The following is a 45,293-nucleotide window of genomic DNA, read 5'->3' as shown; positions in this document are numbered from 1 at the left end:
AACCGCCCGGTGCGGACCCGCACGCCGGGTGGTATGGCAGGGGCGCAGTCATATATGACTGCCCCCTATGCCGATTCAGCGATCGGGACCCGACATCGGCACTCGCGAACTGCGCGGCAGAGTTGCATGGGACCCGAGTAAGTGCTCTGCATGGGGCCGGAGTCAGTACTGAAGCACTAACTCCGGTCGACCGCGGGTAAAGCGCTAACTCTGGCCGACAAAAAAATCCCGGCCTAGGGGCCGGGGTAACGATACGCTGCTTGCCGTATCGGGGCTCTGGGCAACCTATCCGCCTGGGAGAACCGGATAGGCCGCGCTATTGCTTACGATACTGAACGTTTGCGCCCGCGATAGATGCCGCGGGCACGGACCGACTTTAGGCAACCGGCTTCTTCGCTGCGCGCGAAGCTTGCGAAGCGGCTTGCTGAGCAGCCTTCGTGGCAGCCGTAGCGGCGGCGTTGAAGTTGCTTTCTGCGATTTCGACAGCTTGCTTCGTTGCCTTGTGAACCGTTTCGTAGGTCGTGTTGGCGGCGGTGATCGCCGACTTCATCACGGCGACAGCGGTTTCCGAGCCGGCCGGGGCGTTCTTCGCGACGTTGTCGACGAGCGCTTGGACCTTGCGGTTTTGCTCTTCGTATTGCGCTTCTGCGACCTTCGCGAATTCGGCTTGCGTAGCCGACGCGATTTCATACAGATGACGACCGTACGACAGAACCTTTTCGGCCACCGGTTGCGTCAGGCTGGCTTGAAGCGAGAGGAATTCTTGCGCGTCTTTGGTCGACAGCGCACGTTGTGCGTTTTCCTGGCTTTCCGCGAGCGTCGATTTCACGACTTGCAGGTTCAGCTCAACCAGCTTTTCGATGCCTTCGAACGCCTTGTTCGTCAGATCGAAGAGAGCTTCGAGGTTGGCCTTCTGTGCTGCGGCAAATTGCTCGGGGGTCAGCAGAGTCATGTTTACGCTCCTGGGATTTGATCTGTCTAGCGCAGATCGATGGTTTGACAGCAAAACGAGAGGAGAACCGCTTCAAGCGCGCGATGCATTGTGCGTCGCAACAATGGTTCCCATTTTAGAATGGCATGTACAAATGTCAAGCACATTTGGTGCAATGCACAATGTCGAGAATTTATCTATAAAACAACGCCTTAAGTCAATGCAGAATGAGGCGCTTGATGGGATTTACACCGATTGTGCCGTGCGACGGATCGGCGTTGGCGGAAGGGTATCCGATTGTGGCGGGCGAATTTGGGGCGTAAACCGAAGATTGTCATTGAACGTTAAGGAAACTGCCCGGTCGAATGCGCGCGCCTCGGGAATTGCAACAGACGCTTAAGATTCGGCATGGGAGGCTGTCCGGCGGACTTCGCGCGCCGACCGTTCGTTGTACCATCGGCGCGATCCGTGTTTTCCCCCGCTCAAGTTCGTGCTGGCATTGCCGATATGCGGATAAGTGCTATCGGTGAGGTGCGGCCGGTACTGGTCGCGCACCAGTGCAGGTCGAATAGGCCTATGGCGGTGCCCGTGAGCGTTGCGCCGGCCCGGCGATCGATATTTTTGATTGCTTACGTGGTGCTTATTGGTTTTTTACAATCCGTTCTTATAAGTCGGTTTAAGTACACTCGATAAGTGCTTAATATTGCTTATTTTTCGCAGCTTTACTACACTGGCGAGAAAACTCTCGCCTGCTCTATACAGAACACCAATGAAAACCGAAATGTTTTCGTCGATCAAAGTGATGCAAGGTGTGGCGCTAAGCACCGCGATGTCGGTTGCCACCTCGATGGTGATTGCCGCAGCGCTTGCCGCTCCGGTCAATGCCCTTGCCGCATCCGCCGACTCATCAGCCCCCGCGACGGCCGCGCCGTCGAAATCGGCCAAGCTGCACAAGAAGAAACTCTCTTCGGAAACCACGCGAAAATCGTCGAACGCCGCGAAAACCGCGTCCGCGCAGAGCGATCAGGCGCCGGCTCGCGTCGAATCGAAGAAGAAGCGCGTCTCCTATACGATGAACGCGCATGGCCGTCACACGGCGGTGCGCAAAGTGGCGTTCGCGCCGCGTCCGCAGTCGGTCGGGCAGGTGTTCGGCCTGCACGACACGCCTGACGCGCTCGCATTGCGTTCTAGCGTCGCTTACGTCGTCGATCAGAATACGGGCGACACGCTGTTCGACAAAAACTCGCGCGCTGTCGTGCCGATCGCGTCGATCACGAAGCTGATGACCGCGATGGTCGTGCTGGATTCGAAGCTGCCGATGACCGATCAGATCGAAGTCACCGACGAAGATCGCGATTACGAAAAGAACACGGGCTCGCGTTTGTCGGTCGGCTCGGTGCTATCGCGTGAAGATATGCTGCATATCGCGCTGATGGCGTCGGAAAACCGCGCCGCGGCGGCGCTGTCGCGCTACTATCCGGGCGGCCGCCCGGCGTTCCTGGAGGCGATGAATGCGAAGGCGAAGCAGCTCGGCATGACCGATACGCACTTCGAAAACCCGACCGGTTTGACGAGCCAGAACGTCTCGAGCGCGCGCGATCTCATAAAGATGGTCAACGCGGCGTATCAATATCCGCTGATCCGCAGGTTCTCGACGGACGAAAGCTATGACGTCTTCACCGGCAAGCGTACGCTGGCCTATCGCAGCACGAATGCGCTGGTGCGCAACCCGACTTGGGATATCGGCCTGCAGAAGACGGGCTTCATCAACGAAGCCGGTGAGTGCCTCGTGATGCAGGCCACGATCGAAGGCCGTCCGGTGATCATGGTGTTGCTGGATTCGTCGGGCAAGTATTCGCGATTCGCCGACGCGACGCGCGTGCGCAATTGGCTCGACGCCGGCGGCGCTCAACGCATCACCAGCGCCGATGCAGGCGGCAGCGGCACGTGATTCTAGCGCGTCCCTAATTTTTAAAGCCCCGCAATTGCGGGGCTTTTTTATGGATCATCGATCGGTGCGCTTGATGGGCGCGCAGGGAGCCGCCCAAGTCCATCGCGCCCGCGAATCGGAGCAAAGGCGCCGAAGGGGCATGGCCTGCCCCTCAAGCTCGCTTATGAGCGTCCGAATGCGCTGCTTCCGGCCGATAGCCGAGCGATTCCGAAATCACGAGCGCGGTACGGCTTACCTGGCCTAGCCAGGCGTCCTGCAGCCGGTCGGCCGGCGCTGACAGCGACAGGCCCGCCACCAGCTTGCCCGTATCGTCGTAAATCCCTGCTGCGATGCAGCGCACGCCCAGCTCGAGCTCTTCGTTATCGCGCGCGCAGGCCTGCTGCCGGACATGCAGCAGCTCGCGCTCGAGCTTCGAGATATCCGTAATGCTGTTTTGCGTGTGCCCCGAGAGCCCGGTGCGCGTCGCGTAAGCGCGAACGCGTGACGATTCGTCGGCCGCGAGAAAGAGCTTGCCGACAGAGGTCAGGTGCAGCGGCGCGCGTCCGCCGATCGCCCGCACCACCTGCATGCCCGAGCGCTCCGAATAGGCGCGCTCGATATAGACGATCTCATCGCCCTGCCGCACCGACAGATTGACGGTCTGCCCCGTCATCCGGTGCAGCTCGCGCATCGGCTGCAGTGCGGCGTCGCGCACCGAAAGGCGGGCTTTGACGAGGTTGCCGAGTTCCAGCAGCCGCATGCCGAGCCGGTACGTGCCGGGGTCGGAGCGGTCCACCAGGCGGCAGGTCACCATGTCGTTCAGAATGCGGTGGGCCGTCGATGGATGCAGATCGGTGCGCTGGGCAAGTTCCTTGAGGCTGACCGGGTCGGTATGGGCGGCGAGGGCGTCCAACAGGCGCATCATGCGCTCGATGACCTGAATCGACGTTTTGGAATCCGGATTCGTTTCGCTCATCGTGAAAAATCGCTTGACGCGTCAACAGCGGGAAAATCGATTGTATCTCGTATCGTGAAAAAAGCGAACGGCGTTTGCGCGAATCCTCGGACCGGCGATTCGGGCTTCCCGCAGTGCTTCGGCGTTGGAGATGCGAACCAAACAGCGGATAATCGCAGATGTTTTCTCGAAGGAGGGGCTATGCGAGTCGGATTGTTCGTTACCTGCCTGATTGACCTGATGCGCCCGGAAATCGGATTTTCCGTCATCAAGCTGATCGAGCGCGCGGGTTTCGCGGTCGTCGTTCCGCCTGCGCAGACCTGCTGCGGGCAGCCCGCCTACAACTCCGGCGACCGCAGCCTCGCGCGCGATCTCGCCGAAAAGACGCTGCGCGAGTTCGAGCAATTCGATTATGTGGTGGTGCCGTCGGGCTCGTGCGGCGGCATGATCGGCGTGCATTACGGCGACTTGTTCTCCGACGATCCCGAGCTGATGAGCCGCTACGGGCGGCTGCGTCCGAAAGTCTTCGAGCTGACCGATTTCCTCGTGAACGTTGCGAAAATCGAGCTGGCTCCGCTTGGGTTCGAAGGAACGGTTACGTATCACGATTCGTGCTCGGGCTTACGCGAGCTTGGTGTGAAGGCCCAGCCGCGCGCGCTGCTCGCGCAAGCCGGCGTGCCGGTCACCGAGATGAAGGGCTGCGAGCATTGTTGCGGCTTCGGCGGCACGTTCGCCGTGAAGTACGGCAACATCTCGACGGCGATCGTCGACGAGAAATGCGCGAATATCCAGGCGAGCGGGGCCGACGCGGTTGTGCTCGGCGACCTCGGCTGCATGCTCAATATAGAAGGGCGCCTGCGGCGCACCGGCCACACCAAGACGCGCGTCCTGCACATCGCGCAGGTCCTCGCGGGCGACGCATAGATCGGCTTGCCGCCGCGCTTCTCACCTTCTCTCCAAGGCCGCCTCATGCAAGTTCAATCGATGCAATTCAAGGCGCGCGCGGGCCAGAAGCTCGCCGACCAGCGTCTCCAGCAGAATCTGACCAAGCTGTCGACGAAGTTCGTCTCGGCGCGCGCGACCGCGATGACCGCGATCGATTTCCCCGCCACGCGCGCCGCGCTGAAAGCGCGCCGCAACCGCGCGCTGGAAAACCTCGACGTCTGGCTCGAAACGTTCGAGCGCGAGGCGGCGCGTCGCGGCGTCACGGTGCTGTTCGCGGAGACGACGCAGGAAGCGGCGCGGCTCGTCGCGGATATCGCGAAAAAGCACGACGTGCAGAAGGTCATCAAGACGAAGTCGATGGTGACCGAGGAGATGCGCCTGAATGCCGTGCTCGGCGAAATGGGCGTGCAGTCGATCGAGACCGACCTGGGCGAATATATCCTCCAGATCAACGACAACGAGCCGCCGAGCCACATCATTGCGCCCGTCGTCCACAAGGACAAGGAAGAGATCGCGGACCTGTTCGCGAAGACGCACGGACGCGCGCGTCTGACTGAGATCACGCAGATGACGCGCGAGGCGCGCGAAGTGCTGCGTCCGCATTTCATGTCGGCGGACATGGGCGTCACGGGCGGCAACTTCGTGATCGCCGAGACCGGGTCGGTCGCGATCGTGACGAACGAAGGCAACGAAGGGATGTGCACGGTGATGCCGCGTGTGCACGTCGCGGTGACGGGCATCGAGAAAGTGCTGCCGACGCTCGAAGACCTCGCCACCGCAATGCGCTTGTTGCCGCGCTCGGCGACGGGGCAGACCACGTCGAACTACTTCTCCGTGCTGACCGGGCCCCGCGCCGCGGGCGATCAGGACGGGCCTGAGCATATGTACGTCGTCCTGGTGGACGGCGGCCGTACGGGGCTCATCGGCGGTGAGTTTCAGGAGATGCTGCGCTGTATCCGCTGCGGCGCGTGCATGAATCACTGCCCCGTGTATCAGAAGGTCGGCGGCCACACCTACGGATGGGTGTATCCCGGTCCGATGGGCTCGGTGCTGACACCGAGCTATGTCGGTCTCGAGAAGGCGCTCGACCTGCCGCAAGCCGCGACGTTGTGCGGCGAATGCAATAGCGTCTGCCCGGTCGGAATTCCGCTTTCGGACTTGCTGCGCAAGCTGCGCGAAAAGCAAATGGAGCGGCATTTGCGCCCTTGGAGCGAGCGGGCCGGGCTTGCGGTCTGGGGCTTTCTCGCGCTGCGCCCGGGCCTGTACAACCTGGTGACGAAACTCGCGGTGCGGGTGCTCGAGCGCGCCGGCGGGCAGCGGCGTGCGATTTCGCGCTTGCCGCTTGCGCATGGCTGGACGGCGACGCGCGATATGCCGGCGCCTGCCGGACGGACGTTCCGCGAGTTGTACGCCGCGCAACGCAGCCATATCGGCTGATCGCGCAACTCGCGCGGCCGACCTCAGGCTGGTACGGCTGCACGTCAGGCAATGCCGGGTACCGCCGCGGCAGGGTTCGCTGCCTATACCGCGATTGTTTGCGTCAGTGCAACACTCTATTCGCTATCCGGTGCTTTTTCTCGATAGATGCTGTCTATAGAATTTGGACTTGGCGCCATGGGTGAGTACTCCGCGCCATTTCCGAGAGAGCACATCATGAAAAAGAAAATATCTATTTACTGGCCGCTGGCGGTCATCGTGCCGCTCGCCGCAGTCGCTTATCTGCACGCCTACAGCGATGCGGCCGCGCACGCGCCGCTCGCGGCTTACCAGGTGACGGCCGAGCTGGCCCGCACGGTTTCCTACGGCTACATCACGGACAGCACGCCAAAGGCGCTGCCGGCGGTGCACCGGAACGTATCGTTCGGGGCGTCGGAAGCGTCGTGAGCGGCGGGCGAGGATTTGCGCGTCTTTGTATAATCGCGCGTCTGCTTTGCCTCGTTGTTATTTCAACGTGAATCGCCCTCAATGAAATCCGTTGCGATCTGCTTCGTCTGCCTTGGCAACATTTGCCGTTCGCCCACTGCCGAGGCGGTGATGCGTGCGCAGATCGAGGCTGCGGGATTGGCGTCGCGGATTGTCGTAGACTCGGCGGGCACCGGTAACTGGCACATCGGCGAAGCACCGGATGCGCGGGCGCAGGGCGCCGCGCGGCAACGCGGCTACGATCTGTCGGCGCTGCGCGGCCGCCAGATCGGCAAAGCCGATTTCGAACGCTTCGACCTGCTGCTCGCGATGGACGACGCGAATCTGCGCGAATTGCACAAGCTATGTCCGCTGGAGCATCGGCACAAGGCGCGTCTGCTGATGGAATTTGCGGCGCAAGCCGAAAGCCACGAGGTCGCAGACCCGTATTTCGGCGGCGCCCAGGGATTCGAGCAGGTGCTCGATCAATGCGAAAAAGCGTGCCAGGGTCTGTTAGCCGAGCTACGAGCAAGGCTGGCGGCCGGGAATTAATCAGTTGCTTCGCGAATAACCGGAATCGAGATAGGGATACTTGACTAATTTTGTCATGTATTTATACTTGACCAAAATCGTCAAGATTGCTGTCCCCCAGACATTATGAGACTCACCACGAAAGGCCGTTTCGCCGTCACGGCGATGATCGACTTGGCACTGCGCCAAGAGCAGGGCCCGGTGACGCTGGCCGGCATCAGCCAGCGCCAGCGCATCTCGCTCTCGTATCTCGAGCAGCTATTCGGCAAGCTGCGCCGCCATGAAATCGTCGAGTCCGTGCGCGGACCCGGCGGCGGATACAACCTCGCGCGCCGCGCGGAAGACGTGACGGTCGCCGATATCATCATCGCGGTCGACGAGCCGCTCGATGCCACGCAATGCGGCGGCAAGGGTTCGTGCGAAGGCACGAAACAGCACGACGGCCACTGCATGACGCATGAGCTGTGGGCCACGCTCAATCAGAAGATGGTCGAGTATCTCGATTCCGTCTCGCTGAAAGACCTGGTCGACCAGCAGCGTTCGCGCGAAGGTGCGCCTGCCGTGCTGCGTGATCGCCGCACCGAACCGCCTGCCGCCGAACCCCCGCGGGTGGTGCCGAAGGGGCCGAATTCCGTTTTCAATATGGCGAGTTCGTAAGCGCTCATTCCCCACAGAGCCGAACCGCCAGCCGTTGAGCTGTGCATTGATTCCCCGGAGCGATTGATGAAAAACGATATTCCCCACCTGCCCATTTACATGGACTACAGCGCGACGACGCCGGTCGATCCGCGCGTGGTGGACAAGATGATCCCGTACCTGCGCGAACAGTTCGGCAATCCGGCGTCGCGCAGCCATTCGTACGGCTGGGACGCGGAACGTGCAGTCGAAGAAGCGCGCGAGAACGTCGCGGCGCTCGTCAATGCCGATCCGCGCGAAATCATCTGGACGTCGGGCGCGACAGAGTCGGACAACCTCGCGATCAAGGGCGCCGCGCACTTCTACAAGAGCAAGGGCAAGCACATCATCACGGTGAAGACCGAGCACAAAGCGGTGCTCGACACCTGCCGCGAGCTCGAGCGCGACGGTTTCGAAGTCACCTATCTGGACGTGAAGGCCGACGGCCTGATCGACCTGGACCTGTTCAAGGCTGCGTTGCGCCCGGACACGATTCTCGTGTCGGTGATGTTCGTGAACAACGAGATCGGCGTGATTCAGGACATCGCGGCGATCGGCGAAATCTGCCGTGAAAAAGGCATTATTTTCCACGTCGATGCGGCGCAGGCCACCGGCAAGGTCGAGATCGACCTGAACAAACTCAAGGTCGACCTGATGTCGTTCTCGGCGCACAAGACTTATGGCCCGAAGGGCATCGGCGCGCTGTACGTGCGTCGCAAGCCGCGCGTGCGTATCGAAGCGCAAATGCACGGCGGCGGCCACGAGCGCGGCATGCGCTCGGGCACGCTGGCGACGCATCAGATCGTCGGCATGGGCGAAGCGTTCCGGATAGCGCGCGAAGAAATGGCGACGGAAAACGAGCGCGTGCGGATGCTGCGCGACAAGCTGCTGCGCGGCCTCTCGGAGATCGAAGAGGTCTACGTGAACGGCGACATGGAACAGCGCATTCCGCACAACCTGAACATCAGCTTCAATTTTGTCGAAGGCGAGTCGCTGATCATGGCGATCAAGGATGTCGCGGTGTCGTCGGGTTCGGCGTGCACGTCGGCGTCGCTGGAGCCGTCGTACGTGCTGCGCGCGCTCGGCCGCAACGACGAACTCGCGCACAGCTCGATCCGCTTCACGGTCGGCCGCTTCACGACGGAACAGGATGTCGATTACGTCGTCAATCTGTTGAGGAGCAAGATTGCAAAACTGCGCGATCTGTCGCCGCTTTGGGAAATGCATCAAGACGGCATCGATCTGTCGACGATCAAGTGGGCCGCGCACTAAAGAGGCGCCTCCAGGAGGCGCAGGCAACCCGGACGTCGTGATCGAATGTATGCTGAATCGAATCAAGGAGTGTGACCATGTCTTACAGCAACAAAGTTCTAGACCATTACGAAAACCCGCGTAACGTCGGTTCGTTCGCGAAGGACGACGATGCGGTCGGCACCGGCATGGTCGGCGCACCCGCGTGCGGCGACGTGATGAAGCTGCAGATCCGCGTGGGTGCGGACGGCATTATCGAAGACGCAAAGTTCAAGACGTACGGCTGCGGTTCGGCGATCGCATCGAGCTCGCTCGTCACCGAATGGGTGAAGGGCAAGACGCTCGATCAAGCGCTCACGATCAAGAACACACAGATCGCCGAAGAGCTCGCGCTGCCGCCGGTGAAGATCCACTGCTCGATCCTCGCGGAAGACGCGATCAAGGCGGCCGTCGCCGATTACAAGCAGCGCCACGGCGGTGAGCAAACGTCGGAAGAAGCGAAGCAGCAAGTCGCCTGAGCGGCGGCCTGCCGAACGAGAAGAACGCTATGGCAATCACATTGACCGAAAAGGCTGCACAGCACGTGCAAAAGTACCTGACGCGGCGGGGCAAAGGCCTTGGGCTGCGGCTCGGGGTGCGCACGACCGGTTGCTCCGGTCTTGCGTACAAGCTCGAATACGTCGATGAGCTCGCGCCGGAAGATCAGGTGTTCGAGAGCAACGGCGTGAAGGTCGTGGTCGATCCGAAGAGCCTGGCGTACATCGACGGCACCGAGCTCGACTTCGCGCGCGAGGGGTTGAACGAGGGTTTCAAGTTCAACAACCCGAACGTGAAGGACGAGTGCGGCTGCGGCGAATCGTTTCGGGTGTAATGGCGCTGTCGACCTGAGTTTGCGCTTCAGCGCTTACTCCTGCCCCATGCAGAGCACTTACTCGGGTCCCATGCAAAGCTCGAACGGGAAAGAGGCGGCGCGGGCCGCCTTTTTGTTTGCTGGTCTCTCGTTTCTCTGCGGCTGGCGTCTGCGCGATTTCATGAACGTCATCGCAGCCCGGTCCGGACGCAAACTCAGGCTCCAATTTCAACCGACGACGTAATCCGATGGCCTCGATCAGCGACAGCCACTTCGACCTCTTTCAACTGCCGGCGCGCTACACGCTCGATGCCGACACGCTCGAGCACGCATACCGCACCGTGCAGACGCAGGTGCATCCGGACCGCTTCGCCGCGGCCGGCGACGCGCAAAAACGCATCGCGATGCAGTGGGCGACGCGCGCGAACGAGGCGTATCGTACGCTGCGCGATCCGCTGAAACGCGCGATCTATCTACTGTCGATTCGCGGCGTCGATGTCGCGATGGAAAGCAATACGGCGATGGAGCCGGCGTTCCTGATGCAGCAGATGGAGTGGCGCGAAGGCGTCGAAGACGCCGCGGCGGCGAAGAACATCGACGCGCTCGATGCGCTCCTGAACGAGCTGCGCGAGGAAGAGCGCGTGCGCTTCACCAAGCTTGCGGCACTGCTCGACAACGGCGCCGACCAGGCGGCGGCAGAGGCAGTGCGGCAATTGATGTTTATCGAACGCGTTGCGGCGGAAATCGGCACGCAAATCGAAAGACTCGAACACTGACGACAACGGGCGGCAAGGGCGGCAACGCCGCGCTCGCCGCCCGGTAACGCGATAATGGCGGGAACGCATGAACCCCGAAGAGTACTGATGGCTTTACTTCAAATTTCCGAACCTGGCATGGCCCCCGCGCCGCATCAACGGCGTCTCGCTGTCGGTATCGATCTCGGCACGACGAACTCGCTCGTCGCCGCGGTGCGCAGCAGCGTTCCCGAAGTCCTGCCGGATGAGCACGGCAATCTCCTGCTGCCGTCGGTGGTCCGCTATCTGGAGAAGGGCGGCCGGCGCATCGGCCACGCCGCGAAGGCGGAAGCGGCCTCCGACCCGCGCAACACGATCGTGTCGGTCAAGCGCTTCATGGGCCGCGGCAAGGAAGAAGTCGAGGGCCACGAGAACGCGCCGTATGACTTCGTCGATGCCCCCGGCATGGTGCAGATCCGCACTGTCGATGGCGTGAAGAGTCCGGTCGAAGTGTCGGCCGAAATTCTCGCGACGCTGCGCCAGCGCGCCGAAGATTCGCTTGGCGACGAACTCGTCGGCGCGGTGATTACCGTGCCCGCGTATTTCGACGAAGCGCAGCGCCAGGCGACCAAAGATGCCGCGCGTCTCGCGGGCCTGAACGTGTTGCGCCTCCTGAACGAGCCGACCGCGGCCGCGATCGCCTACGGGCTCGACAACGGCGCGGAAGGGCTCTACGCGGTGTACGACCTCGGGGGCGGCACTTTCGACCTGTCGATCCTGAAGCTCACGAAGGGCGTGTTCGAAGTGCTGGCGGCAGGCGGCGATTCCGCGCTTGGCGGTGACGACTTCGACCACGCGCTTTTCCGCCATGTGCTCGCGAAGGCGGGCATCGCTGCGACAGCCCTGACGCCGGAAGACGTGCGGATGCTGCTCGACCGCGTGCGCGAGACGAAAGAGGCGCTGTCTGCGGCGCCGAGCGCGAAACTCGAAGCGACACTGTCGAGCGGCGCGAAGCTCGATGTCGCGGTCGGCGAAAGCGAGTTCGCGGATCTCGTGCGTGACCTCGTGCAACGCACGCTCGGCCCCACGAAGAAGGCGCTGCGCGACGCGAAGATCGCGCCGAAGGACGTCAAAGGCGTCGTGCTGGTCGGCGGTGCGACGCGCATGCCGGTGATCCGGCGCGCGGTCGAAGCGTGCTTCGGCCAGCCGCCGCTCGTCAACCTCGACCCCGATCAAGTGGTCGCGCTCGGCGCGGCGATCCAGGCCGATCTGCTCGCGGGCAACCGCGGCGCCGAAGGCGACGACTGGCTGCTGCTCGACGTAATTCCGCTCTCGCTCGGCGTAGAGACGATGGGCGGCCTCACCGAAAAAATCATCCCGCGCAATTCGACGATTCCCGTCGCGCGCGCGCAGGATTTCACGACCTTCAAGGACGGCCAGACCGCGATGGCGATCCACGTCGTCCAGGGCGAGCGCGAGCTGGTGTCCGACTGCCGGTCGCTCGCGCGCTTCGAGCTGCGCGGCATCCCGCCGATGGCGGCGGGCGCGGCGCGTATTCGCGTGACCTACCAGGTCGATGCGGACGGCTTGCTGTCGGTGTTTGCGCGCGAGCAGCATTCTGGCGTGGAGGCGTCGGTTGTCGTCAAGCCGTCATACGGTCTCGCGGACGATGACGTCGCGCGGATGCTCGAAGAGAGCTTCAAGACCGCGGAAATCGACATGCGCGCACGCGCGTTGCGCGAAGCGCAGGTCGAAGCGAAGCGTATGCTCGAAGCGACCGAAGCGGCGCTTGCTGCAGACGGCGAACTGCTGGCCGACGACGAGCGCGCGCAAGTCGACGCCTCGCTCGCTGCCCTGCGCACGCTCGCCGAGGGCGATGATGCCGGCGCGATCGAAACCGCGACGAAGGCGCTCGCGGAACAAACCGACGAGTTCGCCGCGCGCCGCATGGACAAGGGCATTCGGCTCGCGTTGACGGGCCGCAAGCTGGACGAGATCTGATCGAGTCCGAGGAATCTTGGGCGGTGCAAGAGGCCGCCGGTAACATGCCGCGGCGGCTTGGCGCCGCGGCACTACATAGTCAAAACGGAATTCGTATGCCTCAAATCGTTGTGCTGCCTCACGTCGAACTATGCCCGGAGGGGGCCGTGATCGACGCCGTGCCGGGCAAGAGCGTGTGCGACAGCCTGCTCGAAAACGGTATCGAAATCGAGCACGCATGCGAAAAGTCTTGCGCTTGTACCACGTGTCATGTGATCGTGCGCGAAGGGTTCGACGCGCTGACGCCGTCCGAAGAGGACGAAGATGATCTGCTCGACAAGGCTTGGGGGCTCGAGCCGACTTCGCGGCTGTCGTGTCAGACGCTCGTGCCGGAGAACGAGGATCTCGTCGTGGAGATTCCGCGTTATTCGATCAACCACGCTAAGGAAAATCACTGAACCGACCCTAAGGAGCGAGACGCCATGAAATGGACCGATACGCAAGAAATCGCGATGGCCTTGACCGACAAGCACACGGATATCGATCCGCAATATGTGCGGTTCACCGACTTGCATCGCTGGGTCACCGAACTCGAAGGTTTTGACGACGATCCCAATCGGTCGAGCGAGAAGATTCTCGAGGCGATCCAGTTGGCCTGGATCGAGGACGCGGCCGAGTAATTCCGATTCGGCAGCACGGGCACAAAAGAAAAGGCGATCCGAATTCGGATCGCCTTTTCTTTTGCCGAGAGCGGAAGCACCCCCGGACTGAACTGAGCGGGTTTAAGCGACTTAACCGGCAACGAGGGTGCCGTTCTCGACGCGCACGCGCTCGCCTTGCTGGAACGGCGGCGCTGCGCGATACGTGAAGTAGCGCGTATGGCCGTTTTCCATCCTAACGCGGACCTGATAGTCGGTTTCGCTGCGCAGATGCTTCTCGACCGAATTGCCCGCAAAGCCGCCGCCCACCGCGCCGAGCACCGTCATCGCGGCGCGGCCGGTGCCATGGCCGAACATATTGCCGACCAGGCCGCCTGCCACTGCGCCGCCGACTGCGCCGACACCGGTGCCGTGGCCTTCCTTCTTCACCGTGACGATCGATTCGACGGTACCGCAGGTCGCGCAATACGCCGGTGCCGGTTGCGGCTGCTGCTGCGCGTACTGCGGCTGCGAGGGCTGCTGCGCATATTGAGGCTGCGAGGGCTGCTGCGCATATTGAGCCTGCGCCGCTTGCTGAGCCGGTGGGGCCGGCGTTGCAGGCGCGGCGGCCGCTGGCTGTGGAGACATCGTCTGCGGCTGCTCTTGAGGCGCCGCGGCTTGCTGGGCCGGCTGGCTTACTTGGCCGTTGGCCGTCAGGTTGGCCGGCGCGGCCGAATCGACCACGCCTTGGCTTTGCGACGTCACCGCGGCGGCTTGAGTCTGATTATCTTGTGCGTCGGAGCTGGAGGCCTTCGGGAACAGGCCCGTAATCGCCGCGGTGGCGGCGAGGCTGGCGACGATGACGCCCGCCGCCGCAGTGGCGATGAGCGGGTGGAGTCGGCGGTGCGGTGTGGTCGGCGTATGCGGGTTATCCATTTGGGAATCTCCGTCTGAGCAGAGTCGATCTAGCTACGACAATAGTCTCCGGCAAATGGCGCGCGCTTGCGTTTCCATTTGTAACCGTTTCCAACCCGCCTGCCGCGCCGGCTTGGGCTATCCCTCGCAAAATCAAGGCCGTTCGAGGGTCGAAAGCACGAACGAAAACTGCCCGACAAACTGCATCGGGCAGCATTTACCGATAGTTACAAATATCAGCTTAGGGGCGCATCAGTCTTCGCGGCGCAGGTGCGGGAAGAGGATCACGTCGCGGATGCTCGGGCTGTCGGTCAGGAGCATCACGAGGCGGTCGATGCCGATGCCGCAGCCGCCCGTCGGAGGCATGCCGTATTCGAGCGCGCGGATGTAGTCGGCGTCGTAGAACATCGCTTCTTCGTCGCCGGCGTCCTTCTGCTCGACCTGCTTCTTGAAACGCGCGGCCTGATCTTCCGGATCGTTCAGCTCCGAGAAGCCGTTCGCGATCTCGCGGCCCGTCATGAACAGTTCGAAGCGCTCGGTGACGCCTTCGCGCGTGTCCGATGCACGCGCGAGCGGCGACACTTCGATCGGGTAGTCGACGATGTAGGTCGGCTCCCACAACTGGGCTTCTGCCGTCTCTTCGAATAGCGCGAGCTGCAGCGCGCCGACGCCGGCGTTCCGGAACGCCGGCTGGTTCGTGTCGACGCCGAACTTTTTCAGCTCGGTGCGCAGGAAGGCGCTGTCCGAGAGCCGGCCGTCGGTGTATTGCGGCGCGTACTTCTGGATGGCTTGCGTGATCGTCAGGCGATGAAACGGCTTGCCCAGATCGAGCTCGCGGCCCTGGTAGGTGATCGTCGCGGTGCCGAGCGAGTCGATCGCCGCCTGGCGGATCAACTGTTCGGTGAAGTCCATCAGCCAGGTGTAGTCGGTGTACGCGGCGTAAAACTCCATCATCGTGAATTCCGGGTTGTGACGCGGCGACACGCCTTCGTTACGGAAATTCCGGTTGATCTCGAACACGCGCTCGAAGCCGCCGACGATCAGCCGCTTCAAATAGAGCTCTGGCGCGATGCGCAGAAACATCTGCATGTCGAGGGCGTTATGGTGCGTGACGAACGGCTTGGCCGCCGCGCCGCCCGGAATCGGGTGGAGCATCGGCGTCTCGACTTCCATGAAGCTCGCATCCGACATGAACTTGCGGATCGACGACACCGCCTTCGTGCGCGCCACGAACGTCTTGCGCGCTTCGGGCGTGACGATCAGGTCGACGTAGCGCTGGCGATAGCGCATTTCCTGGTCAGCCAGGCCGTGGAACTTGTCCGGCAGCGGACGCAGCGCCTTCGACAAGAGACGCAGCTCCGTGCAGCGCACCGACAGCTCGCCCTTGTTGGTGCGAAAGAGCAGGCCGCGCGCCGCGACGATGTCGCCGAGGTCCCACTTCTTGAACGCTTCGTAGGTCTCTTCGCCGACGTCGGCCGGCGTGACGAAGAACTGGATCTGGCCCGAGCCGTCGCGCACCGTCGCGAAGCTCGCCTTGCCCATCACGCGCTTGAGCATCATTCGGCCGGCGACGGCCACGTTGAGCGCGGTCGCTTCGAGCGCGTCCTTGTCGGTGTCCGCGTAGGCCGTCTGCAGGTCGCCGGCTTGATGCGTCGGACGGAAGTCGTTCGGGAAGGCCACGCCGCGCTCGCGCAGCGCACGCAACTTCTCGCGGCGCTCGGCGATGATCTGGTTGTCGTCCTGTTCGGGCACGGCGCTCGGCTGGGTCGGTTCGGTCATGATGATTGGCTATTCGAAGATGGAAAGCGTTGGCGCGGGATGCAGCCTCGCGAGAGCCGAGGAAACGAAACGCACGGCTGCGGCTACGTGCACGCTTGACGCTGGAAACAATGCGGCGCGGCTGGAACAGCCGCGCCGTCGATAGTTACACGCCTTGCTTGAGGCTGGCGCTGATGAACTCGTCGAGATCGCCGTCGAGCACGCTCTTGGTGTTGCTGATTTCGACGTTGGTGCGCAGATCCTTGATGCGGCTGTTGTCGAGCACGTACGAGCGGATCTGGTGGCCCCACCCCACGTCGGACTTGCTCGACTCGAGCTTGTCCTGCTCGGACTGGCGTTTGCGCATTTCCGCTTCGTACAGGCGCGATTTCAGCATCGCCATCGCTTCGGCGCGGTTGCGGTGCTGCGAGCGGTCGTTCTGGCACTGCACGACGATGCCGGTCGGCATGTGCGTGATCCGCACGGCCGAATCGGTCTTGTTGATGTGCTGGCCGCCCGCGCCCGAGGCGCGGAACGTATCGATGCGCAGATCGGCCGGGTTGATGTCGACCTCGAACGAATCGTCGATTTCCGGGTACACGAACACCGACGAGAACGATGTGTGACGGCCGCCCGACGAATCGAACGGCGATTTGCGAACGAGGCGGTGAATGCCCGTTTCGGTGCGCAGGAAACCGTACGCGTATTCGCCTTCGACCTTGATTGTCGCGCTCTTGATGCCGGCGACGTCGCCTTCCGATTCTTCGAGCACTTCCACCTTGAAGCCCTTGCGCTCGCAGTAGCGCAGATACTGGCGCAGCAGCATCGATGCCCAGTCGCACGCTTCTGTGCCGCCGGCGCCGGCTTGAATGTCGATGAAGGCATTGTTTGGGTCGGCCGGGTTCAAGAACATCCGACGGAATTCCATGTCGGCGACGCGTCCCTCGAGCGCGCCGGCGTCGGCTTCGCAGGCGACGAGCGTGTCGTCGTCGCCTTCCTCACGGGCCATGTCTAAGAGATCCTGCGTGTCGCGCAGGTCGTTATCGAGCGCCGAGAGCGTCGTGACGACGCCATCGAGCAGCTTCTTTTCCTTGCCGAGCGCCTGGGCGTGCTTCGAGTCGTTCCAGACGTTCGGGTCTTCGAGTTCCTTGTTGACTTCGGCTAGGCGCGACGCCTTGGCGTCGTAGTCAAAGATACCCCCGTAGCTCGCCCGCGCGATGGCGCAGGTCCGCGAGAGAGCTTTCGATCGCGTTGAGACGTTCCGCTTCCATGTCGATCTTTTCTGCTTCGTAAAAAGAAGAAATTATAGCCGATCGCCATGGCAGGACGGCGGTCCGGACGGGGTTCGGCGCGCGCGGCGCTCACTCGAACGGATTGAGAACGTTGACCCTGGTGCCGATGAAATCGTCGACATTGCGCGTGACGACGGTCAGATCGTGAATCAGCGCGGTGGCGGCGATCAGCTTGTCGATCGCGTGCTCCGCGTGCGGCGCGCGCAGGGCGCCCCAGACTTGGCCGATATCGGCGTCGATCGGAAGAATGTTCTGCGCGAAGTCACTCAACAAGGCATCGAGCCATTTTTCGAGCAGCGCGGTCTGTTTCGCGTCGCCTCGATGGCGGATCAGTTCGATGCCGCGCCGCAATTCGCCGACCGTCACCACCGACAAATACAGATCGGCCGAATCCTTGGCCGTCTGACGAAAGAAGGCGCGCACGCCCTTGTTTGCGCGCTCGCGCTTTCTCGCCTCGCTGATGACGTTCGTATCAACCAAATACATTCGCGGCCTGGGTCGAGTCGCCAACGCGTTCGAAATCGGCGTCTTCGCCGACGTTCGGCATCGCCATCAGGACTTCGGCCAGACTCTTGCGCTTCACGCGCCGCAGCGCCTGCGACAGGATCGCGCGATGCTCGGCTTCGGCGCTGCGACCGTGAGCCGCGGCTTGCTCACGCAGGCTTTGCACGAGTGCGTCGTCGATGCCGCGAACCAGCAGATTTGCCATTGCCACCTCCATTGCTATCGTTGATAGCAATGATAGCGGTTTTGCGGGGGCGTGTAACGCTCGTCCGAACGGACTAGGGCGCGTTCATGCGCCGCTGTCAGTCCGCTGCGTGCTCCACGATCAGCTGCACGCGCGAAACGCCATTCCACGTATCGCTCGCAAGCCGGTAGGCCAGCGTCGCGCGCGCAGGCAGCGGGTCGGTGTGGTTGAACCAGATCGCGGAAAAACGCTGGCGGCCGCGCGCGAGTTGCAGCTTCAAGTGCTTGTCCTTCACGAGCGCCTGCGAGGCGATGTCGAACTTGCTCGAAAACACCGGAGCCGGAAACCCCTGGCCCCAGACCGCGGCGTCGAGCATCTCGACGAACTGCGGCGTGAAGTACGCGTCCTCGAGGTCGCCATCGGTTTCGATCACGCGCGCAAGCGCGTCGTCGGTCAGCCACTCGCGGCCGACGGCTTCGAATGCGGCGGTAAAGCGCGGGATATCGGCGGCGGCGAGCGTGACGCCGGCCGCCATCGCGTGGCCGCCGAACTTGATGATGAGACCGGGCTCGCGCTTGGCCATCAAATCGAGCGCATCGCGCAGATGGAAGCCCGCGATCGAGCGGCCCGAGCCCTTGACGAGCGTGCCGCCGTCGTCGGCGGGTGCGAACGTGAACGCAGGGCGGTGAAATTTTTCTTTGAGGCGCCCGGCGACGATGCCGATCACGCCCTGGTGCCAGTTCGGATTGAAAAGCGTGATGGTGGCGGTGCCCGCCGGATCGACCGACGACAGGTCTTCGAGCGCTTGCTGCTGCATGCCCGCTTCGATTTCGCGGCGCTCGCGGTTCATCGCGTCGAGCTGCTGCGCGAGTTCCCAGGCGCGGCCGACGTCGTCGGTCGTCAAGCATTCGATGCCGAGCGACATGTCGGAAAGGCGCCCGGCCGCGTTCAGGCGCGGTCCGAGCGCGAAGCCGAGATCGAAGCCCGATGCGCTTCTCGCGTCGCGTGCGGCAGCGCGGAAGAGGGCGGCGATGCCCGGCTGCATGCGGCCGTTGCGGATGCGCTGCAGCCCTTGCGCGACCAGCACGCGGTTGTTGCCGTCGAGCTTGACGACGTCCGCTACGGTGCCGAGCGCGACCAGATCGAGCAGGCCGTCGAGGCGCGGCTCGGGCCGCTGGCCGGCATCCGTGCCGAATACGCCGCGCTTGCGCAACTCGGCGCGCAACGCCAGCAGCACGTAGAACATCACGCCGACGCCCGCGATGCACTTGCTCGGAAACGCGCAGCCCGGCTGATTCGGATTGACGATCGCGCGCGCGTTCGGCAGCGCCTCGCCGGGCAGGTGGTGATCGGTGACGAGCACGTCGATGCCGAGCGCGTTCGCCGTTTCGACGCCGTCGACGCTCGCGATGCCGTTGTCGACCGTGATCAGCAGATCGGGCTTGCCGGGCTTGCGCTGTGCCGCGAGCTCGACGATCTCGGGCGTGAGTCCGTAGCCGTATTCGAAGCGGTTCGGCACGAGGAAATCGATCTGCGCGCCGAACATGCGCAGGCCGCGCACGGCGACGGCGCATGCGGTGGCGCCGTCGCAGTCGTAGTCGGCCACGACGAGCATGCGCCGATTCTGCTCGAGCGCATCGGCGAGCAGGATGGCGGCATCGGCGCAGCCCTTGAGACTCTGCGGCGGCACGAGCCGCGCAAGGGCGGTTTCGATTTCGTCGGGCTGGCACACGCCGCGGGCGGCGTACAAGCGAGCGAGCACGGGGTGAAGTCCGTGGCGGATCAGCGCTTGCGCGTCGGCGGGAGACGACGCGCGGGTCACGATTCGGGTCATGCGGCGGAGCCAAAAAAGGAGCGGGCGATCGCGCGCGGCGTCGCGCGAAGAGCCGATCGCCCGGCGTGTTTCATTCGAAGAGCGACGCCAGCATGCGGCGGCGCCAGAATTTGCGCAGGTCGCCGCGCGTGACGGTCAGCGTCGACGAGCCGGTGTCGCCGCAGAGCGTCATGCCAAGTTCGCCGATGCGGCCCGCCTGCAGCGCGGCGAGCGCAGGCGCAAACCAATCGCGTTCGAGCGCGTTCAGCGCCGTGTTCCAGCGCGCCCAGTCCTGCTCGATGAAGGGCGACGAGAACGGGTCCAGCTCGATCAGCGTGGCGCCGCCGGCCGCCGCTGGCAGCGAGCCGAACGAGGCGGGCGGCGGGCCCGCTTCGACACCCGCGGCAAGCGCGAGGCCGCATGTGGCGGCGGCATCGGACAGCACGCGCGCAAACGGGCTCTTGACCGCTTGCGCCGTGCCCTGCGCGTGCATCCAGATCGAATTGACCGCAGGCAGCCCGCGCGCCTCGCGCGCTTCGTTCACAGGATGCTCGAACCACGCCATCTGCACTTCGTTTTGCAGCTTCATCCAGGCGCGCGAGCGCTGCCCGGTATGCGCCTCGTGCGGCAGCCAGATCTCGATGTTGCGTCCGCTCGCCCGCAGCGGAGACGCACCGGCAAGCGCGCCGAACGACTCGCTCGACAGGTACCAGCGCGCCGGACGTGGCGCTTCGATGCGCACGCCGAGTTCCTCGACGAGAGGCTTGGCGACGGCGAGAAGCGTCGCGGCTTCGTCGTCGGACAGCTCTAGCGAGGCCGGGTCGATCAGCACGAGGTGATCGTGAGCGATGCGCACGTGAACCGGCTGCACGCAGGCCCACACGGCGTCGCCGGGCGTGCCGCCGTCGGCGAGCAACATATAGGGCGCAAGCGGCGCCTCGTCGTCGGCGCTCGAGGCGACGGCGCCGAACTGGCGCGCGACCCAGCGCTCGTGCGGCAGCGTGCGCTGAAAATCTTCACCGGCGACGCGCTCGACGAGGCTTGCGCGCGCCAGCAGCTTTCCGAGCGCCGGGCTCTCCAGGTTGTGCAGTGCGGTTGAAGCGTCGGCGGCCGTCGGCAGCGCGAAGGGCAGCAGGAAATGGAGGCGGTTGGCGTGCATGATGGTGCGCATTGTATGGCAAACTTCGCGCTTGATTGACGGCGCAGGCGGCAGCTAACGCTCCAGCGGCGAGTATTTTCGCGATCCGCGGGCCGCGATACGGAATCGGGAAACGCCGGTCTTTTGCATTGCATCAAAGCGTTTCGAAGGGCGGCCCGAATCCGTCCGGCGAGGGGCCGCGTATCATTGCAGGCGTGGTTGCGCGCGGCGACCGGGCCCACTGGATGCGCGTCTCACGCGATATTCGCGAGTCGCTACCCCGCACGCCGAAAGAACACATTAAGGATTCGCTTGAAACTTCCCTACGAATGGCAGATCGGCTGGCGCTATACGCGCGCCGGCAAACGCACGACCGGCAACGGCTTCATCTCGTTCATCGCGCTCGTTTCGGTGTCGGGCATCGCGCTCGGCGTCGCGGCGCTGATCGTCGTGCTGTCGGTGATGAACGGCTTCCAGAAGGACGTGCGGGACCGCATGCTGTCGGTGCTCGCGCACGTCGAAATTTTCTCGCCCACCGGTTCGATGCCCAATTGGCAATTGACCGCGCAGGAGGCCAGGCAGAACAAGGAAGTGATCGGCGCGGCGCCGTATGTCGACGCGCAGGCGCTGCTCACGCGCCAGGACGCCGTGAGCGGCGTCGCGCTGCGCGGCGTCGAGCCGTCGCTCGAGCCGCAGGTGTCCGACATCGGCAAGGAGATGCGGGCCGGCAGCCTGAACGCGCTCGAACCGGGCTCGTTCGGCATCGTGCTCGGCGCCGACCTCGCCGCGAGCCTCGGCGTGACGGTCGACGACAAAGTCACGCTCGTCGCGCCCGAAGGCACGATCACGCCGGCCGGCATGCTGCCGCGCCTGAAGCAGTTCACCGTGGTCGGCGTGTTCGAATCGGGCCACTACGAATACGACAGTACGCTCGCGCTCATCAACATCCGCGACGCCGAGGCGCTCTTCCGCCTGCCCGCGCCGACCGGCGTGCGGCTGCGCCTCACCGACATGCAAAAGGCGCCGCAGGTCGCGCAGGAGCTCACGCATCAACTGTCAGGCGATCTCTACATCCGCGACTGGACGCAGCAGAACAAGACCTGGTTCTCGGCGGTGCAGATCGAAAAGCGGATGATGTTCATCATCCTCACGCTGATCATCGCGGTGGCGGCGTTCAACCTCGTGTCGTCGCTCGTGATGACCGTCACCAACAAGCAGGCCGACATCGCGATCCTGCGCACGCTCGGCGCGCAGCCCGGCTCGATCATGAAGATCTTCGTCGTGCAGGGCATCACGATCGGTTTCGCCGGCACGGCGACGGGCGTCGCGCTCGGCTGCCTGATCGCGTGGAGCATCCCGTGGCTCGTGCCGATGATCGAGCATCTGCTCCACGTGCAGTTCCTGCCGCCATCGGTCTACTTCATCAGCGAACTGCCGTCCGAACTCGTGCCGGGGGATGTCGTCAGGATCGGCGTCATCGCTTTCGTGCTGTCGGCGTTGGCGACGCTCTATCCGAGCTGGCGCGGCGCGAAGGTGCGTCCGGCGGAGGCGCTGCGCTATGAATGAACAAGTCATCGAACAACCCATGACGGGCACCACGGCATTGGAAAAAAATTCAAACGATTTCGTGCTCGAAGCGAGCGGCATTTCGAAAGCGTTCATCCAGGGGGGGCTCAACGTCCCGGTGCTGAGCAATGCGCAGCTATCGGTGCGGCGCGGCGAGAAGCTCGCGATCGTCGGCGCTTCGGGTTCGGGCAAGAGCACGCTGCTGCATGTGCTCGGCGGGCTCGACGACCCGACCGCGGGGCAGGTGTCGCTGCTCGGCAAGCCGTTCACGAAGCTTGCCGAGCGCGAGCGTAACGACCTGCGCAACCGGGCGCTCGGCTTCGTCTATCAGTTCCACCATCTGTTGCCTGAGTTCAGCGCGCTCGACAACGTGGCGATGCCGTTGCGCATCCGGCGCATGTCGACGGACGACTCGCGCCGCGAAGCCCTGGCGACGCTCGAGCGCGTCGGCCTTGCGCATCGTGCGAAGCATCGGCCGGGCGAGCTGTCGGGCGGCGAGCGGCAGCGCGTCGCGATTGCGCGCGCGCTCGTCACCAAACCCGCTTGCGTGCTGGCCGACGAGCCCACCGGCAACCTCGACGGCAGCACGGCAGACGCCGTGTTCAACCTGATGCTCGAACTGTCGGAAAAGCTCGACACGAGCTTCGTGATCGTCACGCACGACACGGACCTCGCCGCGCGGTGCGATCGCATCATGCGCCTGCGAGACGGCGGGTTGCAAGAAGAGCCGTCGGTGCCGGTCTGACGCTTTCGTCCCGCTGCCGCGCGAAACCCGCCTCGCCATGTGGATTGATACGCACTGCCATCTCGACGCCCCCGAGTTCGACGCGGACCGCGACGAACTCGTTCGCGCGGCGCAGGAGGCAGGCGTGTCGCGCATCGTGATTCCCGGCGTCGAGCGCAGCCACTTCGAGACCGTGCGTGAGCTCGCGCAGCGTGTCCCGGGCGCGGTCTACGCGCTAGGCATCCATCCGCTTTACACGCCGCGCGCGGCCGATGCCGATCTCGACGTGCTGCGCAGGGAGATCGAAGCGAGTCTGGCGGATCCGCGCTTCGTCGGTATCGGCGAGATCGGCCTCGACTACTTCGTGCCGGGGCTCGACGACGCGCGGCAGCAGTTCTTCTACAACGAGCAATTGAAGCTCGCGCGCGAATTCGATCTGCCGGTGATCTGCCATGTGCGCAAGTCGCAGGACCAGGTGTTGAAGGGCTTGCGCCGGCATGCCGTGCGCCGCGGCATCGCGCATGCGTTCAACGGCAGTTTCCAGCAGGCGCACGCGTTCATCGAACACGGGATGCATTTGGGCTTCGGCGGAAACGTCACGTTCGAGCGTGCACTGCAGATTCGGCGTCTGGCGGAGCAGTTGCCGCTCGAGGCGATCGTGCTCGAAACCGATGCGCCCGATATCCCGCCCGCATGGCGCTACAAAGAGCGCAATACCCCCGACCAGATTCCGCGCATCGGCACCGTGCTTGCCGAGCTGCGCGGCATCGGCGAAATCGAACTCGCACTTGGCACAATGGCTAACGCGCGCGCTGCGCTGCCGCGGCTCGCGCTTTCGTCCGCATAATCGTTTCCTGTGGTTCGCGCTGCGCCGGACTCGCGCGCGGCATCTCATCCATGGCTCGTGCGCGGCGCGGCGCCTTTCGAAGGGAGGGCGGATGCGGGCGGTTCTGTGCGGATTTGCGGTGGGCGTCTTCGTATTGCAGCAGCAGGCGGCTTTGCCGGGCGCGTTGCAATGGAGCGTCGGTGCGGCATCGCTCGCCGCGGCAATTGCGTGTGCGGGATGGGCGTTCAAGCGAGAAGCGCGTTGGCTTCGCAGCGCCCGAATTTGCGCGGCTGTTTTTGCAGCGGCGCTGGCGGGTTTCGGCTATGCCGCGTGGCGGGCCGAGATCCGTTTGCGCGATGCGTTGCCGGTGTCGTGGGAGGGGCGCGACATCGACTTGACCGGCCATGTCCGCGGATTGCCCGCACGCGACGCAAACGGCGCGCGGTTCCCGTTCGCTGTCGACACGGACGAGGTGCAGCGCATGACCGGCATTTCGCATTTCCCTCCCACGATTCAACTGACATGGATCGATCGCACGCGCACGCCGGACGCGCTGCCGATGCTGGTCCCCGGCGCTCGCTGGCGGCTGACCGTGCGCTTGAAGCGGCCGCATGGCAACGCGAACTTCGGTGTACGCGATCCTGAAGCTGCGCTGCTTGCGCGCAACGTCCGTGCGACGGGGTATGTCTCGGCGGCATCGGCTGCGCAGCGCTTGCCCGGCAGAGCAGGCGGGCTGGCGTTGACGATCGATCGCTGGCGCTTCGCGCTGCGTGCGCGCATCGGCGCTGTGCTGACCGAAGCGCCTCATCGCGGCATCGTGACGGCGCTCGCGGTCGGCGCGCAGGATGCGGTCAGCGCCGACGATTGGCTCTTGATGCGCAACACCGGCACGAGCCATCTGATTGCGATTTCGGGTTTGCATATCGGCCTCGTGGCGGGCCTGTGCGCGACGATCGCCGGATGGCTTTGGCGACGCTCGTGTTTGCTCGCGCGCGTGAGTCGCCGCGACTGGCCGCTCATCGTGCCTGCGCAAATCGTCGCCGCAGTAGCGGGGGCGGCGTTCGCCGCGTTCTATGCCGCGCTCGCCGGCTTCAACGTGCCCGCGCAGCGTGCGCTGTGGATGCTGACGATAGTGAGCCTCGCGTTTGTGAGCGGGCGCAGCGTGGCGCCGTCGCTGGTGCTTGCGTGGGCGTTGGCGATCGTGCTGATCGCCGATCCTTGGGCAGTGGTCACGCCCGGTTTCTGGCTGTCGTTTTGCGCGGTAGCGGCGATCTTGCTCGTCGTGCACGGACGCCTGCGCGTGCGAGCGGAGCGGCAGTGGGAAGACGACGAGCGTCCGACGTCGCGCGTTTCGCGAGCGCTCGCCGCCGTGCGCCGAGGGCTGACACGCTTGCGCGAGCGATTGCTGAGCGCCGCACGCGTTCAATATGCCGTGACGATAGGGCTCGCGCCGCTCACGGCGTACTGGTTTTCGCAGATTCCTCTGATCGGCCCGTTTGCGAATGCATTCGCGATTCCGTGGGTGAGTGTGCTCGTGACGCCGGTCGTGCTGGCAGGCGTGGTGTTGCCCGCACCGTTCGACGCATGGGCGTTTCACGCCGCACATGCGCTCGTCGACGCGCTGGCGGCCGCGCTGCAGGCGCTGTCGGGCCCGGCTTGGGCCCTGTGGCGTTTGCCGCAGCCGGACACGTTGGCGCTCTTGGCCGCCGCGGCCGGCGTCCTCTGGTGCCTCATGCCGCGCGGCTGGCCGCTTCGCTGGGCCGCGCCTCTGACGTGGCTTCCGCTCGTCATGCCGCCGCCGGCCGGGCCGCCTGCGGGCACGTTCCGCGTGACTGCGCTCGACATCGGCCAAGGCGCGTCGATCCTCGTCGAAACGGCGCGCCACGCGCTCTTGTTCGACACCGGTCCCGGCCCGGAATCGACCCACGCGGGCGAGCGCATCGTCGTGCCGTTCCTGCAGGGCAATGGCGTACCGGTGCTCGATGCGCTCGTGATCAGCCATGCCGATTCCGATCACGCCGGTGGCGCCGGTGCTGTGCTGCAAGCGATTTCTGTCCGCCAACTGCTTGCCGGCCTGCCGCCGTCGAATCGTCTGTGGGCCGCGGCGCGCATGACAGGCGCCGAGACGCTGCGCTGCGCAGCCGGCCAGCGCTGGCAATGGGACGGCGTCGAATTCACGATGCTCTGGCCCGACGCGGGGCCGCTCCCGAAAGTGTCGAACGCGCAGTCGTGCGTGCTGCGCGTCTGGGCTCCCGGCATGTCGGCGCTGCTTACCGGCGACGTCGATGGGCCGTCCGAACGGGTGCTCGTCGCCCGCGCGCCCGATGCGCTGCGCGCACAGGTGCTCGTCGTGCCGCACCACGGCAGCAAGAGCTCGTCGACCGAACCGTTCCTCGACTCTATTGATCCGCTGATTGCGGTATTTCAGGTAGGCTATCTCAATCGCTTTCGCCATCCGAATTCAAGCGTGTGGGCGCGCTACATGGCGCGCGGCATCGAGCTGACCCGCAGCGACAGCGACGGTGCGGTACGCATCGAATCCGCGGGTGGCGCGCTCGTGCTCGAACGCTACCGCGAGACGCATCGCCGCTATTGGATGGATTGATGAGCCGAGCTGAAAGCGCAGACACGAGATCAACGCCAAGACCAAGACCGCACTTGCGCGCACGCATGATGCACGCGCAGACAACCATCAGGAGGCAGCGGCGCGTGAAAAACATCATCCATTTCTCGCACGCGAACGGCTTTCCGGCGTCCACTTACCGCACGATCTTCGCGGAGCTCGCCGACGACTACGAACTGCGCTACATCGAGCGCATCGGCCACGACGCGCGCTACCCGGTCACGAGCGACTGGCCGCACCTCGTCGAGCAATTGCTCGAAGACATCGACCGCACTTATCAGCATCCGGTCTGGCTCGTCGGCCATTCGCTCGGCGGGTATCTGTCGCTGATGGCGGCGTTGAAACGGCCGCAATGGGTGCGCGGTGTCGTGATGCTCGATTCGCCTGTGATCGCGGGCTGGCGCGCGAATGTGCTGCGCGTGACGCAATGGACGGGGCTCGACGAGCGGCTCTCGCCCGCGGCCGCGACGCGCACGCGCCGCACGCAATGGGCGAGCCGCGACGAAGCGTGGCGCCATTTCCACTCGAAGGCGGCGTTCGCGCGCTGGGACGAGCGCGTGCTCTCCGATTACATCGACTTCGGCATCCCGCAGACCGCCGCCGACGGGTCCCGCACGCTCGCGTTCGACCGCCAGGTCGAATACCTGATCTACCGGACGCTGCCGCGCACGCTCGGCGCCCGGCTTGCGCACGGCGCGCCGGTGCCGGTCGCGTTCGTCGCCGGCAGGCATTCGAAGGAGATCCGGCAGGTCGGGCTCGACGCCACGCGGCGTGTGACGGGCGGGCACATCGAATGGCTCGACGGCAGTCATTTGTTCCCGATGGAAAAACCGCTCGAAACAGCGCGCGCCCTGCAGCGCGCGTTGCGGGAATTGCAGGCGCGCGAACTGAGTGCCGCGTGAAGCGAGATTGACGCCGCAGGGAAGCGGCACGCACCCGGCATTCGAGGCAAGCAAGGGGAGTCTCCGCGCCCGGCCGTCACGACGGCGTCACATGCGCCGTGTCCGTTAGAGGACTGCGCGGGCGTGCGCAAATTGTTGCGGGAACGCGTGCTGATCGCCCGCCATTTGCTGGGTTGGAGCCTGCCTTTACGGTATAATCCGTTTTTCCCGCGAGCATTCAGCGATGACCAAATATGTTTTTGTCACCGGCGGCGTAGTGTCTTCCCTCGGCAAGGGTATTGCCGCCGCCTCCCTCGCCGCGATCCTCGAATCGCGCGGTCTCAAAGTCACCCTCCTCAAGCTCGATCCCTACATCAACGTCGACCCCGGCACGATGAGCCCGTTTCAACACGGCGAAGTCTTCGTGACGGAAGACGGCGCTGAAACGGACCTCGACCTCGGCCACTACGAGCGCTTCATCAGCACGAAGATGCGCAAGGCCAACAACTTCACGACCGGGCAGATCTACGAATCGGTGATCCGCAAGGAACGCCGCGGCGATTATCTGGGCAAGACCGTACAGGTGATTCCGCACATCACGAACGAGATCCAGGCGTTCATCGAACGCGGCGCCGCGTCGGCGACGTGCGGTGAGCCGGATGTCGCGATCGTCGAAGTGGGCGGCACGGTGGGTGACATCGAATCGCTGCCGTTCCTCGAAGCCGCGCGGCAGATGAGCCTGCGCCTCGGCCGCAACAGCGCGTGCTTCGTCCACCTGACGCTCGTGCCGTACATCGCGACCGCGGGCGAACTGAAGACGAAGCCGACCCAGCACAGCGTGCAGAAGCTGCGCGAGATCGGCATCTCGCCGCACGTGCTCCTGTGCCGCGCGGACCGCAAGATCCCCGACGACGAATGCAAGAAGATCTCGCTCTTTTCGAACGTGCCGGAAGACGCGGTGATCTCGGTGTGGGATGTCGACAGCATCTACAAGATTCCGCAGATGCTGCACGACCAGGGCCTCGACAGCATCATCTGCGACGAACTCAAGCTCGCGCCGAATCCGGCCGACCTGGCGATGTGGACGGATCTCGTCGAGAAGCTCGAGCACCCGCGCAATGAAGTGACGATCGGCATGGTCGGCAAGTACGTCGATCTGACCGAGTCGTACAAGTCGCTGATCGAAGCGTTGCGCCATGCGTCGATCCACACGTCGACGAAGGTCAACATCGAATACATCGACTCCGAGCAGATCGAAGCCGAAGGCGTCGAGAGCTTGAAGCACCTCGACGCGGTGCTCGTGCCGGGCGGCTTCGGCCGGCGCGGCACGGAAGGCAAGATCGCCGCGATCCGCTATGCACGCGAAGCAAAGGTGCCCTACCTCGGCATCTGCCTCGGCATGCAGCTCGCCGTGATCGAATTCGCACGGGATGTCGTCGGGCTGAAGGACGCCAACAGCACCGAGTTCGATCCGAACACCGAAAACCGCGTGGTCGCGCTGATCTCCGAGTGGTACGACCGCGAAGGCCGCGTCGAGAAGCGCACCGAGGAATCCGACCTCGGCGGCACGATGCGCCTCGGCTCGCAGCGCTGCCCGATCAAGCCGGGCACGATGGCCGAAGAGATCTACGGCAAGGACGTCAACGAGCGTCACCGTCACCGTTATGAGGTCAATAACCGCTTCGTGCCCCAGCTCGAAGCGGGCGGGCTTATCATCAGCGCCCGTACCCCGAGCGAGGACCTGCCGGAGATGATGGAGTTGCCGCGTAGCATGCACCCGTGGTTCGTCGGCGTGCAGTTCCACCCGGAATTCACGTCCACGCCGCGCGACGGCCATCCGCTCTTCAAGGCATTCGTCGAAGCGGCGCGCGTGCATAGCGAGGCGCGCGTCGAGGAGCGAGCATGAACGGCCCCCACGCTCACTATCGTTCGTTGTCGACCGGAGTTAGCGCTTTAGCGCTTACTCCGGTCCCATGCAAAGCGCCCCCCGTGGGGGCTGTTGCCGTCCACGGCCGGCTTTGCAAAGCCGGCGGGCTGCGCAGGCGCGGAGCGGTGCTCCGCGAATTCCCAGCTTCGCCCCTCGGGGCGGCCCAGCGGGAGGCAACATGAATCTTTGCGATTTCGAAGTCGGTCTCGACAAGCCGTTTTTTTTGATCGCGGGCACGTGCGTCGTCGAATCGGAGCAGATGACGATCGATACCGCAGGCCGTCTCAAGGAAATCTGCGCAAAGCTGAATATCCCGTTCATCTATAAATCGTCGTACGACAAGGCCAATCGCAGCTCGGGCAAGTCGTTCCGCGGCCTCGGCATGGACGAAGGGCTGCGCATTCTCTCCGAAGTGAAAAAGCAGCTCGGTCTGCCGGTGCTGACCGACGTGCACGGCGAAGAGGAAATCGAAGCGGTCGCGTCGGTCGTCGACGTGCTGCAGACGCCCGCGTTCCTGTGCCGCCAAACCGACTTCATCCACGCATGCGCGCGTTCGGGCAAGCCGGTCAACATCAAGAAGGGCCAGTTCCTCGCGCCGCACGACATGAAGAACGTGATCGACAAGGCCCGCGACGCCGCGCGCGAAGCGGGGCTGTCGGAAGACCGCTTCCTCGCGTGCGAGCGCGGCGTATCGTTCGGCTACAACAACCTCGTGTCGGACATGCGCTCGCTTGCGATCATGCGCGAGACCGGCGCGCCGGTCGTGTTCGACGCGACGCATTCGGTGCAATTGCCGGGCGGTCAGGGCACGAGTTCGGGCGGCCAGCGCGAGTTCGTGCCGGTGCTGGCGCGCGCGGCGGTGGCAACCGGCGTGGCGGGCCTCTTCATGGAGACCCATCCGAACCCGGCGCAAGCCAAATCGGACGGCCCGAACGCGGTGCCGCTCAACCGGATGGGCGATCTGCTCGAAACGTTGGTCACACTCGATCAGGCCGTCAAGCGCGCACCGCTGCTCGAAAGCGATTTCAACTGATGCCCCCTGACGCACCCGACGGCCGGCGGGTGCGTCCGACAGCCGACCTGCGCCCGGCGCCTTCAACACTGTGAAGATTCAACGTCAAATATTGAGGAAACCATGAGTGCAATCGTAGATATCATCGGTCGCGAGATTCTGGATTCGCGAGGCAACCCGACTGTCGAGTGCGACGTGCTGCTGGAGTCGGGCACGATGGGCCGTGCGGCCGTGCCGTCGGGCGCGTCGACGGGCTCGCGCGAGGCGATCGAGCTGCGCGACGGCGAAACCGGCCGCTACGGCGGCAAGGGCGTGTTAAAGGCGGTCGAGCATATCAACACCGAAATCTCCGAAGCGATCATGGGCCTCGACGCCTCGGAACAAGCGTTCCTCGACAAAACGCTGCTCGAGCTCGACGGCACCGACAACAAGTCGCGCCTCGGCGCGAATGCGATGCTGGCCGTGTCGATGGCGGTCGCGAAGGCTGCCGCCGAAGAAGCCGGCCTGCCGCTCTATCGCTACTTCGGCGGCTCGGGCGCGATGCAACTGCCGGTGCCGATGATGAACATCGTCAACGGCGGCGCGCACGCGAACAACAGCCTGGACATCCAGGAATTCATGATCGTTCCGGTCAGCCAGCCCACGTTCCGCGAAGCGCTGCGTTGCGGCGCGGAAGTGTTCCATGCGCTCAAAAAGATCCTGTCCGACCGCGGCATGAGCACGGCGGTGGGCGACGAAGGCGGCTTCGCGCCGAACTTCGGCAGCAACGACGAGTGCCTGTCGACGATCCTGCAAGCGATCGAAAAAGCGGGCTATCGCGCGGGCGAAGACGTGCTGCTCGCACTCGACTGCGCGGCCAGCGAGTTCTACCACGATGGCAAGTACCAACTGGCTGGCGAAGGCCTGCAACTGTCGTCGGCCGAATTCACCGACTACCTCGCGACGCTCGCCGATAAATTCCCGATCGTGTCGATCGAAGACGGCATGCACGAAAGCGACTGGGCCGGCTGGAAGCTGCTGACCGACAAGCTCGGCAAGAAGATCCAGCTCGTCGGCGACGACCTGTTCGTGACGAACACGCGCATCCTGAAGGAAGGCATCGAGAAGGGCATCGCGAACTCGATCCTCATCAAGATCAACCAGATCGGCACGCTGACGGAAACCTTCGCGGCGATCGAAATGGCGAAGCGCGCGGGCTACACCGCGGTGATTTCGCATCGCTCGGGCGAAACGGAAGATTCGACGATCGCCGATATCGCCGTCGGCCTGAACGCCGGCCAGATCAAGACGGGCTCGCTGTCGCGCAGCGACCGTATCTCGAAGTACAACCAGCTGCTGCGCATCGAAGAAGATCTGGGCGATATCGCCAGCTATCCGGGCAAGTCGACGTTCTATAATCTGCGCTGATTATCTCGTTATACTTCGTCAATTGATTTGCCCGCCGCCCTGCGTATAGCGCAGGGCGGCGTTTATTTAACCGGCACTTTGCATGCGGCTCGTCACTGTTGTCCTGATTGTCCTGCTCGCGCTGATTCAATATCCGCTTTGGTGGGGGCACGGCGGCTGGCTGCGTGTCCACGAATTGCGCCAGGAGCTCTCGCAGCAGCAGCAAAAGAACACCGACGAGAAGCTGCGCAACGAGCGGATCGAAGGCGAGGTGCAGGATCTGCAGAACGGCACCGCAGCGGTCGAAGAGCGCGCCCGCTACGAGATGGGCATGGTCAAGGACGGCGAGGTGTTCGTGCAGTTCGTGTCGCCGAATCAGCCGCTGCCCGCGCCGACATCGACGGCTTTGAACAACACGTCGACGCGCGGCGAGGTCTCTGCGGCGCCCGTGAGCGTCGTGCCGAATCCGGTATCGCGCGTGAAGCCGGATAAGAAGCGCGGCGACAAGAAGGCCAAGGACGCATCGTCCAAGGAAAAAGACAAAGGTAAGACGAAGCACACAGGCTGACGCGGATTCCGCGCGGGCGCGCTACCACCACCAGCCCGGCGATCCGTACCCGAACCCGATACCCGTGCTCCAGCCGCTGTAATAGCCGCCGTACACGACCGGCGCGGGATAGTAGTAGGGCGTGGTGTAGTAGGGCCCGTAGTAACGTGCCCAGGCCTCCGCGGCCATCGCTTCGTTCTGTTCCTGGAGCACCTGCTTATCGATCGTATCGTAGCGCTGCTTTTCCTCGGCGCTGAGTGGCGGCGCGAGGGCCGCGCCGGACTGGCTCGGCGGGAGCCGGCTCAGAATAGGCGCTGGAACCTGAGGGTCCAGCGAGCAGCCTGACAGCAGGACACCGCCAGCGAGCGTCGATAGCACCATGACGGTCTGCAATGTCGCCGATGACGAGAGACCGGAACGCTTACTTATCATTTTGACCTCCCACTACTGCAGGCTGAAGCGACGCGGCTGCTGCATCCAAGCCGCAGCGGCGCCTTATTCTCAAGAATAAGGCGCCGCCCTTAAGCGGCCAAGCGCCGGCCCACGACGCGTTTCCTAGTGGCGCTGCTCGGCCGCCGGCGACACGCCGGCCGCGATCGCGCTCGCGACGAAGAGCTGCGCGACGTCGACAGAGTCGAACTCATAGCGCTGATTGCAGTAGTCGCAATGAATCTCGACATGGCCGCGCTCCTCGAGGACGCCGTCGACTTCCTCGCGCCCGAGCATCTTGAGCATCGCGCCGACTTTCTCGCGCGAGCACGTGCATTCGAAGCGTGCGGCGGCAGGCTTGAAGTGCTGGACGTTTTCCTGCCAGAAAAGGCGCTTGAAGACTGTCTCCGGCGCTTCTTTCAGCAGTTCGTCCTGCGAAAGCGTGCCGCCGAGCGTGCACACGCGCTCCCAGGTATCGGTATCGAGCTCGCCGGCATGCGGGACGATGCCGCCGTCGCCGGGCAGTTTCTGCAGCAGCATGCCGACCGCGCGCTCCGTATTCGCCGCGAGCCACAGCCGCGTGTCGAGCTGCTCCGAGTGATGCATGTAGTGTTCGAGCACCTGCGCCATCGAGGTGAGCGGGCCGTCTTCGCCGTTCAGCGGCACGATGCCTTGATAGGGCTGCTGGCCCGGCTTCTTGTCCGCCGGATCGAGCGTGATCACGCAGCGTCCGTGGCCGCCGACGTTCAAGAGCTCGACGAACGAGGTGTCGTGGCGGATCGCATCGGAGGAATCGCCCGCAAACTTCGCCGTCGCGCGCATCGTCAGATTCGAATTGCACTGCACGACCAGCATCTTGACCGGGCCGTCGCCGAAGACCTGCATGATGAGCGTGCCGTCGAACTTCAGATTTGCCGACAGCAGCGCGCACGCCGCCATCATTTCCCCGAGCACGTCCCGCACGGGCGCCGGGTAGTGACGGCGCGCGAGCACTTCCTGCCACGTGTTGCGCAGCGAAACGATTTCGCCGCGCACCGGCGCCGCGCTGAACATGAATTTTTGCAACTGGTCGTCCACGACTTTTCCTTGATTTGATGGCGCCCGTCCAATCAGCCGATCCGCACGAGCTGCGCCTTGAAATATTCGCGGCGCTCGGCGTAGTTCTCCGTATTCCGGCGCATCCCGGCGATCTCGGCGTCAGCCAGTTGGCGCACCGCTTTCGCAGGCGCGCCGAGAATCAGCGAGTTGTCCGGAAAGACCTTGCCTTCCGTCACGACGGCGCCTGCGCCAACCAGACAGTTGCGGCCGATTACGGCACCATTCAAGAGCACCGCCTGTATGCCGATCAGCGCGCCTTCCTTGACCGTGCAGCCGTGCAGCATCGCCTGGTGGCCGACCGTTACGTTGGCTTCGATCGTCAGCGGATAGCCCGGGTCCGTGTGAAGTACCGCGCCTTCCTGAACATTGCTGCCCGCGCCGACGGTGATTGGTTCGTTGTCGCCGCGCAGCGCTGCGCCGAACCAGATGCTCGCGTTTTCCTCCAGCGAGACTTTGCCGATGATCGTCGCCGTATCCGCGACGAACACGCTTTCATGGATAGTGGGGGCGGCATCGCCGAGCTTGTAAATCGCCACAGTGTGAGTCCTCGGGGAAAGCGCCGGGGCGGCCGGTACAATGGCGCGCACGGCAGCAGCGCTCGAAAACGGCAGCTTTCGCCGCACTCGAGGCGCCGGGTGGTCGGTCAATCGCATATTGTAAACGGTTACGCGGGAAGGTCCGGGCAAGTGGGCGGGGCCGCGCCAGTCGTTCTATTTCATTCCACGATTCATGACGTTGGTTGCTTCTTCCGTTTCCGGTGCCGCTTGCGCGCGCAGCGCGGCGCTTTCGGCACTGCTGGAGCGCGATCCGAAGGCGAAAGCCGAAGCGGCGCGCGCACTGTATGCGCGCGTCATTGCGCATGAGGCGGCTGGTCTGCCGTCGGCCGTGATTGCCGAGCCTTCGGGACTGCCGGGGCGTCCCGAGCGTCCGCTGCTCGTCGAGCCGCGTCTCCTGCAAAGGCGCAGCATGCAGTCGGCGGAAGGCCGGGCGGTGCTGCTGCATGCGCTTGCCCATATCGAATTCAATGCGATCAACCTCGCGCTCGATGCGGTGTGGCGCTTTGCCGGCATGCCGGAGACGTTCTACGCCGACTGGCTGAAAGTCGCGTCGGAAGAAGCGCATCACTTTTCGCTTCTCTGCGCGCGGCTCGCGGAGTTCGGCCACGCCTACGGCGATTTCCCGGCGCACGACGGTCTGTGGGATATGTGCGAGCGCACGCGCGGCGACGTGCTGGCGCGCATGGCGCTCGTGCCGCGCACGCTCGAGGCCCGCGGTCTCGACGCGTCGCCGCCGATTCGCGCGCGGCTCGTGCAGGCAGGCGACGAGGTGTCGGCGGCGATTCTCGACGTGATCCTGCACGACGAGATCGGCCACGTGCTGATCGGCAACCGCTGGTTCCGCCATCTGTGCGAGCGGGACGCGCTCGACCCGCATCAAACCTATGTCCGCTTGGCGGAGCAATATCGCGCGCCGAAGCTGCGCGGCCCGTTTAACTTCGACGCGCGCCGCGAAGCGGGATTCGACGACGCCGAACTGGCGGCGCTTGCGCAACGCGACACTGGGACAGCGCATCGGTCCGCCCGCAGCCGGCACTGAAAATATCGGCACATCGCGCCGCGCCGAAATCCACTTGTCTCGATACAATCGAACGATCATTCTTTTTTAGCGGCGCCATGAACGCTTCAGAATCCGACTTCGTCACCGTGCGCGGCATCCGGCTGCACGTGCGCCGCTGGGGCAGCGCCGGCGCGCCCACGCTCTTCATGCTGCATGGCTGGATGGATATTTCTGCGTCGTTCCAGTTTGTCGTCGATGCGCTCGGCGGCGACTGGCAGGTGATCGCGCCGGATGCACGCGGTTTCGGCCTGTCGGACTGGCCGGCAGCCGAGCGTGGCGGCGGCAGCTACTGGTTTCACGATTACCTCGCCGATCTCGATGCGTTGCTCGACCACTATGCGCCGGCCGGGCCGGTCAACCTCGTCGGCCACAGCATGGGGGCGAACGTGGCGTGCCTGTACGCCGGCGCGCGCCCGGAACGGGTGCGCCGGGTGGTGGACCTGGAGGGATTCGGTCTCGCGCCGGCCAAGGCGTCGCAGATGCCGTGCCGGCTCGGCGCGTGGCTCGACGAGCTGCGCGAACCGCCGACGCTGCGCAGCTACGCATCCGTGGAAGAGGTCGCGGCGCGCCTGATCAAGACCAATCCGCGCCTCGCGCCGGAACGCGCGCGCTTTCTTGCGCAGCACTGGTCGAAGCCCGATGCCGACGGCCGCTGCGTGCTGCTCGCGGACCCCGCGCACAAGCAACGCGGACCGCTCCTGTACCGGCTCGACGAGGTGATGGCCGTCTGGGCGAACGTCCGCGCGAAAGTGCTGCACGTCGAGGCGGCGGGCTCGCCGACGCTCGCGATGCTCGCCGGCGACATCCCGCTTGACGAATACAAGGCGCGATTCCGCGCGTTTCCCGACTGGCGCGAGCAAGTCATCGTCGGTGCCGGCCATATGGTGCATCACGATCGGCCCGAGCAGATCGCTGCGTTGATCGAAGGTTTCTGCGCGTAAATCGCCCGACGCGCCGCCTGCCGGCGCAGCGAATTGACCCCTGGTTCGCATGCCGCATTGCAGTAGAATGAAGAGGCTACCCAAATCAACTGACGATGAACGCCGACCTGCACTGCCATTCGAACGTTTCCGACGGTCTGTTCGCGCCCGCGGACGTCGCTCGCCGCGCGCATGCCGGGGGCGTCACGTTGTGGGCGCTGACCGATCACGACGAAGTCGGCGGGCAGGCCGAAGCGCGCCGCACCGCGCAAGAACTCGGCATGCGTTACTTGTGCGGCGTCGAAATTTCGGTCACTTGGGCGTCACGCACGGTGCATATCGTCGGGCTCAATGTCGATACGGAGTGCGCGACGCTCGTCGACGGCCTTTATGCAACGCGCCATGGCCGCGCCGCGCGCGCCAAGGCGATCGGCGACGCGCTCGGTGAACTCGGCATCGCCGGCGCATATGAAGGCGCGCTGCGATACGTATCGAATCCCGATCTGATCTCGCGCACGCACTTCGCGCGGTTTCTGGTCGAGAAGGGCCTTGCTGCGTCGACGGCCGACGTCTTCGACCGCTTTCTCGGCGATGGCAAGCCCGGTTATGTGCCGCACCGCTGGGCCAGGCTGTCCGACGCGCTCGCCTGGATCAAGGCTGCGGGCGGCGAGGCCGTCATCGCGCATCCCGGCCGCTATCAGTACACGCCGGTGGAATTCGACGCGTTCTTCGCCGAATTCATCGACCTGGGCGGCAAGGCGATCGAGGTCGTGACGGGCAGCCACACGCCGGATCAGTACCGCGAATACGCGGACGTAGCGCGCCGCTTTGGTTTCGAGGCGTCGCGCGGCTCGGATTTTCATGCGCCGGGCGAAAGCCGTACCGAATTGGGCAGCTTGCCGCCGCTGCCGTCCGATCTCAAGCCTGTCTGGGAGCGCTGGCTGTAGCGCTCGCCCGGCTGCCGCGCGTCGTGCGCGGCGGTGTGCCCGGAAGGTGCGCGAGAAGCGCGCCTTCCGCCTCACGATCCCGACTCGTTCCTCATGTCTCAATACTTTCGGATTCACCCCGACAATCCGCAGCCGCGCCTGATAGCGCAGGCGGTCCAGATCATCAAGGAAGGCGGCGTGGTCGCGCTGCCCACCGATTCGAGCTACGCGCTCGCCTGCCGGCTCGACGACAAGGAAGCGGTCGCGCGCCTGCGCCGCATCCGCGGGCTCGATGAGAAGCAGCACCTGTCGCTCATCGTGCGCGACCTGTCCGAGCTTGCGAACTTCGCGATGGTCGACAACCTCCAGTTCCGGCTCATCAAATCGGTCACGCCCGGGCCTTACGTGTTCATTCTGCAAGCGACCAAAGAGGTGCCGAGGCGCTTGTCGCATCCGCAGCGCCGGACGATCGGCTTGCGCGTGCCCGACCACGCGATCACGCTCGCGCTGCTCGAAGCGCTCGGCGAGCCGCTGATCGCAACGACGCTGATTCTCCCGCCGGACACCGACCCGCTCAACGACCCCGAAGAAATCCGCTCGCGCCTCGAAAAGCAGCTCGACCTCGTGATCGACGGCGGGGCGTGCCCGCGCGAGCCGTCGTCGGTGATCGACCTGACGGGCGACGAGCCCGTGCTCGTGCGCGCCGGACGCGGCCGGCTCGAGCCGTTCGGGCTTGCGGCGGCGTGAGGAAGGCGCGTGCGGAGTACTCACGCTATGACTGGGACGGGCGTTGCGCCCATCCTTTCGGAAGATCGACGAAAGCGGGCGGCCGCCTGTCACCCGCTTGATACAATAACGCGCTATGGATTCTTCTTTGATACAGACAATCGCGGTCTACGCGCTGCCCGTGATCTTCGCCATCACGCTGCACGAGGCAGCGCACGGCTATGCGGCGCGCCTCCTCGGCGACAACACCGCCTACATGATGGGGCGCGTGTCGTTCAATCCGATGCGCCATATCGACCCGCTCGGCACGATCGCGATTCCGCTCATACTTTACTTCGCGACCGGCGGCGCGCTGATGTTCGGTTACGCGAAGCCGGTGCCCGTCGCCTTCCGCAACCTGCGCAATCCGCGCTGGGGGAGCCTCTGGGTCGCGCTCGCCGGCCCCGGCTGCAATTTCGTGCAGGCGTTCCTATGGGCCGTGATCGGCGTTGCGCTGGCGCTCTTGTCGATCGATGAGCCTTTTTTCACGCGCATGGCGCAGGCGGGCATCGGCGTGAACCTGGTGCTCGGCTTTCTGAACCTCTTTCCGCTGCCGCCGCTCGACGGCGGCCGGGTGCTGGTCGCGCTGTTGCCGCCGCGTCTGGCGATCGCGCTCGCGCGTCTCGAACCGTATGGTTTTTTCATCGTGATGGCGCTCGTCATGACGGGCGTCCTGACGAAGTTCTGGCTGAGCCCGCTCGTCGGTCTCGGTTACGATGCCGTGCGCGCCATCCTGACTCCATTCGTTTCGCTCCTTAACTAAAACCATGTTCCCAGACCGTATTTTCTCCGGCATGCGGCCCACCGGGTCGCTGCACCTCGGCCACTATCACGGCGTGCTGAAAAACTGGGTTCGGCTGCAATCCGAATATCCGTGCTTTTTCTGCGTGGTCGACTGGCACGCGCTGACGACCCACTACGAAACGCCCGAAGTCATCGAGAAGAACGTCTGGGAAGTCTTGATCGACTGGCTCGCTTCGGGCATCGATCCTTCGCAGGCCACGCTCTTCATCCAGAGCAAGGTGCAGGAGCATGCCGAGCTGTCGCTGCTGCTCGGGATGAGCGCGCCGCTCGGCTGGCTCGAACGTGTGCCGACCTACAAGGAGCAGATCGAGAAGCTCAAGGACAAGGATCTGTCGACCTATGGCTTTCTCGGCTACCCGGTGCTGATGGCCGCCGACATCCTGCTGTACCGCGCGTCGCTCGTGCCGGTCGGCGAGGACCAGGTGCCGCACGTGGAGATGACGCGCGAAATCGCGCGCCGCTTCAACTATCTGTACGGCCGCGAGCCGGGCTTCGAGGAGAAGGCGCTCGAAGCCGCGAAGAAGCTCGGCGGCAAGCGTGCGAAGCTCTACCACGAGCTGCGCGTCGCCTATCAGCAGGAAGGCGACGACGAAGCGCTCGAGCAGGCGAGGGCGATGCTGCAGGAGTCGCAGAGCCTGTCGATGAGCGACCGCGAGCGTCTGTTCGGCTACCTCGAAGGCGCTCGCAAGATCATCCTCGTCGAGCCGCAGGTGCTCTTGACCGAAGCGTCGCGCATGCCGGGCCTCGACGGTCAGAAGATGTCGAAGTCTTACGGCAACACGATCGGGCTGCGCGAGGACGCGGAAACGATCGCGAAGAAGGTTCGCACGATGCCGACCGACCCGGCGCGCGTGCGTCGCAGCGATCCGGGCGATCCGGACAAATGCCCGGTGTGGCAGTTGCATCAGGTCTATACCGACGAAGCGACGCACCAGTGGGTGCAAAAGGGTTGCCGCTCGGCCGGCATCGGTTGCCTCGAATGCAAGCAGCCGGTGATCGAGGGCATTCTGCGCGAGCAGCAGCCGATGCTCGAGCGCGCGCAGAAGTACATGGACGACCCGTCGCTCTTGCGTGCGATCGTCGCCGACGGCTGCGACAAGGCCCGCAAGTTCGCGACGGAGACGATGCGCGAAGTGCGCGAGGCCATGGGCCTCTCGTACAACTGATCCTGCGTTGCCGGCAGCGGCGAGCGATGAGCGAATCCACGGTTCTGGCTGTCGAGCCGCCCGGCGGCGCGCTCGAGCCCTCGCGCTGGGTGAAGCGCTGGTCCCACCTCGTCGCGGCGGGCGGCACGGTGTTGGACGTCGCGGCAGGCAGCGGGCGCCATTCGCGCTGGTTCGCTGCCCGCGGACATCGGGTGACGGCGCTCGATCGCGATGCCGCCGCGCTTGCGGCGATGGCCGGCATGGCGGGCGTCGAAACCGTCACCGCCGATCTCGAGGACGGCAGTCGCTGGCCGCTGCCCGCCGATTCGCGGTTCGCCGCTGTGATCGTGACGAATTATCTGCACCGGCCCTTGTTTCCCAGGCTGATCGACGCCCTGGCGCCGGGTGGCGTGTTGATCTATGAGACCTTCGCCGCCGGCAACGAGACGGTCGGCAAGCCGTCGAACCCGGCGTTCCTGCTCGCTCCCGGCGAGCTGCTGGACGCCGTGCGGCCGCACCTGCGCGTCGTCGCTTTTCAAGATGGATTTCTGGCAACCCCGCGCGCCGCGTTCGTTCAGCGGATTTGCGCGGTTCGGGAGGTGGAATCGCCGGTAATCGAAGCGAAGGGGGCAGTGGTTCCCCCGCGTTACGATTTGGCCAGCTAATCCGCTACAATCGCGGTTTACCGATTAAATTCAAAGCATTTCATGACTTACGGCAACCAGAGCGGCATTCAAGGCGGCACCCAGGACAGCGTTCGAATCCGCGGCAGCATTCCCGCCATCGTGACCCCAATGCTTGAAGACGGCAGCCTCGACCTGCCGGCGTTCCGCAAGCTGATCGACTGGCACATCGAGGAAGGCACCAACGCGCTCGTGGTGGTCGGCACGAGCGGAGAATCGGCGACGCTCTCGGTCGAAGAGCACATCCTGATGGTCAAGACGGCGGTCGATCACACGGCAGGGCGCATTCCGGTGATCGCCGGCGCGGGCGGCAACTCCACCACCGAGGCGATCGAGCTGACCGAGCGCGCGAAGGCCGTCGGCGCCGATGCCACGCTGCAAGTCGTGCCGTATTACAACAAGCCTACGCAAGAAGGGATCTACCGCCACTTCAAGACGATCGCCGAAGCGGTCGATCTACCCGTCATCCTGTACAACGTGCCGGGCCGCACCGTCGCCGATATGTCGAACGAGACCATCCTGCGCCTGGCCCTTGTGCCGGGCATCGTCGGCGTGAAGGAAGCGACGGGCAATATCGATCGCGCCGCGCATCTGATCAAGTCGGCGCCGGCCGGTTTCGGCATCTACAGCGGCGACGATCCGACCGCGATCGCGCTGATGCTCCTCGGCGGCCACGGCAACATTTCCGTCACCGCCAACGTCGCTCCGCGCGCGATGAGTGAATTGTGCAAGGCCGCGCTCGCTGCCGACGCGAAGACGGCCCGCGAGATTCACCTGAAGCTGCTCTCGCTGCACAAGAACCTCTTTATCGAATCGAATCCTATTCCGGCCAAGTGGGCCCTGCAGGAGATGGGCAAGATGCAGGGCGGCATCCGCTTGCCGCTGACTCCGCTCGATGCGCGCTATCACGACGTGGTGCGCGCGGCATTGCGCGAAGCGGGTATTTTGGGCTGAGGATTGCAGCCCGTCGAGCGCCGCTAACCGGCATTCCCTTAACCGACGTCGACCCTCGACTCACGTACCCGGCACCCGTTGCAGGCAACGCGTTCCAGCATCACGAAGGACCTCATGAAACGTTACGCTTTCTCTATTAACGCCACCCGCATGGCGGCGCTGGCGCTTGCTCTTTTCACGCTCGCCGGCTGCGATACGTTGAACGACTGGTTCGCGTCCGATCGCGTCAATTACAAGGCCACGGGTTCCGCGCCGCCGCTGTCGGTGCCGAGCGACCTGAACCCGACCGCGATGAATCAGCAGTTCACCGCGCCGCCGGTCGGCACGGCGCTGGGCGGCGCGCCGACCCTCTCGAAAACGGCGGCCGGCAATACCGTCGAAGGCGTGCCCACCGCGCAAGATCCGTACGGGATGCATGTGGAGCGCGACGGCGACCGCCGCTGGCTGGTCGTCGACGGACGCTCGCCCGATCAGCTTTGGCCGCTCCTGCAAGATTTCTGGAAAGACAACGGCTTTTCGCTGAAGACCGATGCGCCGGCCACCGGCATCATGACGACCGACTGGGCCGAGAACCGCGCGAACATTCCCGACGATTGGTTCCGCCGCACGATCGGCCACCTGATCGATTTCGCGTACTCGTCGGGCACGCGGGACAGCTTCCGTACGCTGGTCGAGCGCGCGCCGAACGGTACGACCGATATTTCGATCTCGCACAGCGCGATGGAAGAAGTGCTGACGGGGCAGGAGAAGGAGTCCTCGCGCTGGGTCGAGCGGCCGCGCGACCCGGTGCTCGAAGCGGTGTTCCTCGACAAGCTGATGCAGAAGTTCGGCTTGACCGACGCGCAGGCCAAGCAATTGCTGGCCGATGCGGGTCCGTCGACGGCGACGGCGCGAGTCGACATGAGCGCGGGCGCTACGACGCTGGACCTGTCCGAGCCGTTTGACAGCGCATGGCTGCGTGTCGGCCTTGCGCTCGACCGCACCAACTTCACCGTCGACAATCGCGATCGCGCAAAGGGCCTCTACTACGTGCGTTACGCCGATTCGATGCAGGAACTGAAGCGTGAAGGCTTCTTCGGTAAGCTGTTCTACGGTGGCGCGAGCGCGCAGAAGCCGGGTCAGGAATTCCTGATCAACGTGCGTTCGAAGAGCGATGGTGTCACGCAAGTGGCGGTGGTCGATGCAAACGGGCAAATCGACACGTCGTCTGAAGCGCAAAAAATCGTTTCGCTGCTGCACGCGCAACTGAATTAAGCGCGCTGTGCGTTTCGCCAGCCTCGGCAGCGGCAGCGAGGGGAATGCGCTTGTCGTCGAGGCTTCTAACGGAGCCACGACGACTCGCGTGATGCTCGACTGCGGTTTCTCCGCGAAGGAAGTCGAGCGGCGCCTCCTCAGGCTCGACTTGGGCGTCGAGCAACTCGACGCCATTCTGATCACACACGAGCACAGCGATCACATCGGCAGTGCGCTTACGCTCGCGCGTAAGTGGTCGCTACCGCTCTACATGAGCTGGGGCACCGCGCGAGCAGTCGGGGCTGATGATGCCGATGTCGATTTGCGCGTGCTGTGGGGCGATGAAGCAGCAGCCATCGGCGATCTCGAAGTCCTGCCTTATACGGTGCCCCACGATGCGCGGGAGCCGTTGCAATTCGTGTTTTCGGATGGCGCGTGCCGTTTGGGCGTGCTGACCGACGTCGGCACGTCGACACCCCATATCAGCGCTGTGCTGAGCGGCTGTGACGGTCTCGTGCTCGAATGCAATCACGACACGAAGATGCTGGCTGAAAGCCGCTACCCGCAATCGTTGAAAGCGCGCATCGGCGGCAATCATGGACACCTTAACAATGACGCCGCAGCGGACATCCTGGCTTCGCTCGACCGCACGCGCCTCAAGCACCTAGTGGCCGCGCACCTGAGTCAGCAGAACAACCTTCCGGAGCTCGCGCAGGCGGCAATGGCCCGTGTGCTGGGAGCGGCGGCTACAGAGGTGGGAGTCGCTTCGCAGAGCGGCGGATTCGGCTGGCTACGCCTTTGATTCACTTCGCTTGTCGTTGCTTATGTCGACATGAAAAAACCGGCCCGAAGGCCGGTTTTTTCTTTGCCACATCCAGCTGGCAGCTTACTGGCTTGCGCCCGAAGCCGGAGCAGCAGCCGAAGCGCCCGTGTCCGACGCAGCAGCAGCCGGAGCCGAAGCAGCGGCACCGGTGTCGCTCGCAGCAGCAGCGCCCGAAGCAGCGCCCGTATCCGAAGCAGCAGCTGCCGGTGCCGAAGCAGCCGACGTGTCGCTAGCGGCCGGGGCGGCCGATTGGTCGCTGCTCTTGTTGCAAGCGGCCAGGGCCACAGCTGCCAGCATGGATGCTACGAGGAGGGATTTCTTCATGATCACGTCCTTTTATGGTTAAAGGTAAGCAACAGCGCGAAATAATACCGGTAATGTGCTCCAACACCAACCTGGGCCGATGGTGGGATGCACTTCAGAGCGTGAATCTTCCCTACGGCTTGGGCGGAAATTATATGCACTTTCGTACCGACCGTCGACAAACCAGGGTCAATACGTTGTCTTTCTCATACAAAATATTGTGTTTCGGAACAACAGGCAGGCTACTTTACGCGAATTCGCCCACTTGTACCCAGCCCGCACAATACCATTCGTGCAGCAATGCTGTCACCGCTCCATCGCCGGAGAGTGTTACAAAGCGTTTCGCCCCCAGGCGCCGCGTATCAGCCAATTTTGCTAACCAATTTTTACCGCGCAAAAACCGGTCTTCTTCGCCATTGATGAAGTACGAACGCGCTCCATACAGCAACACAGTTTTTCTATCGAGTCGAATACCCGACCGGGAGGCGTTGCGAATGAATGCGGCTTCGTTCAAGGGGCGACGCGGTGCGTCGAATACCACATTCGCTTTCGGCTCGCTCAGGTAGCTGCCCAGAAACGACGCGACGTCTCGCTCGGTCCATTTGACCTGTGCAAGGATCGCGCCAACCCGATCGACGAGCGCTTGCGGCAATTGCGCCGGGTTCGTCACCGCCGGTTGTTGCGGATCGCGATAGCGTTCGTCCCGAAGCGATCCGTTCATGGCCTCGCCGCGCTCGGCGAGATGGTAGAGAAACTGGCCGGTCAGCTCGTTTGCGGACGGCGCCCGAAAGCCGATCGAGCATGTCATGCATTCGCCTTCGGCAATGCCGTCGTGGGCGATGTGCGGCGGCAGGTACAGCATGTCGCCGGGTTCGAGCAGCCACTCTTCGTCGGGCTCGAAATGCTGTAAAACTTTCAACGGAAGTCCCGCTTTTAACGGCAGGTCCTTTTGCGCGCCAATGCGCCAACGCCGTTTGCCATGAATTTGCAGCAGGAAAACATCGTAGGAGTCGAAGTGCGGACCGACGCCGCCCCCGTCGGTCGCATAAGAGATCATCAGATCGTCGAGACGGGCATCGGGAACGAAGCGGAAGCGGTCGAGCAGCGAGCGTGCGCGATCGTCGTGCAGGTTGACGCCCTGGACCAGGAGTGTCCATTCGCGACGCTTCACCGCC

46 protein-coding genes (1 of these 46 only partly in view) are annotated in these 45,293 nt (G+C 64.2%); 32 read left to right on the top strand and 14 right to left on the bottom strand.

All coding sequences use genetic code 11. The features are described 5' to 3' along the window. Window positions 1-376: 376 nt before the first annotated feature. Entirely contained in the window at window positions 377-952 is a 576-nt protein-coding gene (locus J3489_RS20705) for a phasin family protein (RefSeq protein WP_207001139.1), read from the bottom strand. Between the two features lie 748 nt (window positions 953-1,700). Here J3489_RS20705 and pbpG point away from each other — a divergent pair. Next, a complete protein-coding gene (pbpG, locus tag J3489_RS20700; RefSeq protein ID WP_207001137.1) occupies window positions 1,701-2,882 on the top strand; it encodes a D-alanyl-D-alanine endopeptidase in 1,182 nt (393 codons plus the stop codon). A gap of 151 nt (window positions 2,883-3,033) precedes the next feature. Here pbpG and J3489_RS20695 read toward each other — a convergent pair whose 3' ends face one another. Beyond that, window positions 3,034-3,837 carry an IclR family transcriptional regulator gene (locus J3489_RS20695; RefSeq protein WP_207001136.1) on the bottom strand — a complete coding sequence of 268 codons (804 nt, stop codon included), beginning with the start codon at window positions 3,835-3,837 and terminating at the stop codon, window positions 3,034-3,036. 180 nt (window positions 3,838-4,017) lie between these two features. On the opposite strand from J3489_RS20695, the gene J3489_RS20690 reads away from it, so the two are divergent. From J3489_RS20690 to iscX, 12 genes are all read left to right on the top strand, one after another. After that, entirely contained in the window at window positions 4,018-4,740 is a 723-nt protein-coding gene (locus J3489_RS20690; protein WP_207001135.1) for a (Fe-S)-binding protein, read from the top strand. Between the two features lie 45 nt (window positions 4,741-4,785). Further along, the gene (locus tag J3489_RS20685) at window positions 4,786-6,198 is read left to right on the top strand and encodes a lactate utilization protein B (RefSeq protein ID WP_207001134.1); all 1,413 of its coding nucleotides are present in this window, start codon (window positions 4,786-4,788) and stop codon (window positions 6,196-6,198) included. 216 nt (window positions 6,199-6,414) lie between these two features. Continuing rightward, window positions 6,415-6,645 (top strand): hypothetical protein, encoded by a 231-nt coding sequence (locus tag J3489_RS20680; protein ID WP_207001133.1) that lies wholly within the window; start codon window positions 6,415-6,417, stop codon window positions 6,643-6,645. An 81-nt stretch (window positions 6,646-6,726) separates the two neighbouring features. Further along, a complete protein-coding gene (locus J3489_RS20675; protein ID WP_207001132.1) occupies window positions 6,727-7,215 on the top strand; it encodes a low molecular weight protein-tyrosine-phosphatase in 489 nt (162 codons plus the stop codon). Between the two features lie 105 nt (window positions 7,216-7,320). Next, window positions 7,321-7,851 carry a Fe-S cluster assembly transcriptional regulator IscR gene (iscR, locus tag J3489_RS20670; protein ID WP_207001131.1) on the top strand — a complete coding sequence of 177 codons (531 nt, stop codon included), beginning with the start codon at window positions 7,321-7,323 and terminating at the stop codon, window positions 7,849-7,851. Window positions 7,852-7,917: 66 nt separating this feature from the next. Then, entirely contained in the window at window positions 7,918-9,141 is a 1,224-nt protein-coding gene (locus tag J3489_RS20665; RefSeq protein WP_207001129.1) for an IscS subfamily cysteine desulfurase, read from the top strand. A gap of 77 nt (window positions 9,142-9,218) precedes the next feature. Then, entirely contained in the window at window positions 9,219-9,638 is a 420-nt protein-coding gene (iscU, locus tag J3489_RS20660) for a Fe-S cluster assembly scaffold IscU (RefSeq protein ID WP_207001127.1), read from the top strand. A 29-nt stretch (window positions 9,639-9,667) separates the two neighbouring features. Continuing rightward, entirely contained in the window at window positions 9,668-9,991 is a 324-nt protein-coding gene (gene iscA / locus J3489_RS20655) for an iron-sulfur cluster assembly protein IscA (RefSeq protein WP_207001125.1), read from the top strand. A gap of 227 nt (window positions 9,992-10,218) precedes the next feature. Further along, window positions 10,219-10,746 carry a Fe-S protein assembly co-chaperone HscB gene (hscB, locus tag J3489_RS20650; RefSeq protein ID WP_207001123.1) on the top strand — a complete coding sequence of 176 codons (528 nt, stop codon included), beginning with the start codon at window positions 10,219-10,221 and terminating at the stop codon, window positions 10,744-10,746. Between the two features lie 87 nt (window positions 10,747-10,833). Continuing rightward, complete coding sequence (gene hscA / locus J3489_RS20645) at window positions 10,834-12,705, top strand: Fe-S protein assembly chaperone HscA (protein ID WP_207001121.1); 1,872 nt, start codon at window positions 10,834-10,836, stop codon at window positions 12,703-12,705. Window positions 12,706-12,800: 95 nt separating this feature from the next. Further along, window positions 12,801-13,142, top strand: coding sequence for an ISC system 2Fe-2S type ferredoxin (gene fdx, locus J3489_RS20640; RefSeq protein WP_207001120.1), 342 nt, complete (start codon window positions 12,801-12,803; stop codon window positions 13,140-13,142). 24 nt (window positions 13,143-13,166) lie between these two features. After that, the gene (gene iscX / locus J3489_RS20635; RefSeq protein WP_137332061.1) at window positions 13,167-13,364 is read left to right on the top strand and encodes a Fe-S cluster assembly protein IscX; all 198 of its coding nucleotides are present in this window, start codon (window positions 13,167-13,169) and stop codon (window positions 13,362-13,364) included. A 111-nt stretch (window positions 13,365-13,475) separates the two neighbouring features. On the opposite strand, the gene J3489_RS20630 is transcribed toward iscX, so the two are convergent. From J3489_RS20630 to J3489_RS20600, 7 genes are all read right to left on the bottom strand, one after another. Beyond that, window positions 13,476-14,258: an outer membrane lipoprotein gene (locus J3489_RS20630; RefSeq protein ID WP_207001119.1), complete on the bottom strand. Its 783-nt coding sequence runs from the start codon at window positions 14,256-14,258 to the stop codon at window positions 13,476-13,478. A gap of 231 nt (window positions 14,259-14,489) precedes the next feature. Further along, on the bottom strand, window positions 14,490-16,016 hold the full coding sequence (gene lysS, locus J3489_RS20625; RefSeq protein WP_207001118.1) for a lysine--tRNA ligase: 1,527 nt from the start codon (window positions 16,014-16,016) through the stop codon (window positions 14,490-14,492). A gap of 145 nt (window positions 16,017-16,161) precedes the next feature. After that, window positions 16,162-17,266 (bottom strand): peptide chain release factor 2 gene (prfB, locus tag J3489_RS20620; RefSeq protein ID WP_207001117.1). Its coding sequence is split into 2 segments (ribosomal slippage): window positions 16,162-17,184 and window positions 17,186-17,266, totalling 1,104 coding nucleotides; the frame shifts between segments, so codons are not numbered across the junction. Window positions 17,267-17,356: 90 nt separating this feature from the next. After that, window positions 17,357-17,773, bottom strand: a complete 417-nt coding sequence (locus J3489_RS20615; protein WP_207001116.1) for a type II toxin-antitoxin system VapC family toxin — start codon at window positions 17,771-17,773, stop codon at window positions 17,357-17,359. Beyond that, on the bottom strand, window positions 17,760-17,996 hold the full coding sequence (locus J3489_RS20610; protein ID WP_207001115.1) for a FitA-like ribbon-helix-helix domain-containing protein: 237 nt from the start codon (window positions 17,994-17,996) through the stop codon (window positions 17,760-17,762). Before J3489_RS20610 ends, J3489_RS20615 begins: the two co-directional genes overlap by 14 nt. Before the next feature lie 97 nt (window positions 17,997-18,093). Then, window positions 18,094-19,809 carry a single-stranded-DNA-specific exonuclease RecJ gene (recJ, locus tag J3489_RS20605; RefSeq protein ID WP_207001114.1) on the bottom strand — a complete coding sequence of 572 codons (1,716 nt, stop codon included), beginning with the start codon at window positions 19,807-19,809 and terminating at the stop codon, window positions 18,094-18,096. Between the two features lie 70 nt (window positions 19,810-19,879). Next, window positions 19,880-20,959, bottom strand: a complete 1,080-nt coding sequence (locus J3489_RS20600; RefSeq protein WP_207001112.1) for a regulator — start codon at window positions 20,957-20,959, stop codon at window positions 19,880-19,882. 279 nt (window positions 20,960-21,238) lie between these two features. Here J3489_RS20600 and J3489_RS20595 point away from each other — a divergent pair, with 279 nt between their 5' ends. The 9 genes from J3489_RS20595 to ftsB all read left to right on the top strand — a co-directional run bounded on the left by J3489_RS20595 (window position 21,239) and on the right by ftsB (window position 32,439). After that, window positions 21,239-22,492, top strand: a complete 1,254-nt coding sequence (locus tag J3489_RS20595; RefSeq protein ID WP_207001110.1) for a lipoprotein-releasing ABC transporter permease subunit — start codon at window positions 21,239-21,241, stop codon at window positions 22,490-22,492. Between the two features lie 19 nt (window positions 22,493-22,511). After that, window positions 22,512-23,237: a lipoprotein-releasing ABC transporter ATP-binding protein LolD gene (gene lolD, locus J3489_RS20590; protein ID WP_242540164.1), complete on the top strand. Its 726-nt coding sequence runs from the start codon at window positions 22,512-22,514 to the stop codon at window positions 23,235-23,237. A 37-nt stretch (window positions 23,238-23,274) separates the two neighbouring features. Then, complete coding sequence (locus tag J3489_RS20585; RefSeq protein WP_207001106.1) at window positions 23,275-24,063, top strand: TatD family hydrolase; 789 nt, start codon at window positions 23,275-23,277, stop codon at window positions 24,061-24,063. 91 nt (window positions 24,064-24,154) lie between these two features. After that, window positions 24,155-26,647: a DNA internalization-related competence protein ComEC/Rec2 gene (locus J3489_RS20580; RefSeq protein WP_207001104.1), complete on the top strand. Its 2,493-nt coding sequence runs from the start codon at window positions 24,155-24,157 to the stop codon at window positions 26,645-26,647. Window positions 26,648-26,751: 104 nt separating this feature from the next. Next, on the top strand, window positions 26,752-27,567 hold the full coding sequence (locus J3489_RS20575) for an alpha/beta fold hydrolase (RefSeq protein WP_207001084.1): 816 nt from the start codon (window positions 26,752-26,754) through the stop codon (window positions 27,565-27,567). A 223-nt stretch (window positions 27,568-27,790) separates the two neighbouring features. After that, a complete protein-coding gene (gene pyrG, locus J3489_RS20570) occupies window positions 27,791-29,452 on the top strand; it encodes a CTP synthase (RefSeq protein ID WP_207001083.1) in 1,662 nt (553 codons plus the stop codon). Window positions 29,453-29,651: 199 nt separating this feature from the next. Continuing rightward, complete coding sequence (gene kdsA, locus J3489_RS20565) at window positions 29,652-30,506, top strand: 3-deoxy-8-phosphooctulonate synthase (protein ID WP_207001082.1); 855 nt, start codon at window positions 29,652-29,654, stop codon at window positions 30,504-30,506. Window positions 30,507-30,608: 102 nt separating this feature from the next. Beyond that, window positions 30,609-31,892 (top strand): phosphopyruvate hydratase, encoded by a 1,284-nt coding sequence (gene eno / locus J3489_RS20560; protein WP_207001081.1) that lies wholly within the window; start codon window positions 30,609-30,611, stop codon window positions 31,890-31,892. 82 nt (window positions 31,893-31,974) lie between these two features. Then, the gene (gene ftsB, locus J3489_RS20555) at window positions 31,975-32,439 is read left to right on the top strand and encodes a cell division protein FtsB (RefSeq protein ID WP_207001080.1); all 465 of its coding nucleotides are present in this window, start codon (window positions 31,975-31,977) and stop codon (window positions 32,437-32,439) included. 21 nt (window positions 32,440-32,460) lie between these two features. On the opposite strand, the gene J3489_RS20550 is transcribed toward ftsB, so the two are convergent. The 3 genes from J3489_RS20550 to J3489_RS20540 form a co-directional block, all read right to left on the bottom strand. Continuing rightward, entirely contained in the window at window positions 32,461-32,850 is a 390-nt protein-coding gene (locus tag J3489_RS20550; protein WP_207001079.1) for a hypothetical protein, read from the bottom strand. Window positions 32,851-32,973: 123 nt separating this feature from the next. Then, window positions 32,974-33,924: an Hsp33 family molecular chaperone HslO gene (gene hslO / locus J3489_RS20545; RefSeq protein ID WP_207001078.1), complete on the bottom strand. Its 951-nt coding sequence runs from the start codon at window positions 33,922-33,924 to the stop codon at window positions 32,974-32,976. 32 nt (window positions 33,925-33,956) lie between these two features. Further along, window positions 33,957-34,481 carry a gamma carbonic anhydrase family protein gene (locus J3489_RS20540; protein ID WP_207001077.1) on the bottom strand — a complete coding sequence of 175 codons (525 nt, stop codon included), beginning with the start codon at window positions 34,479-34,481 and terminating at the stop codon, window positions 33,957-33,959. A 199-nt stretch (window positions 34,482-34,680) separates the two neighbouring features. On the opposite strand from J3489_RS20540, the gene J3489_RS20535 reads away from it, so the two are divergent. The 10 genes from J3489_RS20535 to J3489_RS20490 all read left to right on the top strand — a co-directional run bounded on the left by J3489_RS20535 (window position 34,681) and on the right by J3489_RS20490 (window position 43,794). Next, a complete protein-coding gene (locus tag J3489_RS20535) occupies window positions 34,681-35,541 on the top strand; it encodes a ferritin-like domain-containing protein (RefSeq protein WP_374193467.1) in 861 nt (286 codons plus the stop codon). Window positions 35,542-35,618: 77 nt separating this feature from the next. Further along, the gene (locus tag J3489_RS20530; RefSeq protein WP_207001075.1) at window positions 35,619-36,503 is read left to right on the top strand and encodes an alpha/beta fold hydrolase; all 885 of its coding nucleotides are present in this window, start codon (window positions 35,619-35,621) and stop codon (window positions 36,501-36,503) included. A 95-nt stretch (window positions 36,504-36,598) separates the two neighbouring features. After that, window positions 36,599-37,429 (top strand): 3',5'-nucleoside bisphosphate phosphatase, encoded by an 831-nt coding sequence (locus J3489_RS20525; RefSeq protein ID WP_207001073.1) that lies wholly within the window; start codon window positions 36,599-36,601, stop codon window positions 37,427-37,429. Between the two features lie 93 nt (window positions 37,430-37,522). Continuing rightward, a complete protein-coding gene (locus tag J3489_RS20520) occupies window positions 37,523-38,155 on the top strand; it encodes an L-threonylcarbamoyladenylate synthase (RefSeq protein ID WP_207001071.1) in 633 nt (210 codons plus the stop codon). A gap of 115 nt (window positions 38,156-38,270) precedes the next feature. Next, window positions 38,271-38,936, top strand: coding sequence for a site-2 protease family protein (locus J3489_RS20515; protein WP_207001070.1), 666 nt, complete (start codon window positions 38,271-38,273; stop codon window positions 38,934-38,936). Between the two features lie 4 nt (window positions 38,937-38,940). Further along, the gene (locus J3489_RS20510) at window positions 38,941-40,143 is read left to right on the top strand and encodes a tryptophan--tRNA ligase (RefSeq protein ID WP_207001069.1); all 1,203 of its coding nucleotides are present in this window, start codon (window positions 38,941-38,943) and stop codon (window positions 40,141-40,143) included. Between the two features lie 26 nt (window positions 40,144-40,169). Next, window positions 40,170-40,787 (top strand): class I SAM-dependent methyltransferase, encoded by a 618-nt coding sequence (locus J3489_RS20505; protein ID WP_207001068.1) that lies wholly within the window; start codon window positions 40,170-40,172, stop codon window positions 40,785-40,787. A gap of 42 nt (window positions 40,788-40,829) precedes the next feature. Then, window positions 40,830-41,759, top strand: coding sequence for a 4-hydroxy-tetrahydrodipicolinate synthase (gene dapA / locus J3489_RS20500; protein WP_207001067.1), 930 nt, complete (start codon window positions 40,830-40,832; stop codon window positions 41,757-41,759). 114 nt (window positions 41,760-41,873) lie between these two features. Then, complete coding sequence (gene bamC, locus J3489_RS20495) at window positions 41,874-43,013, top strand: NlpB/DapX family lipoprotein (protein WP_207001066.1); 1,140 nt, start codon at window positions 41,874-41,876, stop codon at window positions 43,011-43,013. Window positions 43,014-43,020: 7 nt separating this feature from the next. Then, window positions 43,021-43,794 carry an MBL fold metallo-hydrolase gene (locus J3489_RS20490; RefSeq protein ID WP_207001064.1) on the top strand — a complete coding sequence of 258 codons (774 nt, stop codon included), beginning with the start codon at window positions 43,021-43,023 and terminating at the stop codon, window positions 43,792-43,794. 84 nt (window positions 43,795-43,878) lie between these two features. Here the strand turns inward: J3489_RS20490 and J3489_RS20485 are convergent, their stop codons facing one another. Both J3489_RS20485 and J3489_RS20480 read right to left on the bottom strand, forming a co-directional pair. After that, window positions 43,879-44,139: a hypothetical protein gene (locus J3489_RS20485; protein ID WP_207001062.1), complete on the bottom strand. Its 261-nt coding sequence runs from the start codon at window positions 44,137-44,139 to the stop codon at window positions 43,879-43,881. A 226-nt stretch (window positions 44,140-44,365) separates the two neighbouring features. After that, window positions 44,366-45,293, bottom strand: the 3' portion of a protein-coding gene (locus tag J3489_RS20480; protein ID WP_207001060.1) for a cupin domain-containing protein. 308 nt of this gene lie beyond the right edge of the window; 928 of the gene's 1,236 nt are visible here — the last part of the coding sequence; its start codon lies beyond the right edge, outside the window — the gene reads right to left on this strand; it ends in the stop codon at window positions 44,366-44,368.

Origin of the sequence: Trinickia mobilis (assembly GCF_017315705.1) — a bacterium.
Lineage (GTDB): Bacteria > Pseudomonadota > Gammaproteobacteria > Burkholderiales > Burkholderiaceae > Trinickia_A > Trinickia_A mobilis.
This window is presented reverse-complemented; position numbering and strand designations above follow the sequence as displayed.

Bases quoted from the DNA above. Each gene is read 5' to 3' on its own strand.
- J3489_RS20530 (WP_207001075.1), top strand. From the start codon at position 35,619: ATGAACGCTTCAGAATCCGACTTCGTCACCGTGCGCGGCATCCGGCTG.
- J3489_RS20515 (WP_207001070.1), top strand. From the start codon at position 38,271: ATGGATTCTTCTTTGATACAGACAATCGCGGTCTACGCGCTGCCCGTG.
- hscB (WP_207001123.1), top strand. From the start codon at position 10,219: ATGGCCTCGATCAGCGACAGCCACTTCGACCTCTTTCAACTGCCGGCG.
- J3489_RS20690 (WP_207001135.1), top strand. From the start codon at position 4,018: ATGCGAGTCGGATTGTTCGTTACCTGCCTGATTGACCTGATGCGCCCG.
- J3489_RS20600 (WP_207001112.1), bottom strand. From the start codon at position 20,959: ATGCGCACCATCATGCACGCCAACCGCCTCCATTTCCTGCTGCCCTTC.
- J3489_RS20685 (WP_207001134.1), top strand. From the start codon at position 4,786: ATGCAAGTTCAATCGATGCAATTCAAGGCGCGCGCGGGCCAGAAGCTC.
- ftsB (WP_207001080.1), top strand. From the start codon at position 31,975: ATGCGGCTCGTCACTGTTGTCCTGATTGTCCTGCTCGCGCTGATTCAA.
- J3489_RS20585 (WP_207001106.1), top strand. From the start codon at position 23,275: ATGTGGATTGATACGCACTGCCATCTCGACGCCCCCGAGTTCGACGCG.
- J3489_RS20505 (WP_207001068.1), top strand. From the start codon at position 40,170: ATGAGCGAATCCACGGTTCTGGCTGTCGAGCCGCCCGGCGGCGCGCTC.
- J3489_RS20520 (WP_207001071.1), top strand. From the start codon at position 37,523: ATGTCTCAATACTTTCGGATTCACCCCGACAATCCGCAGCCGCGCCTG.
- J3489_RS20580 (WP_207001104.1), top strand. From the start codon at position 24,155: ATGCGGGCGGTTCTGTGCGGATTTGCGGTGGGCGTCTTCGTATTGCAG.
- iscU (WP_207001127.1), top strand. From the start codon at position 9,219: ATGTCTTACAGCAACAAAGTTCTAGACCATTACGAAAACCCGCGTAAC.
- J3489_RS20550 (WP_207001079.1), bottom strand. From the start codon at position 32,850: ATGATAAGTAAGCGTTCCGGTCTCTCGTCATCGGCGACATTGCAGACC.
- pyrG (WP_207001083.1), top strand. From the start codon at position 27,791: ATGACCAAATATGTTTTTGTCACCGGCGGCGTAGTGTCTTCCCTCGGC.
- lolD (WP_242540164.1), top strand. From the start codon at position 22,512: ATGACGGGCACCACGGCATTGGAAAAAAATTCAAACGATTTCGTGCTC.
- J3489_RS20675 (WP_207001132.1), top strand. From the start codon at position 6,727: ATGAAATCCGTTGCGATCTGCTTCGTCTGCCTTGGCAACATTTGCCGT.
- hscA (WP_207001121.1), top strand. From the start codon at position 10,834: ATGGCTTTACTTCAAATTTCCGAACCTGGCATGGCCCCCGCGCCGCAT.
- eno (WP_207001081.1), top strand. From the start codon at position 30,609: ATGAGTGCAATCGTAGATATCATCGGTCGCGAGATTCTGGATTCGCGA.
- J3489_RS20680 (WP_207001133.1), top strand. From the start codon at position 6,415: ATGAAAAAGAAAATATCTATTTACTGGCCGCTGGCGGTCATCGTGCCG.
- J3489_RS20665 (WP_207001129.1), top strand. From the start codon at position 7,918: ATGAAAAACGATATTCCCCACCTGCCCATTTACATGGACTACAGCGCG.
- fdx (WP_207001120.1), top strand. From the start codon at position 12,801: ATGCCTCAAATCGTTGTGCTGCCTCACGTCGAACTATGCCCGGAGGGG.
- recJ (WP_207001114.1), bottom strand. From the start codon at position 19,809: ATGACCCGAATCGTGACCCGCGCGTCGTCTCCCGCCGACGCGCAAGCG.
- pbpG (WP_207001137.1), top strand. From the start codon at position 1,701: ATGAAAACCGAAATGTTTTCGTCGATCAAAGTGATGCAAGGTGTGGCG.
- J3489_RS20695 (WP_207001136.1), bottom strand. From the start codon at position 3,837: ATGAGCGAAACGAATCCGGATTCCAAAACGTCGATTCAGGTCATCGAG.
- J3489_RS20705 (WP_207001139.1), bottom strand. From the start codon at position 952: ATGACTCTGCTGACCCCCGAGCAATTTGCCGCAGCACAGAAGGCCAAC.
- J3489_RS20610 (WP_207001115.1), bottom strand. From the start codon at position 17,996: ATGGCAAATCTGCTGGTTCGCGGCATCGACGACGCACTCGTGCAAAGC.
- iscR (WP_207001131.1), top strand. From the start codon at position 7,321: ATGAGACTCACCACGAAAGGCCGTTTCGCCGTCACGGCGATGATCGAC.
- J3489_RS20630 (WP_207001119.1), bottom strand. From the start codon at position 14,258: ATGGATAACCCGCATACGCCGACCACACCGCACCGCCGACTCCACCCG.
- bamC (WP_207001066.1), top strand. From the start codon at position 41,874: ATGAAACGTTACGCTTTCTCTATTAACGCCACCCGCATGGCGGCGCTG.
- lysS (WP_207001118.1), bottom strand. From the start codon at position 16,016: ATGACCGAACCGACCCAGCCGAGCGCCGTGCCCGAACAGGACGACAAC.
- iscX (WP_137332061.1), top strand. From the start codon at position 13,167: ATGAAATGGACCGATACGCAAGAAATCGCGATGGCCTTGACCGACAAG.
- J3489_RS20525 (WP_207001073.1), top strand. From the start codon at position 36,599: ATGAACGCCGACCTGCACTGCCATTCGAACGTTTCCGACGGTCTGTTC.
- J3489_RS20485 (WP_207001062.1), bottom strand. From the start codon at position 44,139: ATGAAGAAATCCCTCCTCGTAGCATCCATGCTGGCAGCTGTGGCCCTG.
- kdsA (WP_207001082.1), top strand. From the start codon at position 29,652: ATGAATCTTTGCGATTTCGAAGTCGGTCTCGACAAGCCGTTTTTTTTG.
- dapA (WP_207001067.1), top strand. From the start codon at position 40,830: ATGACTTACGGCAACCAGAGCGGCATTCAAGGCGGCACCCAGGACAGC.
- J3489_RS20615 (WP_207001116.1), bottom strand. From the start codon at position 17,773: ATGTATTTGGTTGATACGAACGTCATCAGCGAGGCGAGAAAGCGCGAG.
- J3489_RS20510 (WP_207001069.1), top strand. From the start codon at position 38,941: ATGTTCCCAGACCGTATTTTCTCCGGCATGCGGCCCACCGGGTCGCTG.
- iscA (WP_207001125.1), top strand. From the start codon at position 9,668: ATGGCAATCACATTGACCGAAAAGGCTGCACAGCACGTGCAAAAGTAC.